We start from the raw sequence: 57,671 nt of genomic DNA, 5'->3' as shown, positions 1-57,671 counted from the left end.
GCACGATCGACCCAGCCCCACTCGCCTATCTGCGCCTGTATGGCCGCGCCCACACCGGAGGCGGTGGCATTCGGGGTGGCAAGCCACTGGACCAGGCGCTGTGCCATCTCCGCCCGGCGTACCCGGTGGGCATGCATGTCGGCCAGCTTGTGTTCGCGCAGGTCGGCTACCGCGTTGGCGAGTTCCCCCACAGCGTGGTGATCATGGATGGACACCGTCAGCGACTGAGCGACCGCCTCGATGCGGGCGTCGAGGCTGGAGCGCAGCAGCAGACTGTGCTGAGCCGCTGCCTCGGCGCCGAACTGGGCGATCAGCTCTTCGGCGCGGTCGAGCACGGCGTGGGCGTGCCGTCCGGCGTTCTCGTCGCGCCGATCGGCCAGCATCCACCCGGTGAGCTGTTCGGCGGCTGCCGCGAACTCCCGGACGGCCTGGTCGGTCACCTTGATCTCACCGGGCCTGGCCATGGCGATGTAGGAGAGAACACCCCCCTGCGCGCGTTGGGAGGCGCTGCCTGCCTGTGGATGCCAAAGCGCGGCGCAGACCAGACCGAGGGCCAAGGCATCCAGCGCATGGCCCGATTCGACGAGTGGGAACAGCACGTCTGCGGTTCCCCCGGCACACTCGCGGAGCCAGTCGACGAGGCCGGCGCGTTCGGCATCACGGAGCATCCGGAACGCCTCGACCTGTTCGCGATCCCGGCTCCACAGCAGCAGCGTGCCAGCGTCCAGGTTCTCGGGGTCGACGCCGATCCTGTCCAGGCCGAGGCGGCGGGCTGCCAGCGACCTCATCGCGGTGTCCCGGGTGAGTAGCGGCCCGGCCAGCCGTGGCCAGCCGCCCGGCGGCATGGCGTCGACCAGCGCTTCCCCGGCCCAGCTGTCAGCGGCGAGGCGCGGGTCGAGGTGCTGGGCACCGAAACTCTCCTCGATCAACCGCCAGGGCTCCACCACGAAGACCTGATGCCGGATGACCCTGCTGAGCAGGCCTGGACCGAGGTCGCTCTCCTCTGCGCCGGTGAGCACCACCAGAACGGCGTCGTCGTCGCTCTCCGCGTGCTCGGTGACCTGCTCCAGTACGGCGAGCGGCGATACGCAGGCGACGACCCTGATTCGTCGGCCAGCGACGGTCATCGTCCCGAACCCGTTACCCAGCGGCTGGGCCCGGATGAGCAGTGCCTTCTCCTCTCGCCCGGCGTACTTTCGCAGCAGCCGGGTCACCTCCTGCTCCAGTGCTGCCGAAGTGACGGGTAGCAGGCGGCCAATCGCGGGTGAGATCATGGCTGCTCGATCACCCGCCAGGAGATCTCGACGGTTGCGTCCGGGTGCGCCGCCGCGACGATCTCATCAGCGAGGGCCGTCAGGTCTGCGACCCGGACCGTCCGAGTGGACGCACCGGCGGCGGGAGCAACTGGCGGCACCACCGGGTCCGTCGCACCGGTGGTCCCGGGGGTGGGTGACGGCTGAACGGGCGGGTTCGGCTGCGGACCCGGAACAACCGGTGACGGGCCCGGCGGCACTACGGGAGGCCGCGCTGTCGCTGTCCGGATCAGCGCGGCTGCCGCCGTCGCTGCCCTCTCCAGCGCCGGGCCCAGTCCGATGGTGAGCTCATCGGCGACCGCTGTCTGCCGGAGGTCGTTCAGAATCCGCTGAGCTTCCTGGTCGTACGGCTCAGGCAGCGAGGCGATGATCTCGAAGTTCTCCCACGGCGCGTTCTTCAGCGCGGCCGAGACCGCCTGCGCGCTTTTGATGCTCTTGCCGGTCCGCTGCGCGGGTCCGCCAAGCTCGGCTTCGGCGAGCTGAGCGATGATGTCCAGTTGCCCGTGGCGCGATCCCAGCCCGTCGAGCAGGTCAGCCGCGCATCTGGATGTGTGCAGCCGGCCCTGCCTCGCCTCCAGGTCGAGTCCCAGCATCCCCGTGTGGGCCTCCAACCGCGCGACGAGCTGGTGCGCGGCGTCGCGGTAGGTGCGGGAGTCGTTTGAGAGCTGCCGTGCGAAGATCACGGCCAGCCGGGTCCTACGGATGGCGGGAGGATTGTGCCCGAACACCTCCATGGCGCGAAGACGGGCTGTCTCCCAGGTCTGCTCGTCGGGGAGCTGCTGCTCGCGCAGCGCCATCTCGTCCTTGATCTGGTTCAGCTCCGGTGTCCTCGCCTCGACGTTGCCTCGGTAGACGAAGGCACGGTCCGTCTGCTCCGCGAAGCAGGCGATGATGAGGTGGGCTACCAGCTTCTCCAGGCCTCGCGCCTCGGGGAGGTCGATCCAGTCGAGCAGCTTGGCCAGGCGCATGTCGCCGGTTACGCCCTCCTTGGCCGCCTGCTGCTGGAAGTGCTGGCGCCAGTACGACCCGAGGACGAACTTCGCCTCATGCATCTCACCGATGAGCAGGGGGTTGGCGATCCGGCGCATAGTCGCGCGATGTGACTTGTCGACCTCCACCGGGTCGCTGGGCTTCTCGGTCGCCTGACGTACGTAGTCCAGAACCAGGCGGGCGTCGGCGAGCCTGACGGTCGTGCCGATGCGATCGGGGTCGAAGTCGGGATGCGCGGGATACTGCACCGTCAGCATTTGATCGGCAAGCGACCTCATCGCCTCAGACAGCGCAGCGCCAGAGGCCAGCCTGGGTCGCAACCCGCTATTCAGGGAGAACAGATGGTCGTCGAACCCGGTGACGACGTCTCCGGGCTGCTTGGTAATCAGGCCGTACGCCTGGCGGAATGTCTCGGTCAGCTTGCCCTGCAGGGTGTTCCGCTGGTCCGTCAAAGTCTGGCGAGCCCGATGCCGATCGGTCGGGTTCAGATGGCCCGCGTGCTCCTCGAAACGCTGCCCCGAGAGCACGTAGTCAAGGACGACGAACTTGCCCAGATCCTTCATCCGTTCCGGAGACAGCGACGCCGGGATCCAGCAGAGCGTCCAATCGCGAACCGCCATGTTCTGCAGCCGATTACGGTCATCGGCGGGCGTGTAGTCGTCAAGGTCGAAGGGATAGTCGACAATCACGCGCCACGAGGTGGGATCGGCGGGGTGGAAGACGTCGTCCCGCAGGTCATGCGCATCGCGGATGTTGCCGAAGATGACCTCCACTGAACGCTTGCCCCCGCGCCAGGTGAGATCGAACCGGTCCCCGTTGTACTGCCCGGTCTCGGTGACACCGAGCTCGGTGTAGAGCAGCTTCTTGATGAGGTTCTTCCTTGCGCCGTCGGTGTTGGCGAACCGGGCCGTCGACAGGACCGACTCGACATCGACTCCGACGAGCTCCAGACCCACGCCGGGGTCATCACCTCCGGCGAACTTGATCTCGGTGAACTGACCCGCCCAATCCTCGACCTTCCTCGACACCTGCGTGACCTCAGTGCCGGGGATCGGGCTCATCACACTGCCGTGGTTGAGCGCCGACAGGCGGCTGGCGGTTAGGTTGTGCAGGGCGGGCACCGTAGGCGCAAGGGCCGACAGCAGCAGAGTCTTCATCAGCCGATCGTCACCGCTGAACGCCCGGACCTTCCCAGCCGTCTGCGCGTCGGCAATGTCCCCGCGGTCCCCTCGCTGCGCCCGGGCGATGTCATCCTCGGTGAGGCCGTACCTGTCGAGCAAGTACGGACGCAGCTTCACCTCATAAAGCTTCTGCGCGGCCTCGAACTCCACCTTAAGCTTCTGGGTGAACGGCTCGTCACCACCCTCGGTAATCACATCGTAGAGGTCACCGAGCGGGATGAGCTGGCCGAGCCAGAGCTCGTCACGGCGGCGGATCAGCAGGCGGCGCATGAGCTTCAATGCCGTACGCGACCGCTGCAACGCCGCCGACAGGTGGACCAGCGTGTCCATGAAGGACGGGCTGAACGGGTAGGTCTTGCGGAACGCCTCGATGTCGGCCCCGGTGCCGCCTCCCACGCCGAGCAGGGTGTCCCGAACCTGCTGGCGCAGGCCTGTGGTCTGGTCGAAGGCCCGCGCGATGGCGGCTTCCGACTCCACCATCGGCTCCCTGCGCTTGAGCACCCGCTCCCGGGCGATCACTGGCAAGTTCCGGTCTTCCAGCGTGATGGTCTCGAACCGGGCCTTTGCCAGGTCGAGGGTGTCCAGGATGCTCAGCTCGGTGGTGCCGGTCACCTGCTCGCCGAGCGCTTCCCGTAGATCGCGCTGGCGAGCGATGAAGCTCACCACCGGCGCAGGCCGGTCCGGGTCACCTCCCTCCACGAAGTTCGTGATCTTCTGCATCTCGCGGCTGACGAATTGCGCGTCCCCCGCCGAGTTGATGAGCCACAGCACCAGCTCGTCAAGGAACAGGATGAGGCTGTCGTAGCCTAGTTCCTTGGCGTGGCGGCTGATCTCCTTTAGCCCCGCATCCAGTGACACGAACGCCTCGGCGTCCTCCTTTGCGTCGCGGAAGAAGCCCCCGCCCCAGCTCAGCAGCAGGTCGTTGACGAGCCGCCGGCGCAGCTCGTCGTCGTACGCGGCGGCGAAGGCGGCGTCGAGCTTCTCCGACGTCCAGAAGGCCGAGCTGTCCCCCCACTCATCTTCGTCTTCCCCTCCCGGCAGCCCGTCGATGAAACCCTTATCGCCGACCCGTTCCCTGGTGAAGCGCCCTTGGTCGAGAAGGGCGTCAGTGCGGTGCACCGCCGGAATCGAGGTATCCGGGTGCAGCACCCTCACGTAGTCGATGTAGCGGCCGAACACCCGCTGCTCCAGAGACTTCGCACCGAGAAGGTGGAACGGCACCAGCAGGAACTTCTTGCCGTCCATCCAGTCGTGCCTGGCAAGCAGCGGAGCGAACTCTGGTCGCTCCCTGGCGACCTTCTCTTTGCGCAGCAGAGCGTGCAGCACCGCCATGAAGTGCGACTTACCCGAACCGAAGGAGCCGTGCAGGTACGCGGCCTTCGACGCCTGACCGGTCACCGCGCTCTTGATCAACCCGAGCGCCTGGTCGTAGTTGTCCACCAGCGAATCGGTGATCACGTATTCGCGCAGCGTCTCCTCAGCCCGGTTGACCCCGCTGGCCAATTCGAGGACGAGATCACTGTCGGTCATCGCCTCAGGGATGTCGATGAATTCCCTGAGCAGCGGCTGCTGAATCGGCGTAGACATCGCGCTCCTTACTTCCTGCGGCCGCGGCCAGTGGCGGGCGGCCGCCAGCGGGCGAGATCGTCGTCGGTGAGGTTCAGGTGGCTCGCCATCTGGTCGAGGAAACCCGCATAGATCTCAGCCGGGCTGGCACCATAAGTGGCGTCGAACTCTCCATGCCACTGCCGCACCCACGGCAGCACCTCACGCAGGCCAGCCAGCAGCGGCGTCAGCCGATCGGCACCCCAGCCGTCGCCCTGTTCCCGTTCCACGATCAGTGTGGCAAGGGCCTGTGCCTGCTCACGGTGGTCGAAGCCCGCCCAGCCGAGCAGCAGAGCCCCATCCTTCGTGGACGATGCGCCGTCCCGACCCGCGTATGGGTAGGAGATGAACCGCTCCTTCGGCACGTCCAGCTTGCCGCGATTACTCCAGTACGAGGTCTTGAGGAAGTCACCCGAACTGTACTTGGGCGGTACGGGAATCGCATCCCGGATCTTCTTCTTCGTATCCTCTGACTCGGCGGCGTCCTCGGTACGTTGCCGATCCCACACGTACTCCCAGTCGGCGCGCTTCTCCAGGCCGGAGTCCTTGTAGCGGAGCGCGGCCAGGTACGGCACGTGCTCGTCGGCCACAAGCTCAGAGACGACCACCTCTATGTCCTTGCCCGAGTAGAGTCTGGCCACGGACAGCACGTCGGCATCCCGCCGCAGCGCGTCGGCGAGCTGCGCAGTGGTCAACAGTCGCGGCTGCTCCATCCCATCCACATGGTGGAACCAGAGCTCGCGCGCCTCGAACCGGTCCAGCAGCCACTCCCGCAGCGCCCGCTCCTGCATCGCGTCGAAACCCTCGGTCGCCCAGCGCCGCTTGCACTCCGGCCGCTCGATCAGAGCGATGTTCCGATCCGACTCGATCATCGCGATCCGCCTTTCCACCACCTCGGTGTACTCGGCGGGCCAGTGGTCCGGCAGATCGAGGAGTGGCTTGGCGTTGTGATGGCTGAACCATTTTGTGGTGAGTTCACCAGCCGCCATCTTGCGGGCGAGCACGATATCAAAAGCCCGCTCTCCGAGGTTCAGTTCCGGTACGGAGAGCGCCGGAGCTGTCAGTTCCTCATCGAGGAGTCCGTAGAGCGAGTAAACCTCCCAGTCCAGCTCCTCCTGCGCCGCGATCATCTGACCGCGTGCGGAGTGCCATTCCACTCGTGCCCTCGCCAGCGCCTCACGAGTCGGTACGGCTTCCGCCACCACGATCGAGGGGTTGACCGATGCCAGCTTTTGCGCCAGCGCATTAAGCTCGCGCCCCCGCTCCAACGGAAGATTTCCCGGTAACGGGAACTCCTGCAGCTTCGTTCCCGTGAACTCCCAATTCCACGACCAGGGTTGATCAGGCATTCCGCTCGAGGCCGTGGCGTTGCCCTTACTGTGACTCACCTGCTTGAGCCAGAAGCACGCCGCAGAGCTATTGAGAACCCCCAACAACTCCAGGTGCTCATCCTCCGTCGCCCCCTCCGGCAATTTGATCACCGGCGCGGACTGCTTGAAGACCTTCCCACCCCGATCCAGCACGAAGTGATTATGCGTCGCAACAAACGCAAACGCAATCGACAGTGGCGTCCGATACGCGGAGGCGGTGTGCTGCATGTATTCCCACCACTGCAGTCCTGCGGCCGCCATATTGCCCTGAAAAGTGCGCCGCTCCTCCAACGAACGACGCCAAGGCCAAAGCTCAGTAGCGAGATCACCATCGGAAAGCGCTTCTTCGTAGGGGTACCAAATAGCCTGCTCTGGTCTGGAATCCCAATCTCGAACCACTTCGCCTTGCATCAGCGGCTTGAGTGCCTCGCGCGCGGCAATGACCCTAAGAGTGGGGCGGAAAGGTCGTATGAAAGCCTCGTCGGCACCGGCACGTATGGCCCGCCCGATAGGCTTCTGCACACGGCTATCCATCTTCTGGGCAGCCTTTTCGACTATCTGGACGAGATCGCTTGCGCCGCCGCCAGTGAGGGTCCATGGATGTGTCCCGAGTTGCTCGCGTTCGAGATCAACTACCGAGACCCAGTTGCTTTCAGAGCCAGGTAGGTCAATTTGGCTCACAATGGCCTGCCATACTATTCCTCTGCCGGGGTCCTCTGGAGTATTAGGTTCCCCGCGGACGCCCATGACCGTCCGGATGGTCTCAATTCGGGCTTTCCGGTAGCCCTTGTTACGACCGATCAGGATCACGGTTGGCGTGCTATGGCCGGGAATGTACGCACCCGAGGTGTCGATGACATGCGTCAATTCGATCTCATCCCGGAAGAACTGCTGAATGATCTTCCTGCCGAACTCACGCTTCGTGAAGGAGTTCGCAGTGATCTGGCCAACATAGCCAGAACCACGCCCATCAGCGCCACCTGTACGAGCAAGTTGGAAGAACCGCTGGGCGAAGGGCACTGATAGCGCATACGTACCTGCGCAAGCGTCATATAGATCGCGGTAGAGCCGGTTAAGCTTTTTGTCCTTGACAGTGATGTACGGGGGATTTCCGACAACCACGTGGTAGCGACCCTCGTCGAGGATGCCGGGAAAATTGTCGCGATCCTCAATGGCGTATTGAAAATCCGCGAGTGCCTCGTCCTTGTCGATGCCGGTAATCGCGCGCTGCGGGTGCCTGATGAGGGCATCGCCGATGGCAATGTTGAGGTTCCCCAGGTCATGCTTTTCCAGATCTACGAGCGAGGTGAAGCCGGCGGCCCTGAGCGCGGCGATAAGCAGCCGGAAACGGGCGATCGCGACCGCGAAGGGGTTGAGGTCTACGCCGTGTACCGCGCCTAGCGCCAGCCGTACCCGCTCTCGCTGATCGCGGTTGGGCGCGTGCCGGACCCACTCCTTCAGCAGTTGATGGAACGCACCCAGCAGGAAATGCCCGGACCCGCAGGTGGGGTCGATCATTTTTACGACGTCGTGGCCGAACTCGGCGATGGCGGGCGTCAGCGTGCGATTGAGGATGAACTCCTGGACGAACTGGGGCGTCTGCAGCAGCGCGAAATTCTTCCTCGCAGCCTCGGACAGGTCCTGGTAGAGGTCCCCGAGAAAGCGGGTATCCCAGTCCTTCGAGTCGAAGGAGTGGACCAGCACGCCGGACTTGCCGCGCCGCTGCCAGAACGCGATCAGGCTCTTGGCCGCGTCGTGGGAGATTGGGATCTGGTAGAGGGGGTTGTGCTTCTCGTCGAAGAGTAGGCCGCCGGCCCGCGAGCGACCGATCTCGGCGAAGGCGGCTAGCAGCCAGCCTCGGTCGGTTTCGGCAGGGTTGGTGCGGAAGAACTCCTCCTGAGCCTCCTCCGCGAGGAGCAGCGCGTCATGCGAGGGCCCAGCGATGTACGGTTGCGCGAGCAGCGCATTGTCCTCGCAGAATCGGACGAACACCGTGCCCAGCACCCAAGCGGCGGCAGCCTGGGTGACCCGCTCGTCGCGCCAGGCCGCCCAGGTGGCGGCGGTCCGGCCGAGCTTGAACGCCCGCTCATACTCCCCGCAGAGCCGGGCACGGACATCGGCGACCGACTCGGCCTGCTCGCGCAGGTCGTCTTCCAGCGACTTCACCTGCTTGACGAGGTCGTCCTTGAGTGCCCTGGAAACGATCACGACGCCTTGGCTCCGCTTCTGTGTTGGTTGGCCACCCATGCGTCGGGCAGCACGATCCATTCGTTGGGCAGTTGGGCGGGCACGAGCATCCCGTCCAGGCGGGGCTGCTGCCCCGGGTTGTTCATGGGGCAGAGCAGCCAGACCGACGTGCCGCCCTGCCGGGCACCTGCGGCGAGGCTGAAGAGCATGTCCCCGGCGTCGTAACGGGCCAGCGGGGCGGCGTCGTAAACGAGCAGCGGCCCCGCGGGCTGCTGTCCGGTCCCCTCTTCCACCAGCGCGGTGAGACGATTAGCGACGAGCTGCCATGCCTGGCCGGTGTACTCCCTGAGCTTGAACGCCGCCTTGCTCTCCGGGGCGGCGACATCGGCGTCGAGGATCGTCTCCCAGGTAGGTTTCTTGCCTGGCGTGACCTGCTCGTGCATGGCGTGCAGGAAAAGTTTCGCCAGGTTGACTGGGTGGGCGCCGAAGCGGGAAATGAGTTCCCTGCGTGCCCTTCCGTACAGGCTCAACTGCACAGTGAGCGCGCGGAAGCCGCCTGCGGACAGTGCCACCTCCGCCGAGGCTCGGAGGCGTTCCTCGGTGCGCAGTGCCTCGGCGAGTTCAGGGGTCTCTGCGTTCCAGCGGCTTGAGCTGGTGCGGGTCGCGCGGCGGGTGAGCGGCCTGCCAGTTGATGACTCTGCGGCCTGGGGGGAAACGTAGCGGTCGGCCCGCCAGCGGACGTCGAACCCCGAGTCGCGCAGCAGCGCGTCCAGCTTTGGGTGGTTCGGCAGGGGTTCCAGCGCGGGGAAGCGGGCGCGGACTTTCTCGTGAATCTGCTCGGGGGTGAGCCCGATCGACCTACCCTCCCGTATCCCTGTAGGCACGACACCGGCCTGAGTCAGGCGCAGCGCCCGGACTGGGGACAGGTCACGTGGGTAGATTTCCAGCCGGGCGGTTGCCGCCGCCCGGTCGGAGGAGGCCGCTGCGAGGAAGACCAGCCGCCGGTCATCGCGGATAGCTTCGACCCCAGGGACCTTCACCGCGCGAAGTTCGCGCAGCACGGTGGCCGCAGTGGGCAGTACCTCCAGGGCCGCCAGCCTGTCCGCGGCCTTACCCAGTGCGTCGGCGTAGTCGAGCAGCGCGGGACCTGCGGGCGTGTCGGGCGCGTCGGTCTCGGTTGCCTCCAATGCCACCATAATCCGGTCGCCATGCCTGCGGGTGAGGAGCCGCGGCTCGCCTTGCACCGGGTCGATCTCGACGGCGGCCCGGACAGCGGCCATGGCGATCGCCCGGCGCAATGTGCTGCCGGTGCGAGCTGAGCCGCGCCGACCAAGGATCGACTCGGCCAACTCAACCGCTCCCATGACGCGGCCGCTCCCAGCTAGCAGCGTGATCACTTCGTCGAGGACGCTGCGAACCAGCGGCTCGTCTCGCCAGCGTGCGCGCTGCTTCACCATGATCTGGGCGATGCGGCCCGAAGTGACCTGGGGCTGCAGTTCCATCGCCACTTGCGGCTGCTGCGGCCACTGCTGGAGCGGTGACGGCTCTCCCGCCGAGTTCGGAAGGCCCAGGAGGAGCCGGGTCGCATCTACCTCGGTGGCGTTGCGCCCGTTCGCCTGAAGGTCCGGGACGAGCAGGGAGGCGATGATGTCGAGCCCGACCCGACTAAATGCCTGGGCCTCCTCTCCGGTGTCTGCGGTGGTGTGCGTGGTCTCGGCCCTGGCCGCCTTCTTCTCGGTGGTCGCCAGAGGCGAGATCTCGTTCTCTCCCAGGCGCGCCCGCCAGTCGCGGATCCGCCGCTGGAGCTCCTGCCGGGTCTTCGCGCCCAAGCCGGGCAGGTTGAACAGCGCCTTTGACGGCAGGTCGAGCAGATCCCCGACCGTGGTCGCCTCCAGCCGCCCTGCCGCCGACACGGCCCGCTGGGTCAATCCCGCGACATCCAGCACGGTCGCCCGCGTTGCAGTCCTTGCCGCCTTGTCCCGGGCCTTCTGCGGGGCGTCGTACTCCGCGGGAAAGGTGCCACTGCCCGCGATGTCAACCGGTTGATCGGAACCGACGGGAGGGGCGTCGTCGGAGCGCTGGAAGACGATCCGCCAGGCGCTCATCATCTCCTTGAGCGTGTCGAACCGCTTCCTGGCGTCCCGGTGTAAAGCCCGCTGGAAGAAGTCCACGAGCCCGTCGCGGATCGCAGGGTCGAACGCCTCCACCGCAAGGGTGGGAGATCCCTCGGTGAACCGCGGCTCGGTCTTGCCGTCCCCCCATTCGGGCAGTTCGCCCGATGCCATCTCATGCAGGGTGACGGCGACGGCGTACCGCTCGGCATGCGCGTCGTAGACCTGGCGCGAGGCCGTACCTAGGAAGGGGTCCAGATATCCCGGAGTGCCCGCCTGGATGTCTTTCACCGAGATACCGGCCAGGCTAAAGTCGAACAGGACCAGCTGGCGAGTGCGGTTGGGCCGGATCCGGATGGCGATGTTGTCGGGCTTGATGTCTCGGTGGGTGACGCCCTCGCCTTCCAGGAAATCCACCGCGCCGAATAGGTACTCGCTGAAGACCTCCAACTCGTCGGGGCTGAGCCGCCCGTCCTCGCGGATCTTGCGGGCGACGGTGTGCTCCCCGGCGTGGTCGAGCACGATGAAGGTCCGCCCGCCTATACGCAACGGTTCCTCGCGCGCCAGCCGGATCACTCGCGAGTCGCTGCCGAGGCGGCTCAGCACCGAAGTCTCGTGCTCCAGCCGTGACGCCTTCTCGTCCGACAGGGCGACCTTCAGCACTTCCTTACGGCCGGACGTGAGGTTCTCGGCCAGGAATGCGCGTGATGTCGAGCCGGTGCCGAGGCGCTTCTCGATCCGCCACCTGCCGTCCACGACGTCCCCGGGGCGGGCGTCGAGCGCGTCGGGCTCCTCGGTCTCGGGTACGGCTTCGTCCTCAGCGTGCGCGCTCTCCGGCGCGGTCGCCTCGTCCTCGACACACTCCAGCATTTCGAGGAACTCGGCCACAGTGGCCAGGCGCTGGGTCGGCACTGGGGCCGTAGCCGCCTGGACCATCTCGTCCATGAACTCCGTGATCGAATCGGCAACCGTGGAAGGGCGCAGCCCGTTCTCCTTGGAGAGCCGGGTGAACAACTCGGTGCGCGTGTCGGCCGGGGGCTGACCCGTCAGCAGCAGGTAAGACAGCGCACCAAGGCCGAACACATCCATGGCCACTGGGTCGGGGTTGGGCGCAGAAAGCTCCGGTGCCAGGTAGGCCTGGGCCGAGGCCTCGATGTGCTCACCGGCATGGCTGGTCATCGAACTCAGCAACATCGCCCCACCCGACCCGCCCGCAGAGTCGGCTCCCCTGGTCGCGGTCTGCCAGTCGCTGATCTGCAACTGCGGCCGGAGCCATCCGGCTTCACGACCGCCGCCCAGGGCGACCAGCGTGCTCCGTGCCGACAGCGCCCGATGGTAAAGGTGCCTCCGGTGGGCGAAGGAGACAGCCTCGGCAAGCTGCCGGATCATGCCCAGCCGCGCGTCCAGCTCGAGGCTCTCGCCATATTGAGCTAGAAAGTGGTCGAGCCGCATCACCTTCGGATGATGCCGGAAAACCAGCGCGGGGCCAGCCTCGTGCGACTCCATCGTGTCAACCTGGACGATGCCGGGATGGCTGATCCCGTGTAGAACGAGCATCTCCCGCCGGGCGGCCCGCTCGATGCTCGCGCGCATGGCCTGATCGGCGTTGCGCTCCACCAGGTAGATACGGATGCGCCGCTTCTCCGCCTTAAGTTGGGAGTGCTCGGCGTGATGGTCCTGCCAGGTCGGCCCGACGTCGAACGGACGGGCCTCCAACTGCCACGACCCAACCTGCAGATGCCGCCTGCTGCGGGCGATCCCCACATCCTCCAACAGCATCGTCAGCTGCCGCGACAGGGTCGGCGTCAAGCGCCTCCGATCGTCCTGCGGCGGCCTGCGGAGCAGGTCCTCCCATATCTCGGGAAGATCCTCCTGCCTCTCGGTTCCGTAGATGCCGTGCAGGTGGTGATCGGGCAGCTGGATCTGAAGGGACGGGACCGAGAGGAAGACGGCGACTTGGATGAACGGGATGTGCTCGCGCACCCCCCTCTTGGTGGCCACCCGCTGAAGAAGCGTCTTGAGCTGCTTGGCCTTGGAATCGGCCAGGTGCAGGGGGTTGTCGAAGATGCGCGTGCCTGCCCCCGACGGACTCTGCTGAATCCAGTTGGAGCCGCTCGCGGTCAGCTGGCCGTGCAGGCTCTTGATCTCGATGAGGTAGAGACCGCTCGGTGCCGCGACCAGCAGGTCGACCTCGCGAACGTGTCCGGTATCGGCCGTGAAGGTGAAGTTCGACCAGGCGCGGTACGGCTCCGCCTCTGGGAGCCTGCGGCGGACATATTCCAGAGCATCACGCTCGTGCTGGAACTGGGAAGGCGTGACCGTGATCCAGCGGCCCTCGTCCATACCTCCTAGCCCTCCCGCCAAGATCAATCAATGCAGCGTCAGACAGAATAGGTAGAAATAGGTGCGCGCAGATAGGAATGTGCCCTTCTTGTAGTCATTTGTCGAGCGCCAAGTAAATACCGAATCCTCATAAATCGGTCATACGAAACAAAACAGACAAGGCACCTGCTCGCATGGAACGAGCCCAGGCCCACCGAGCGGTCTGAGCAACGCGCAAACCCAACCGGCGCCACAGTGCTGCGGCTCCAGCAGGCGCAGAAATATTCGGCAGAAGCCGTTCTTGCAGTCACCAACTCGGAGGAAAGCGTCGCGGCGCGCAGCTGGCCGGGGGTGTCGGTGATGGGTGCTGCGCTTGCGGCCAGCGTTCGGCTTTCCCGCAGCGATGCCCTGGGTGGCTGCGGGTGCGGTGGCCGAGGTCTTGACGAACGGCGTTGATCACGCAGGCCGTCAGTTCGAGAGGACAGGCTTCGGCTGTGCGACTGATCGGCGGGATAGGCCGACGAGCTGGTCGAATATGCCATCGCGCTGCCAGTGGGCGAAAAAGCTGCACACGGCGTCCCAGGGCGGGTACTCGTGGGGAGGTAGCAGCAGGCTATGCCGATGAGGATGTCGTCCAGGATGCGGCGCAGGTCGTGCTCGAGCGGGTGCCCGATGTCCAAAGCCGTCGCCACAGCGCTGGTCACGCGCCAGACGGTCAGTATGGGTTCGATGAGCTTCCAGCGAGCGTCGGACAAGTCCCTAGGGTGAATTCGCTGGCCAGCCATGCATCCGGCATACCGCACAACGCCCCGACTGCCCAGTGACTGATGTCACTACTCCTCGCCATTTAGGGCGTGCTGGCGTGTTTCGGGATGAGACAGGATTTTTTGGGATAAAATCGGCGGTTTGGGATTCGGTTGAGGCTGCAGAGGTTCCTATGTCCATCAAAGACGGGCAGCCGGGCGGAGCACATAAGGACACGAATTGCGCGATACGGCCTAAAAATGAATCTAACGCCTCAAATCGAAGTGTTTGGATACGGTCTGACCATCAAAGTGGGCCTGCCGGGTGAACGTGGCGAGATGGCGCGTGATCGCCTCTCCTCTCTGATCTGACCGACGCTCAGTGTGCGCTGATCGAGCCGCTGTCAACTGCCAACCGAGGCCGACGGTCGCGACCCCGGTGCCGAAACAGGAGCGCCCCGCGATTCCCTGCCCGAGGGCGAACCGAGCCGTACATTCCCGCTCGATAGCCTCAGCGACGGCGGCCCGCAGTCAGTAGTGGTGCTCGCTTGGCTTCGCCGATGGGGCGTTCCGTAATTGAGATCGGCGGGTTCTGGGTTCGGGTGGGCCAGGTGAGGGCTTGCATCGATGATGACGCTATGACGAGCTGGCTCGGCGAACCGAACGGGCAAGGCGAGTCCGACGGTCCGGGTGGGAACGATGGGCTGGTGTCGGTGCGACTGGTGCACGGCCCGCTGCTGGCCTTGAGCCGTCGCTCAACTAAGCGGGCGCTCAGAGCGGCGATTCCAAGATCCAGGTCGATGTGGCGGCTGGCCGGAAGGAGCGCTTCGATCTTCTCCAGGAGCGCTGTGTCGATGTCGGGTAGGGCGGCCAGGCGGGCCAGGACCGTCCCGCCGGCGTGCAGGATCAACTCCGGGCGGGTTGTCAGGAGTGGGGCCAACTGGGTGGCGGCGATGTGGGGCCAGCGGTGGGCGGTCTCGATCAGCACGCTCAGCGCGCCCCGCGCCCACGAAGGTGAGTCCTGACCGACCGGGGAGGACAGGAGCGAGGTGGCCGCCCAAGAGTCCACCGCCTCGCGGTCTGCACCCGGGTCGGAGTTGCCGGGAGTGGTCAAGGCCAGGAAGTCCTCGGCGAGTCGATCGGGATACAACGGCTCCAGCACCGTGGATCCATCCACCGGCGGGTAGCAACGCCGATGGTCATCCAGGACCTCGCTTGCATGCTCGGGCAGCGCGGCCACTTGGGTACGGGCCAGCACCGCAACCCCGCCATCGTGTGGGAGCGGCCCGGCCAGGATGGCCAGCCACACCGCCCGCCCCATCACCTGCGGAGAAGTCGGCAGCCAATCCTCGGGGTGAAACCTGCCGTCATCTGCCCGATCAGCGGCGCAATCTGGGTCCCGCAATGGAGCCCAGCCCGGAAGCCGGGTGAAACCGCCACACCAACAGCACATCGCTCGGGATCGAGGTCGACCCGCAAGGGAGCCCAGCCCGGAGGCTGGGTGAAACTCAGGCCCCTGATATGTCAGCGATTCCCCGGGATCCCTGCAATGGAGCCCAGCCCAGAGGCCGGGATGAAACTTGCCGTAGACGCCGTTGTCGGCGCACCACCACTGGCCGCAATGGAGCCCAGCCCGGAGGCCGGATGAAACAAGCGTGTGGACGTCGTCGATGGGCGTGTAGGCGCAGTTCCCGCAATGGAGCCCAGCTCGGAGGCTGGGTTAAACCGCATCATGACCCGCCTGACATCGGCCGCGCTCGCGCCGCAATGGAGCCTAGCCCGGAGGCTGGGTGAAACCTCGGCGTCGTACCAGTAGGGATCGAGCGCACGCCCGCAATGGAGCCCGGCCAGAGGCTGGGTGAAACTGCCGACCTGCTTGATGCCCTTGGTCTGCCACGCCTCGCCGCAATGGAGCCCAGCCCGGAGGCCGGGTGAAGCTTCGGTTTCGCCGTTCTGTTGCAGCCAGTCCCGTACGCCGCAATGGAGCCCGACGGTAGAGCCGGGGTGAAACAGGGAACCGTCGCCGGTGCCGGGCGTGACGGGGTTGTCGCCGCAATGGAGCCTGGTGGTAGAGCCCGGGGGGTGTCCCTATGGGATTGGTCAAGTGGTCTGGCGCAACTGCTTAGCTGAAGTGCTGCGTGAGGTCGTCGAGGCAGGCGGCGAGGTCTTCTGAGTTGGCCAGGTCGTAATGGACGCTGGTGATGGTGCCGCTGGCAAGGTCGCCGAGGTCGAGTTCTGCTTCGCCGCTGGTCCAGATTGTGAGTTTGGTTGCTCGATGGGCATCCTCGCAGGTGACCCATGCTGCGGCCTTGTCGCGGGCCGGACCGATGGTGAGCTGCCATAGGACGCCGGCTGATTCCCAGCCCGGGGCGCGGTCATGGACGGCGGCGGCGAAGTCGGTCAGGTCGAAGTCGTTCACGGTGCTGATGATGTCCCATGCCTTTCTCACGCCGCGGCCCTGGCTGGTTGAGCGGTGGTTTTCCGGTTGGGCTGGTAGGGCTTCTGGTCACGGAGCATGGCGTAGATGACGTCGGATCGGCGGCGGGCCAGGCAGATGAGGGCGGCGTTGTGTTTCTTGCCCTCGGCGCGCTTCTTGTCGTAGTACTGCCTGCTCTCCGGGGCCGACAGAGAGGCGAATGCGGCCAGGCACATGGCGCGCTTGAGGGCCTTGTTGCCGCCCTTGGGCGGGTGTTCGCCCTTGATGGAGGAGCCGGAGCGTCGGGTGATGGGTGCCAGTCCGGCGTAGGCGGCCAGGTGCCCGGGGGTGGCGAACGCGGAGATGTCGCCGATCTCCAGCAGGATCCGGGGGAGGTCCTGATCCCGATCCCGGGCATGGTGATCAGGACCTTGGCGAGAGGGTGCGCATCGAGCATCTCCTCGACCTGGGCGGCTACCTGTTTGCGCTGGTCGTGCACGTTCCGCAGCGATCGAGCCAGGTGCGGGAGCACCAGCGAGGCGGAGGCGGTGCCCGGGACGACGACGGTCTGAGCCTGCAGCGCGGCCGTGATGTCGGTGGCGAGCCGCTCGGCCATGCGTGGGGCCAGGGGTTTGGCGACGGCCAAGAGTTGGTCGCGTCCGGCGGCTCGCAGGCCGTCCGGCCCGCCGTACTGGGCGAGCAGTTCGACGGTCGCCGGGTGGTGCAGGCGCGGGCCGATGGCTTTCTCCAGGGCGGGGTGGATGGTGACCAGCAGGCCGCGGATGCGGTTGGTCAGCCGGGTCGATTCTCCGGCCAGGTCGTCGTCGAATCCGACGAGAACCTCAAGCTCGGCAAGGGTTTCGTCGCCGGTGTCGACGCGGCGCAGGGCGTGCGGGAGGGTTCGGGCGGCGTCGGCGATGATGTAAGCGTCGCGGGCGTCGGTCTTGGCGTTGCCGGGGTGCACGTCGGCCAGTCGCCGCATGGTCAGCCCGGGCAGGTAGGCGACCTGGCAGCCGACGGCTCGGGCGACGGCCACGGGGAGTGCTCCGATGGAGGCGGGCTGGTCGACGACGACCAGGACCGGTCCGTGGCTGCTGAACTGGGTGAACAGGGTCCGCAGCCGGTGTTCGTCGTTGGGGAGTGGCTTGTCGTGGAGTTTCTTGCCCCGGGTGTTCAGGGCGCAGGCGTGGTGTTCGCCCTTGCCGACGTCTAAGCCGAGGAACACCGCGTATTCGATGCTCATGCCGTCCTCCTGCTGGGTGTTTGGACTGGTCACAGATCAGGCGACGGCGGCCGGCAGCCACGTTACGGCGAGACGATCTTCTTCGTCACAGACGGTGCCTTGTCCCTATCAGCGGTCCACCGACGCCACCCGGGCCCGGTGACAACACCCCCCGGATCATGGGTGCGACAGGGGGCTTGAGTCATGCCGGGCCGGGTGACCTGGCTCCCCACCTCACGGGTGGGGACGTGAAAAGGTAACGGGGACCTCCAGGCCGACAACGCGGCACTCAGGGCCGACGGCTGGCCGCGATGGAGCCCGCGGGTAGAGCCAAGGGTGAACAGCATCTTGTATAGCCCGCCCATGGTCTTCTGATAGCCGCAATGGAGCCCGGCCCGCAGGCCAGGGTGAAGCTCGTCCCCGGAGCCTTCCGCGCCTCCTACCCGATGCCGCCGCAATGGAGCCCGGCCCACAGGCCGGGGTGAAGCCGGGGGTCGGTCGCCCAGTTCAGGCTGTCCGGCGCGCCGCAATGGAGCCCGGCGATGAAGCCGGGTACAACGAGGTCGAGGATGCCGACAAGGCGGGCGGCCAGGACCGTGCCGCAATGGAGCCCGGCAGTAGAGCCGGGGTGAAACCTGCCCCCAGGCCTCCTTGGACTTGCCCGCAAGATCCCCGCAATGAAGCCCGGCCCCACAGGCCGGGGTGAAGTCCAACTTGTTCAGGATCGGCACAATAGACATGTCGTCGCCGCTATGGAACCCGGCCCACAGGCCGGGATGAGATGAAGCGACGATGCAAGGGCACGAGGCCCGCCGGTACTTCCTGCCGCAATGGAGCCCGGCCCGCAGACCGGGGTGAAGCACGCGACTTGGCAGCTGAATCCGGAAACTGGGAAGCGGCCGCAATGGAGCCGGCCCGGAAGCCGGGGTGAAGCCCTGTCCTGATCGCGGATCTGATAGAAAGCAAAATTGCCGCAATGGAGCCCGGCGGTGAAACCGGGATGCAACCACAGTCCCAGTTGCGCGGGATCACGAGCGGTGGCGGATCGCCGCAATGGAGCCCGGCGGTGAAGCCGGGTGCAACCCCTTCCTTGGGAGGAGGACATTCCTCCCCGAATCCTGCCGCAATGGAGCCCGGCGGTGAAGCCGGGTGCAACCCCTTCCTTGGGAGGAGGACATTCCTCCCCGAATCCCGCCGCAATGGAGCCCGGCGGTGAGGCCGGGTGCAACCCCTTCCTTGGGAGGAGGACATTCCTCCCCGAATCCTGCCGCAATGGAGCCCGGCGGTGAGGCCGGGTGCAACAGCAGCTGGCGGAACGCCGCCTCGAGCCTCTTGGAGCCGCAATGGGGCCCGGCGGTGAAGCCGGGGTGCAACTTGAAGACGTCGGGGCTGAAGTCGGCCTCGTCGTTGCCGCAATGGAGCCCGACCCGGAAGCCGGCGTGAAGCTCGCCGGTCTTGAAGACGTCGTAGAGCTCGGTCTTGGAGCCGCAATGGGGCCCGACCCGGAAGTCGGTGAAGCTCCCGACATGAAGCCGATCGTCATGTGGGTCGCCTGGCCGCAATGGAGCCCGGCCCGGAGGCCGGGTGAAGGTGGGCAGGGTCGCGCAGGTCGAAGGTCTGCCACTCGCCGCAATGGAGCCCGGCGGTGGAGCCGGGGTGAACTGGTCGGTCACCAGTAGACCTTCGTCGTCTCCGGGTTCCCGCAATGGAGCCCAGCTCGGAGGCCGGGTGAAACCCGACCTTTGGTAGGTGGCTGTAACAGTCCTGGTCGTGCCGCAATGGAGCCCAGCCCGGAGGCCGGGTGTAACCTGACGCGGATGATTCTCGACGCAGACCTGGCGGGCCGCAATGGAGCCCGGCCCGCAGGCCGGGATGAAGCCGTGATCCTTCGCGTTGGCGAAAACGACGTTGAACTTGCCGCAATGGAGCCCGGCCCGGAAGCCGGGGTGAAGCTAGAGGTCGGGCGTTTCGCGTGGTGCCCATCGCATGTGCCGCAATGAAGCCCGGCCCGTAGGCCGGGTGAAATTTGTCCGCCGAGATCCTCCCGGGGATCTTTCCGATGCCGCAATGGAGCCCGGCCCGGAAGCCGGGGTGAAGTCATACTCCACTCTCGCCAAGCTGGACGCATGCCCGCTGCCGCAATGGAGCCCGGCCCGAAGGCCGGGTGAAAGGCCGGGGCAGCTGCCGGTGGCGCGGCCACGAAAATGTCGCCGCAATGGAGCCCGGCCCGCAGACCGGGTGAAACACTGGGTGCGGGACGCCCTCGGGATCGTCGAGCCTGCGGCAATGAAGCCCGGCCCGCAAGCCGGGTGAAACTCGTAGGGGATGTAGGCCTCGTGCTAGTTCCCATGACGGCCGCAGTTGAGCCCGGCCCGCAGGCCGGGTGAAACGAGCAAACGCCTGATGCGCGCCACGATCACGCTGTCGCCGCAATGGAGCCCGACCCGGAAGCCGGGGTGAAGCTCCGGTGGGAGCGACGGCCGAGCGGTGCCATCCGAGGGCCGCAATGGAGCCCGGGCCCAGAGGGCCGGGTGAAACGCCGATCGGCGGACGCTTGCCGCGAGCGCGTTGGAGCCGTAATGGAGCCCCGCCCAGAGGGCCGGGTGAAGCCTGTGCGCTCCGTGCCGGTCGATGTCCTCAATATCGCCGCAATGGAGCCCGGCCCAGAGGGCCGGGTGAAACCAGGGTCCGGTTGCCGCCGCCGGGCCACCACACGAAGCCGCAATGGAAACCGGCCCGCAGACCGGGGTGAAGCACCCGCAGCTACCGCTTGAGGCCGATGTGGCCGGGGTGAAGCCAGAAGGCGCTGCGACCAGGACAGCGGTACGTGCTGGCGCCGCAATGGAGCCCGGCGATGCAGCCGGGGTGATACCGCGCGCGTACCCGGCGCCCTCCTGCAGAACCTGGTTACCGCAATGAAGCCCGGCCAGGAAGCCGAGGTGAAGCTGGACACACCCTGATGCGCCTCACGCCACGCTCCTGGCCGCAATGGAGCCCGGCCCGCAGGCCGTGGCGAAGCCCAGCCGCAACGGCGGGTCATCCTCTCGCGTGTACTTGCCGCAATGGAGCCCGACCCGGAAGCCGGGGTGAAGCTGGCGGGGGTCTGGTCGTAGTCGCCGTCCTGCTGGATGCTGCTAGCGGTCATCAGTTTCTCCTGATCCACGGACGGCGGGGTCTGGGTGCATGGTCACGTGACATGACGGCTGACGGCCATCTCACATCCCGGTACGTGGCCTCTCTCTACCGTGAGATGAGGGCCCACGACGACGATGGCGTGGGCCGACGAAGGAGGCACACGGCGCCGATCGCCCCAGCCATCACCGGTGCTCAACCACCGCAAGCGATCGTCACGGCCCTCATCAGCACGGCGCCGGGGTTTTGTCCCTCCAGGTGGGCGGCCATCAGAGTTGAACGCTGGCCCGGAATCTGGTGTCCGCCTGGCAGGACCCACGCGGCCGTGAGTCTGGGTTTCCTGATGACCGCTCTCAGGATGCCGCAATGGAGCCCGACTCGGAAGCCGGGGTGAAGCCACGGGTCCAGGCCGCGCTTTTGGCAAATATGGACGCCGCAATGGAGCCCGACTCGGAAGCCGGGGTGAAGCGCCTTCTTGCGGGGCAGGCCCTGAGCGGTGAGGTGGTCGCCGCAATGGAGCCCGACTCGGAAGCCGGGGTGAAGCGGTTCGCGAACTGGTCTGATAACGCTCAGCGTTCGCTTCAATGCGAATACCTTGTCCGTTTTGTTCCCGGGATTTCTTTTCCGTGCTTGGGAACCTCCCAGGGCACGGGTGTGCACTAGAGGTTCCGAACCAAGCGCAGCGGTCGCAGATAGTGCAGCGAGTTGAGGTTCACGCTGTTCAATTATCAAGAATCGTCACGGCGGTCAGCCGACCGGGTGGAAGAGCCCAAGCCCGAAGTGGGACAGGTGTCCCAGCGTGATGGGCCCTTGGACTGGTTGGGCGAACTGCAGTTCAAGGGCGTAGCTGGGAAGCGTGGCGGCGGGTCTTCTGTCGCGCCAGCGGCGGCGGATGAAGCCGACGAATCGGGGGTCGAATTGCTCTTCGGCCCTGACCTCGGGAACGTCGTTTCCTCGGTAGCTCAGTTCACGGACGACCTCATCGTGGAGGTATTCGGCGAGGGTTTGCCGGGGTTTGTGATGGCGAGAGGGCACGAAGGGTGTGATGGTCCTCCAGCGGCGTGCCGGGCTATTCCATTCAGGTGGCAGCAGGGTCTCGTCGCCGGATGCGGTGGGCAGCATGTGGAGATCGCGTGGCCCGGTGACGCCGTCCGGCACTCCGATGCTGCGCCTGGTGACGGTATCCAGCGCGTTGACTTCCTGCGCGGAAAGCCCCTCGGGCGTCCAGACGATGACTTCGTCGATGCGCCCATCACCGCTGCCGTCGTAGGGCAGGAAGTGGGCGTGGCGATGCCCGCCGGTCAGGGGCGTCCCGGCCGCGGTTTTGCCCGCGAGCAGGCTGTCGGTCGCTCCGACTTGGCGGGTGAGGACCTTGATGCAGGCGCCGCGCAGGGCGTCCATCAGCGGCACCGTGTGTGCCATGGGCGGTTGCACGATTCCGCTGATCGCCAGTCGGACCACGGTGGTCTTCTTCTTCGTACGCCGATGGGGGCGCTCCGCCCGGGACAGTGCCGGCACCGCGTAGGTGATCTTTCTGGTGCCGGGCGGGTAGAGCAGTTTGCCAGCGCGCACGTCGACTGGGCGCAGAACCAGCGCGTCCAAGTCGAGGGGCAGTTCGGGGCACAGGAGGTCCGCTCGCTCGTGACCATCACTGAGGGCGTCCAAATCGTCGAAGCCGATCGGCTCTGCTCGCTGATGTCCAGCCGCGTCCTGCGGCACCCGTTCCAATATCTGTGCTTCGCAGGTGGAGTCGGCCCGGCCGATGTAGGGGATCGATTTGGCCAATCGTGCCAGCGCGTCTGACTGCTCGGGTTCGAGGTCGACGGGCCACAGGGCGTAGATGGTCTGGTTGCCGTCGAGTACGGCGAAGGCGTCGACCGCCTTGTCGGTGCTGATCGACCCGCTGAGGTGCTTGCTGTCGGGGTAGTAGTGCCGGGTGTGGGCGATCCGGTAGGGCGGGATCAGGTAGGACGGCGGGACGGCGAGTCGGGCCAGCAGGTCGTGGACCACGCGGGCGTCCAGTTCGGGTGCCCGCAGTTGCCATACCGCGTACAGGGCGCGCAGCAGCCGCCACGGTGATGGCGGCAGCTCTACCGCTCCCTCGTTGACATACCGTCCCCAGGGGGTGGCGTGATATCTCCCCCAGGGGAAGTGCAGGGCCAGGACGACAGCCATGTCAGCCCCGCCACAGCACGGTGATCGGTTCGGCGCCGACGCCCTGGGAGGTGATGAGTTCGGCGATCCGGGTTTCGAGTTCGGCCTGCTGCGGCAGATCCTTGGGCTCCTCGGCGACTTCCAGGTCGCAGGCCGTGCGCAGGCGGAGCCCGCGCGAGAGCAGCGTGCGGATCTCCCACAGCGCGATCAGGACGAGCAGCTCGCTGACCGCCGGACCAAGACCGTAGGAGGTGAGCAGGTCCACGTCCACGACGAACATGGCCTTGATCTCGCCGGCGGTCCACTCGATCCGGTGGAAGGGGACCGATCCGTAGCCTTCGCTGGTGCCGCCGCCCTCTCCGTTCTGGTCGTTGAGCTTGTGGCGCACATGGTCGGACTTGCGTCCGCCGCTGATCACCTCGCGCACGTCATGCGCTTCGATGACGGCCGAGATCGCCCGGGTGAACCTCGGCTGGCCGAGCCACTCCTTGCGGCTGAAGAAGATCCCGTGGAGCAGGCAGAACGGGTCGAGCTCCATGAGCGCCCGGGCCATGCGGGGGTGGTTGAGCGGGGTATCGGCGGCCAGGCCGAGACAGTCGCGGATGACCTCGATCATCGGGGTGCCGTTCAGGGTGGCCTCGCGGACGAACGCCGAGGCGAGGCGGTGTGCCTCTTCGCGGGAGGAGGTGAGGTATTCCTCCGGGCTGCCGGCACGGTGCACGCGCACGTACGGGAGGGCCTCGATCAGGGCGACCGGCCGCTGAGACGCCTTGTCCCAGGCCATGCCCTCCAGGCGGTTGGCCATCGACTGGACCGACTCCACCAGGAGGCTGTCGCCACCCTGGGCGCGCTGGAACTTGGCCGAGCCGATGTCGGGGAAGTTGGTGGCCTGGAAGGTCGAGCCGAGCCCGGGCCGCAGGTCAGCGGTGTAACGCAAGCGCGGCTGGTCGAGGGGGATCACGCGGGTACTCCTTGGGTGTCGGGGGTGTCATAACGGGCGGTTTCGGCGACGCATATCCGGGTGAGCGACCTTTCCCGCTCCTGCCTTGTCACCGACAGCAGGAGGGCCGCGGCCAGTCGTGCCCCGTCTGCTCGTGATGCGGGTACGACGCGCACCCGCGGCTCTAGTCCGGCCATTCGCAGCCGGGTCACGGCTTCGCGGGATACGGCATCAACGCCTCGGGCGGCCAGGCGGGAGATCCAATCCGGTCGCGGCGCGAGCCGCACAGGGTGGGGCCGCTGCTCTCCGGTTTGCCGGTCGCGCACCCGGACGGTGAGGTCGCCGGTTCCGAAGAAGGGCACAAGCAGCGGCAGCCCCCAGTCGGAGACCAGGGGTTCCGGTTGCCGGGGCCAGGAGGCCTCGGTGCGGGACGGGCATCCAAGCGCCAGCAGACCCCGCAGATAATCGGCGACCAGTTCGTCGCCTGAGGCATCCGCCAGGAACCGGCCGACCAGGCTGATGGGGAGCCGCAGCCCGTAATCGAAGGCCGTCTGCACGCCTCGGGACGTGACGTCCTCGCCGTCCAGGCTGGGCCGGTCATCTTGGGCCTTGATGACCCGGATGCGATGCGCCTCGGCGAGCGCCCGAATTAGGGTGACGCCGAACAGGTCAACTCCACACCCGGGAGCGTCCTGCCAGGCCCGTCCGTCGGCGCGGGTCAGCAGAGCGCGGATGCTGGGACCGGGATTCTTCGGGTTGTCATTCAGGCTGGCGAGTCCAGCGGCCAGCCTGAACTCCTCCCGGCCCTGGTTGACATGCTCCAGCGCCTTGAGCCAGTCCGGCGGGCGTATCGCGGCGTACGGCTTGACCTGCGAGCGTGTCTGGCCGGATTGGCCGACCAGTTCGTGCAGGCGGCCGAACTCGATCACGAACCGTGCGAGCGCCTGCGGCCCGTCACCCGCGGCGACGGCGAACACTTCGCGCTCGACCCGACGTAACGCAGAGGCCACGGCGTTGGTAGCCCCGGCCCTGCGCACCTGCTCCAGCCACGTGTACGGCCCCCGGAGCAGGCCCTCGTCGGGGCGAGCGGCCACTTTGACTTTCCCGGCGTGGATCGCGAGCGGGTTTTGTCCCAGGCGTTCGGCGATCACGAAACGGTGGAAACCCGTCAGCCCGCGGTCCACCCCGAGCGAGGCCAGGGCCAGGGCGAACTCCAGCCCGGAGGTCGCCTGCCTGTGCCGCCACTGCGCCCTGCCCTCACCGATCAGCTGGGCGACTTCGCCGGCCCCGGCCGGCTGATCCCACAGCGGAACCCACTGCTCGCCCTTGACCGATTCGGCCTCGGCCGCGCTGCCGTGGCCGAGCGGTGTCGAGCGGGTGAAAAACGGTTTGGCCTCCCCTGACCTCCCCGTCCCGTTGCGGCGCACCGCGGCGCTGGCGAACAGCAGCGTCCCCTCCATGACCAGCACGAATGACCACGGGTTGGCGAAGCCGTCGCCCTTTTCGTCAGCAGCGGAGTGGATGCCTCCGGCCCGGCCTGGGTCGTACTGGCCGACCGTTTCTCGTAGGTAGGCGACATCCTCCCGGCCCAGCACCGCCGCCTCCGCCCAAGCGCGGCTGTCGGCCAGCTTCGCCGTGGGGCCTATGAGCCGTAGCAGCCGGTCGTAGTAGGTCGCCGACAGCTCCTGGCGGCCGAAGTTGCCTCCCGTCCCCGCCAGGGCGTTGAAGGCCAGGTCGTCGAGGGTCAGCGTGACCGCAACATCCAGCCAGGGCAGCGCGTCGTCAGGGAGAAGGGCACGGCACAGCCGGATCACGTCGATCTTGCGGTCCTTGGCCCACAGCTCGCCTTTGTTCCCTCCCCATCCCCGCCGCCGCCCTTCCGCGACGATCTGCTCGCTTTTGGCGATCGCCGCCTGCAGGGGGCGGAAACGCTCGTCGTTGAGCGTACGGACGTCAGCCAGGGACTTTTCCGCTGTGCGGCTCTTCCCGTTGCCTGCGAAACCGGAACCGGAGTTCCACGGCGAGACGATCGGAACCGGAACATAGGCGTCCACCAGCCAGGCGAACAGTTCCTCCTCGCTGAGGGTCGTGTCCAGGACCGCAACGTCACCGCGCCAGTGCATTCGAGCACGTGGATCGACCTGCTCGGCGACAACCCGTAGCAGGCCGAGCGCCTGAAGGTAGCCGGCCAGCACGTCGGCCCGGCAGCCACGCAGCGTGATCCGGTTCATCTGCCCTCCCGGTAGGCCTTGCTGACCCGCATGTCGGCGATCCGCACCAGCGCCTCCAGATACGCCAGCCGAAACGGCCCCAGATCACGACGGTCCCGCAGCGCCACGGCCCTGGTAGTCCAGGAGTCGCCGTCTGCGGCACCGATCCTCAGCGACGACGTCGACAAGGTGAGCATTTCGAGGTGCTCGCCCGGTGTGGGGTCGAACGCCGGGGTTAGGTCGCCGTCAGCCACCCCGAGCAGCAGAGGTGGAGTTTTCATCGCCTCATCCTGGACCGAGCGCACGCTGATTCGAACCTTCCCGTGATGAGCAGCGACCAGGTAGACGATCAAGTCCCGCTCCTGCCGGCCATCGAGCAGACGGCACTCGGGATGGGTCAGCATCAGCGCGCTGACCAGCTCATGCCGCAAGTACCTTCGGGAGTGCCGCACCCCCATGTCGGGCGACTTGGCCAGAAGCCCGGGCGGGGGGTTCGGCCCCGACTTCCTAAGGGTCACCTGGAACACCTCATGGCACTTGCCCAGGTCGTGGTAGCGCCCCGCTAACCCCGCCGCGGCGATCTGCGCCGCGGTCAGACCAGGCACAGACAGCTGGCCGACGACCGTGGCCACCTCTGTTTCCACATCCTCCAAGTGCTGGGCAAGCCCCACCCAAGGCAGCTCGTGCGACAAGCCATCATCGCCGAGGGCGTCGCCCTCCGCCGGACCCTCTTCCCCGGCGTCATCCACAGCCGGGACCGGCGCGACAGGGGTACGACTGCCCGGAGCCCACCCGAGCACTGGGTCGTATCCCCCCGCGGACGCATTAGCCAGCAGCACAGCACCGGGCACAACATCGGCCCGGAAACCTCTCCGCCAGTTTCCCCCCACGCGGTCGCGTACCCACATCTGGCGGGCTCCGCTGTCTGGAGTGGCCAGCTTCTTCACGTCCGCGATCGGTGCGGGGCACAGCTCCGTCCGCAAAGGCAGCGGCTCATCCTGGGCCGGCTGGCCCCCGCTGGAGGACCAATCCCGCCACGCCACGAAGACACCGGTGTCGTCGCCGTCGCGGATCCACGGGCTCACATCGATGTCGGCACCTGTGAGGTCCGGCATGGTGTCGAACAACTGCAGAAGGTCCCGGCGGCGCAGCACGGCATGCAACTCGGGCACCTGCTTCACCGCACGCCGCTGAAGCTGTGTGGAGGTGACCGCGATCCCCTCCAACTCCCCGAGTGCGTCCGCCGCGGCCTGCACGTCGTCCTCCTGGTAGGGCGCCGCAGGATCTCGCCCCTTCGGCGGACGACCCCACAGCAGGCAGGCCATGATGTACTCGCCACCGCGGTTGCACCGCCCCGCCCGCTGCACGATCGAACTCCAGGGCGCAACCTCGGTGAACAAGGTCCTGGAGGTGATGTCCACGCCCGCCTCCAAGACCTGGGTGGAGATTACGATGCGGCCCGCTGGGGGTGGGTCGGCCGTGACCAGGTCCATCAACGTCTTGCGCTCCGAAGGCCGGAACCGGGAATGGATCAGCACCACATCGGCCTGCGGATCCGTCTTCCGAACCGCCTCGCAGACGGCGGTGGCACGTTCCACCGTGTTCAGCACCGCGATCGTCCGTGTGCCTGGGCGGTGTCGCTCGATGAGCGCCCGAGCCAACGCCGCAGGGTAACTCTTGGAATCCGCTGGAAGATCCAGCCGCTCGATCGTCCTGGTCGCCTTCAGCCTTTTCGCCAACGGGCCCGTCCGATCCTCCGCCGACAACTCGACCGTCCGCAGGCTGCTCACGTCATGGTCGACCGTGGACAACCCGTCCTCGGCAAGCGTGGCCGACATCCACATGGACCTGGTGGGCGCCGCCGTTCCCAGCTTGTCCCGCAACCCCTGAAGCTGCGCACTGGTCGGCAGCGCCGGCCCGAGCAACTGCGTCTCGTCGAGCACCCACTGGGTATCGGCATGAAGGAACGCGTAGGAGATCGGCCACCTCGCCCGCGTCTGCGCATACCCCCGCATCAATGCCCGGCTCAACACCATGTCCTGGGTGCCGATCAGGATCGCCCGCTTGTCCGGCGCCAACTGCCAGGCGTCATCCTGCCGATCAGCCCCGCCCATTAGAACCTGAAGGATCACCTCGTCCTCGTCGCTTGCGCCCTCCGGCTCATGAGATGCGCGTTTGCCCAGGTTGAACAACCACCCCGCGACCTCCCGCGCCGTCTGTTCCACCAACGTCCGAAGCGGCAGCACGTAGACCAATCGTCGTGGCGTAACCTCGGGCAACTCATAGGTGCGCCACAGCCAGGGCAACACGGCCGCCAGCGTCTTCCCCGCCCCCGTCGGAACCCTCAGCAGGTCCGGCAGCCCTTCCTGGGCAAGTCGCACCTGGTAGGGGTATGGAGCTCTCGCCTCACCTATTGCACGCGCCACGAACTCGTTGAACGCGTCGCTCTGCGGGGCATCACGCATACGGGGTCACCTCGGAAACGTGTTGACCGTCTCAGAATTTGAAGTTGATGAAGGCTCCGCAATCTAGCGGCATAGACCGACAATTTCGGCCAGTAACGTGACCGCACCACGTAGAGCCCCCTAAGCAGGGAGTTCCCTACATCTCAGGCCTACGGTCCGCGGCGGCCCGCTGCCGATCCTGGAGGAGACCGGGGCCCGCTCGGCATCGACTACTGGAACCTGGTCACCGAGGGCTCGGGGCTAGAGATCCTTCGTTGCTTCCCGATCGGGCGCTACTTTTGGCCCAGGTGCACAACCACGGCCCGGCGGAGAAGTCGATCCGCGACCTACTGGAGGCCCAGGTCTACCAGCGGGTCGTGACCCTAGGCATCGACGACGGGTACGTCCTGCGGCGACGCTCTTGTACGAGCAGGCGCTACCGCCACCTCGACGCGGAAAAGAACTGACCGATCCCGGCGTTACGGCACGCTCGGCCCGCGCTGTAGAGGCTGGTTCGGACCTGCACCGGTGAGGGCGGCCTGGACTGCAACCCGATCACGCACTCAGGGCACCTCGACGGCGACCCTGTCGCCCTCTCCGAGCGCCCCACCGAGGCCGCCGCCGCGTGCACAACGATCGCCTCCGGCCCCGGACGTCCCCCGTCCCGCCGCACAAGCTTCCCGCGGAGCTGGGACTGGCCCGGCTGCGATGGACGCCGCCGTGCACGCCTGGGACATCGTGGTGGCCACCAGCCAGGCTTTGGTCAGCGACCAACTACGGGGGTGGGGAGTTCGCTGCGCCCGCAACCCGCGCGACGGCGCCGCCGTCCCGCTCCGCTGCCTCGGCCCCCACTGGACCGCGTGCTGCCGCGTGACTGGGCCGCACGAGCCGAACATCCTCAACCGGGCTCGAGATCTCGGCCAGGAGAGGCCCGCCCGTCGCGTCTACGGCGCTGCCTCGGGTTCGTGGGCAGGGTGACCGAGTTCTGACGCGGCTGTTCGTAGGCCCGCCCGCTCGGCCAGTTGTTCAGTTTCGCGTTCAGTATGGCGAGAATAGGCCCCGCGTAGCGAGCTATCGTCTCGAAGGTAATCGCCTCCCGGCGTCCATGCCCTGGGCCGATGTGATCGACGAGTTCATTGATCCGCCGATATCCGATCTCGCCCTCTTGCACGACGGACAGCGCGATATTCGCGGCATTCCACACATCGTCCAATTCCGTGTTCAGCAACGGGGTCTGGCCATTCCCGTTCTCCACTTCCAGCCGCACCCATTTGAGCAGGTTCACCGCCGCCTCCAGGTCGGTTCTGCTCGGCCGCTGCACCGTTCTCGTCGCCGCGCGCTCAACGGTCGGCCGTACGGGCGATGGCCCCTGCTATCTGCGCGGTCGCGTAGGAGCTCCCATAGATAACCCTTTCCGGATGACCGGGCCGCCGGAGGACGCCGATTGGGTCGTTGCTGACTCCTCCGAACGCCTCGATCATGTGCGGGGACAGTCCCGGCGGTGGCGGGCAGTTGTAGTCGGCGGGGTCCCCGCTCCAGTCGACGCCGATAGAGACGATCACGCCGGAGACGGTGGCGGGGTAGGACATCGGCAACGGACCGCTGTTCCCCGCCGCGCACACCACCACCGGCGTCCGCTGCCCCTCATCTGTCCGCTGCCAAAGGACGAGGTCCAGTCCGCCGCGGGCACCTTCGTCCCTGTGCGCGATCTCGGCGCGCAGCGGCACGCACACCACGTGCACGGCGTTCGAATTGACCGCGACGCTGATCGCGTTGATGACGACGCTGGACGGCGCACGTATCTCGCTGCGCTGGAAGACGCGATAGCAGCGAACTTCGGCATCCGCAGACAGGTGGCGTATCAGGCTGCCCACCGTGGTCCCATGCCCGTGGTTGTCGAACCCGGCTTCTTCACGAGGCCGACGATCTTCGCTGAAGCCTATCTGGACGCCCGCCCGCGCGTCCCCCGTGTCGATGAGGACTACGAGCCGCCGCCCTGTCCATCGTGGAATCCAGCGGACACCCAGTGCGGCAGAAGGCAGCGCGACGCGGCGCGGTCTGAAGAGCGCGGCCTGACGGTCGGGATTCCACTGGACCGTCCAGTCCTTCCAATTCCCGTCACGCGTTGCGGCGGGGACGAAGAAGTATCCCGCCTCCACGACCACGCCCTCGATCCCCAGACGTCGGAGGGCGCCGCGCACCCGGGCGACCAGCGCGGATGCTGCCTGGGGTTCGTGCCGCACCACCGCGACCCGGACCACCCGAGCCGCGTCCACATCGGGGCTCGCCGGGAACGGCAGCGCACGCGGAGGCGTCAGGACCCGTAACGCTGGGCCCTCGATCAGTCGGTCCCAGGCGTTGATCGCCCGCTGAAGGTCAGTCCAGCGGCCCGTCAGGGTGGAGAAGTCTGCGAGTGGGGGTTCCGGTGCGGTTTGAGGAGGCGCGCTGCCAGCCCCGTCTGGTGACGTCTCCCCGCGTCGCGGCGTTCTCGTCCGCGTCCGGCGCACCGACATTATGGCCTCCACGTTTCCGCGACGCCTGAGAGACTCACTGTTCCCACCTGTAGTAATACGTGCTTAACTCAGAATTAGCAATTCGCACCCTAATTCGCAGAACTGGGCAAATATCCCAGAAGGCTGGCTGGCGTGGAAAATATCGCCTACGTTCACGAGCGATTCCCGGTCACGCAGGATCAGATCGAGCATTGGCAGGTGATCCCGGACGACAATGGCCGACTCCCGACCCTGGTCGGCACGTGCCCGATGTGCCACCACGACAATGAGATTCGCCTCGCGGAATGGGTGACGTCCTCGGGAGGCGTTCCATCAATGGTCGAGGACTCGGCGGCGGCGACGTCGGTCACGCGTCAGATCATCTGCACCTGTCGAATGGGGCACGAGCAACCCCCGGGATTCTATGGCTGTGGGCGGTGGTGGCTGGGCACGCTGACCGTTCAGTCCGGCGGCGGCTATCGACTGACCGTCGAGGCGGAGCACGACATGCTGGCAGCGGCGGTGGCCCTAAACCATGCCGTGGACGGACAGGACAGGTCGGTTCAGTCGTCCGCCGAGAAATGGGTAACCGGGGTAGCGAGTGTATTCGGACTGTTCTCCCTGGTCGGAGTAGCGACGGCGAAGGATGCGCTCAGCGGGTTCACCAACAACGTGAAACTGGCCGTCGCCGCCGCGCTCCTGACCGGGCTCGGCCTGGCCGCGACCGCCCTGGCGCTCGGTCACCGCGCCGCCTATGGCTGGCCTGTCGCGGTCGATGTCAGCGACAACCGCAAACTCCAAGCCTGGTACGACGACCGGCGCACTTACGCGACGAGGGCGGCGAGGCTGCTGCGGTCGGCGGTCTGGTTCGCCTACGGCGCGCTCGCAGCGCTGGCCATCATGACTATGCTCATCTGGTTCCTCCCGCGTGCGCCTCGTTAAGGCCTAGCCGTCGAGGACTTCGCGTAGACGACGTTCCCCAGGACACCGGGCGTTGGTCGATGACCTGGGCATACGAGGAACGGGATGCCATGGCCCGTACGCGGCGGCCAGCCATCTCGGTCAAGCTGCGTTCGAACATCGACTCGGCCGTCCGCTATCAACCTTCAGGAGGTGAGGAACCCGGTCACGTCCAGATGGCGATCCGACCGCACTCCACCTCACCGTAGAGTGTCATGTTTGGTGTGGAAGATCGGAGTGGGCCGCGCCGGTCGGCGTCGGTGAGCTCACCCTGCCACTCCAGCAGGGCAAGGATGTCCTCAATCATCAGCGTGTTGATCAGGTAGCCGAGGCAGCTCTGCAGGATGTGCAGGCACAACATGCCGAGGCACCTGGTGGCAGGGCCTGGACTGCCGCATCCAGCATGACCTGAACCTGACAGCCAGCCGGAAGGAGTTGCGGCCGCTGGAACAGGAGGCGGCATCACCCGCGACGGACTGTTCGCATCCGCCCGGGACCGGTTCGCCGAACTCCTGGACAGGCCCACCGCCGCCGAAATAATAGGCACCTTAGCGTCAACTATTCCGCTATGGTTGACGTCATGACAACTAATAACTCCCCACTCCGCCTCGGCGGGGTGACGGAGGTCGCCGATGAACTCGGGGTGACTCGGCAGCAGGTGACCAAGCTCCGCCAGCGGCCCGGGTTTCCCGCGCCGATCGCCGAACTGAGTGCGGGCGCCATTTGGGACCTGGACATGATCCGCCGGTGGCGCGGCAGCGGTTTGCGCCGCGGCGCAGGACGTCCTGAGGCGGCGGCCGGTCCGCAGTCGGTGGGCCGGAGGTTCGAGCTGGGTAACAAGCTCGGCGAGGGCGGATTCGCCAGTGTCTACTGGGCCCGAGACCTCGCGTCGGCCGGTGACCGGGCTCGTACGGCGGTCAAGATCCTGCGGGAGGCCGATCCGGACATCGTCGCCCGCTTCGAGCGGGAACTCCGGCTGATGTCCGAGTTCAACCACGTGAACCTGATGCCGGTCATCGCCAGCGGCAACGACCCCGACGTGGGTATGTGGTACGCCATGCCCCTCGCGCTGGGAAGCCTCGCCGACGAGGTCGGCAACATCACGGAGCCGGAGGAGATCGCCAAGGTAATGCGCGCGGTCTGCAGGGGCTTGGCCCACATCCACAGCGAAGGGATCTTCCACCGCGACCTGAAGCCCGAGAACGTGCTGCGGTCCCGCGGCGGGGAGTGGGCGATCGCCGACTTCGGGCTGGCCCGTGTTGTGGACGAGAGCAGCGTGCTCACTGAGACCTACGACGTCATGGGCAGCCACTACTACATGGCCCCCGAGCAGATGAGGGACTCCAAGCACGTCGACGCGCGCGCGGACGTCTACTCCGCTGGCAAGATCATGCAGGCGCTCATCATCAAGGGCCTGCCCGTCAACGACGACATCCCGGCGGGCCCGCTGCGCGGGGTGATCCAGCGTGCGATCTCGCCGGACCGGGAGCGTCGCTACGAGAGCGCGACACACCTGCTTGACGCGATCGAGGCCGTCTTCAGGCCGGTTCCCCCCGGCTTCTGGGAAACAGCGGAGGACAGGGGCCAACGGCTTTTCCCTCGACTGGAGGCCGGCTACATCGCCGACCCCACGGCCTTCGACGAACTGGAGCAGTGGGCGAACGAGATCGACTTGAACGACTACGACGACATGGGCGAGTTCGCCTGGGCGTTCTGCGCGTTGCCCGTAGAGTCGGTGGAGCGGTGGTGGGAGGGCAACCCGACGACCTTCACCCGGGTCTTCCAGGCGTTCGTCCGGCGGCTCAGCGGCAACTTCGGCTTCACTACATGCGATCGCCTGGCGAACTTCGCCGAGCGTGCGGCGCGGGTGACCCAGGATCTGACGATCCTGAAGGAGGCCATCTGCGGGCTCGCCGAACTCGGGATGCATCACAACCGGTGGCACGTCAGGGACGTGGCCGTCACGATGCTCCAGCGCATCCGCGACACCGACGAGGCCCTCGCCGCCCTGGAGGGACTCCGCGAGGCAGAGCCAGGAACAGCCGCATGGACGGTCGGAGACTCGGTCGTGCGCACCTTGCATCCTGTTCTTCGCGCCGGGCTGGCCGACCTCTTCACCGACAAGCCCAGCTTCTGAAGCGCTCCCCCGCGACAGCTGGCAGTCCTCGTGACGCACCTCCAGCCGGACCTGGTTCTGGTGAGGGCGGCCGGTCGGATCAGGGCGCCGTGAAAGGGTGCTTGGCCAGCAGGGCTTCGAAGAACTCCTGGAGCATCGCGGTGACCGCGGCCTCGTTCCTGGTCAGCTCGTGACCGCCGAACCGGTACACCTCATACCCCTTGAGCCGCAGCGCCCGATCTTCGGCGGCCATCTTGGAGTACAGCTGGGGCGAGGCGACCGCCCCTGCCTCCATGCCGTCGGCGTAGTGCTGCTGGCCGTCGACTTCAAGGACGACACGGGTACTGTGCGGCAGGAGCAGCAGGAAGTCCATGCGCTCGCGTCCCAGCACGCTGTCCTTGCCGCCTCGCTGCCTTCGGGTCTGCGGGTCGTAGTGCAGGTACACCTGCGGGATGAGGGCGGGGCAGCGAGTGGTGTCCTCGCGCAGGAGATAGGCCCGGGCGTAGGCGTGGAAGAGGACCTGCTCGGGTTTGCTCGCCAGGGACCTCCATAGCCGATTGCACAGATCTCGTCCGGCATCGAGATCGGACACCTCGGTGGGGAGGGATTGGCGGTCGCGCCACCAGGACAGCAGGTCGGCCCAGGTGAGCCCCTCGGGCTTCAGGGGCCTGTCGTAGACCAGGCAGTTCTCGGCATTGCACACGATCCGGATGTCGTTGTTCACCGCGTCCCCGAGCACGATCTCGGGTTTGGGCCCGTCCGCGGCGAAGATGATGTTCTTCATCGTCCCGGAGACACCACCGCCGATCCTGCGGCCGGCGAAGATCGGCGCCCCGCTGATCTGGTCGACCTGGACGAGCTCGTACCCGTCATGGGCAAGGACGGAGCTGTAGAAGGCGTGCAGATGCCGGACCTCGACTTGCTCAGGACGCACCACGGGGTGGAGGGTCTCGGCCAGGAACCGCAGGAGCCGCCCATCGTGTGCGCCGATGCCGAACCGCTCGTCCCGGTAGATCCAGTCGGCGGGGAAGTCGTCGTTGTTGATGCAGTGCTGGATGAGGTCCAAGCGGGCGGTGGCGTACCGGGGGTCGAGGCTCGGCATCCGGTCCAGGTCGTACAAGCGGTCGAGAAAGGCGACCTCGTCGAGCGTGCCCCACCAAAACAGATCCGGGCGCTCGACCGGGGCGCCCCCCTCCGCCGGCTCATCCATGATCTTCTTGCGGACCGCGTCGAGCCCGTCGATGAGCCTACGGCGGGTGACCTCCGTGATCTGGCCGGCAGCGCCATCGCGGTCGGCTTGCTGCCCGGTCTGCGTGTCCTCGATGGTCTCCAGCTGTGCGAGCACCGGCTCGAACAGGTCGGTGAGGTAGGCCCGCCGCTTCGCCCAGCCTCCCGCATCCGACATTCCCCGGCTCTTCCAGTACTGATGGAAACCGGACTGGTCGCGAAACGGCGGGTCGAACACGATACGAAGATGCCCCAGGACAGCACGCAGAGCCCTCAACGCGACGGCGATCTCGACGTTGTCCAGCCGGAGGTTCTTCCGCTCGGTGCCGTATTCCACTAGCTCGTCCCAGGTCAGACGGGCCAGCGCTAACGCGGCGTCCACATCGGCGAGGTCCCCCAACGGCCCCCTGCGCAGCTGCTCCACCCGCGCGGAATCGAAGATCGTCCCGTTCGGCGTCTGGCTGAAACCCTTCAGGAAGGGGTTACCGGGAAGCATCGCCTCATTATCCCCTGGCCACTCTGATCTCGGGCAGAGGCTTGCTGAGCCACGCTACCGAGCACCTCAGCCCCCGGACGCAGGAATCACTCCAGGGAGCCGCGGGAGCCCGGGAACATCCATCGCCTCACGGGCGAACAAGACGCGAAATTCGAGGTCGAGGTGCGTCGTGGGCGCGGCGGCAGGAGGGGGCAGGTTGAGAGTCCAGTTGCCGAACCGGCGGATGACGTGGGTGAGGTAGGGCGAGATGGTGGCTAGGTCGTCAGGATCGACCGGGCGGCCTTGCGCGGCGATGGCGTTGGCGGCGTCGGTGATGTCGCAGGCGGTGGAGTAGATGACGCAGTCGGCGAGCAGCTCGTTGAACTTGATGATCTTCTCGTGGTAGTCGGGGTCGTTGTGGCCGATGAGCTTGCCGCCGAACATGAGCCCGTCGGCGAAGCCGTGGAAGGCCTCGTTGCGGTTGGTGGCCTGGGAGATCTGCTCGCGCAGGTCCGGGTCCGACAGGTACAGCAGGGTGATCGTCCGCACCGCGCGGCCGGGTTCGCGAAAGGCCCGGTAGAGGCGGTTCTTGCGGGAGTGGTTGCCCAGCCTCCGCAGCAGGGTGACCGAGGAGATCCGGTTCTGCCGAATTGAGATTGCGGTGCGCAGTAGGTCGGTCCAATGGGTCTCGATCAGCACCCAGTCGATCGCCTCGTCCCCAAAAAGCGCATCGATGTGCTGGTAGACGGTGTCCGGGGCGGGCCGGTAGAAGATCAGGTCGTGCCAATTGCAGATGCGGGGCAGCAGGTCGAACCCCGGCAGCGATTGGCCTTGGGTGCCGGCGTGGATGGTGTCGGGCTGGATCTCCGAGGCGTTCTTCAGCAGCCCTTCGATGATGTAGACCGCCTCCCACACCCCGCAGGGGATGAAGTGGGAGAACAGGGCGACGTAGGTGTTGGAGACGTGCCGGTAGGCCAGGCCGCCATAGCCGGACGCGCGCGGGTTCGCGGATTCCTGACCATTGAGGTTGTGGAACCTAGGCGTCTGAGCGGCTTCCCCGCCGCGTGCGCGGCGGGTTCGCTGACCCTATCGCTGAGGCATCTCGGCGTCGGTCATCCGACCGGTCTGGCGCAGCACATGAGCGATCAGGCTGGCGCAGCGGATGAACAGGTAGTCCCTGGCCGCGTCGTTCGGGAGGTCATGGCTGCCGTGCTCGTGATGCCGGATCCTGAACTGGTTGCCGATGTCGGTCAGCGTCTTGAACTCGTTGTCGAGTTCGCCGCGGAACGGCTCGGGTGCCGCCCTGTCGAGTAGCTGAGCTATGGAGTTCAGCTTCTGCTTCCGATCGCCCAGTTCGAGAGTCTTGAGGCGCTCGAAGGCGTCCCAGAGCTTCTCGATCGCGTCCTGACGGTCGGTGGGAACGCGGGAGAGAAACCGGGTGAAGGCACCGTTGAGCAGGTCATCCAGCTGGGAGTCGCCGGTGTTCGGCCGGAAGTCAGAGATCAGGGCACGTGCCTCGGGCGGGCCGAGGCGATGGACGCGCATGTCGTCGCCCAGCGTGAAGGCGATGCCGGTGCGTCTGAAGAGCTGTTCGATCTCGTCCTGGAGCCGTTGTTGCCCCGGCGTGAGCTGGCTTTCAAAGAAGGGATCATACCCGTCTGCGCTGAAGTAGTAGTGGATGTGATCACCGCCCCAGGCATGGTGGCTGCTGGAACTCGGCTGGTCGATGTGCATGGCGACAAAGTCGATGAGATCGAGGGCGGCGAAGGTGCCCGGTGTTGTGTCCCTATCCAGTGGAGATCTGGCCCGGGGCGGATCGCCCCATTCGTCCTCTGGGGCCGGCGGCGGCTCGGTCAACTGCGGGATGTGGGCCTCAAGTGCAGCCAAGAAGTTCTCACGATCGGTGCCGGTGATCGTGTTGCGACCGCGGTCATCCATGCAGCCGTACTCGGGAAAGGCGCGGGCGAGCGAGCCGCCGTCCAGCCGCTGCTGGATCAGAATGACGAGGCCGCGCCAGGCCAGAGGCGTGATCGCCTCGCTGATCCGTGCGACGGACCGGCCGGTCCGGTCGGTGTAGAAGGCGTAATCGGGCACGAGTTCAGCCTGGCAGGGCCCAGATCGTGTGCCAACAGGGTTTCCCATCCCGAACCCGATGGTCACCGTGTCAGGGTGGATCGGCGTTCGGGGTGGGCGGTGTAGACGTACTTCATGGCGGTGGCGGCGGAGATGCCGAACACGCGCATAAGGTGGACGGGGTCGGCGGTGTGTTTGGCCTCGTCAAGGATGCGGTCCTGGCGGAGTTTGGACGCCAGGAAGGGCTGGGCGGGTCGGATAGACAGGCGGTCAGATACGCTGCGGCCGTCTCGGCAGTGATCGGCTGCGGAGTTATGACGACAGCACTGGTCAGCGGGCGACCGGCCTCACGAAGGGCGGTAGCGAATTCGGTGGTGCGGCTGGTGAGGATGAGTTGGTCACTGTCGCCGAGGGAGTCGTTGAGGGCGGTTATTATGGCGGCACGGGCCCCCGTCGGCGATCTCATCCAACCCATCCAGGATAGGCAGGATGTGCCCACCACTTAGGAGCGCGTCAGCGGTGCGCTTTCCAAGATCGGGAGCGAGTCGGTCAACGAGCCAATCCTGCAGTAGGGGATGGGTGGTGGTGTTCCAGCTGCTGAGGGGCAGCAGAACTGGGACCGGCACTACCTCACTTGTCTTGGCCTTTCGAACCGTTGCCAGGTCGGCAGCGCGAGTGGCCAGGAGCCCCAAGAGAAGCTGCACAGCCAGAGTGGTCTTGCCAGTGCCCGGCCCGCCGGTAATGACCAGCCGACGGCGCTTAAGCGTGTCACGGAAGGCGCGAGCCAAGGCTGGGACCTGGTCACTGCGGCCATCGAGGGTCAGCAGGACATCTCCGTCGCGACTGATCAAGCGGGGTTGGTTCATCAGGGCCGGATCACTGGTCAAGTTCCAGATGACGGGAATCGGCTCGGGATCACCAAGGGAGCGCAGCCGTGCCTCTTCGCTCCATGGCTTCTGGACCCGGGCGGCCAGCACCCGTGCCGCCTTCACGGGATCGGCCGCAGTTTCGCCGGTGCCCGCCTGGGAGGAGCGGCGGGCCTAGACCACCACCACACCGATGGCCGTCGCCGCGGCCAGAGCCACGGAAGCCAGATCCGCGACGTTTACCTCGTCATCAAGGTCTACCGCCCCTTCGACGACTGCGACCAGCCCCGCCACAATGGCCACCGCGAGGACTGCGGCTGTGTTCCGCCAGCCGTTCCCGTTGCTCACGCCTCCATCGTGATGTGCCGCACGCGGAACGACAGCAGATAGGCACAAATTGTGATCAGCATCCTCGTCAGGGGCAGCTACCTGTTCGAGGTGATGTACCGGGGACGGGTATCGAAGAGTCCTATTGCGCGGCCGTTGGCGTCGTCGGCTCCGACTTCTGCCCTGCTACGGCTGGGCCGTCAGGAACGTCCCACCGTCGGAGTGGACACTCGGTCGAACTGCTCAGGCTCGTCGGGTGCGATTACGGTTACGCCTCGCGCAGGCTGCATTTGTCGGTGCCGAGTGGTACAAGTCCAGGTTAATCACCGGTACGCCCGCCAGCGGGGCGCAATATCCAATTCGCCCGAATGGGCCCAAGCGAGGACGTGTCAATGAGTAGAACGGCGTACGTCTACGTGCCGCGCGAGTCGGCCAACAACCTGGCCATCGGCGTCGAGAACAACATCTGGGGCTGGGAGCGCGGCGTCCTAGACAAGGCGAACGGGCGCGCCATCGCCAGCTCCTTACAAGAGGGCGACTACTTGGTGCTGGGCCACTGCGGTCCGGGCACCCGCGTCAAGGCGGGCAACTGGGAGTTCGCCACCCTTGGCAGGGTCCTCGTCGCGCAGGTCACACGTTCGCTCTACACCGCCACCACCATCATGTGGCCTGACGGAACGGGCAAGCTGTATCCCGAGCGGATCGATCTCGACTTCGTCAGCGACGACCACAATGTCCACGGGCCGGTCCTCGGCATTGACCCGATGGAAGCCCTGCGCATGTCGGCCAACAAGCAGGGCTCGCCGCTCATCTCCTCCTCCGAGGCGCTATTGGGGCTGGCTGAACTTCAAGCCGATGACGAGCAGGACCCGCTCGACGTGATCGACGAGGATGTGGTGATCGTCGTCAACGGCTCTACCGATGTCGCTCGTACCGCGTTCGCCCGAAAGGAACAGCGGCAGATCCGCCGAGTGAAATTCGGCCAGCGGACATCCCTGCAGTGCGACCTATGCGGTCGGATCCTGCCGCGCCGGATGGTGCATGCCGCGCATGTCAAGCGGCGCGTCGACGCCTCGCACGCCGAGCGACTGGATCTGCGCAACGTGATGGCGGCGTGCCTGAGCGGGTGCGATGCCCTGTTCGAGCACGGCTTCGTCTATGTGGGCGCCGATGGGCTGATCCGTACATCGGCCGCGGCTGCTGCGCTGGAGGACCTTAAGGAGCTCGCCGACCAGTTGTCCGGCCGTCGCTGTACCCACCACTGTGGGGAGACGGAGGCGTACTTCGCCTTCCACCGCACGAAAACGGCGAATGTCGCCTCGTAGCGGGAGCTGCCAGCCGACACGATATCGCCCCTGGTTGCGCTCGAGCGGCTAGGTCACGCGGGCGGGCGCGAGGCCCTGGACTAAGGGCGGTCACGTGTACGAGCTGATGCACCGGCAGGCTGTCGAGTAGATCATAGGATTCGGCCATGACGACGCTGCGTGTCAGGCTCTCCGAGGATGAGATCTTTGAGGTGCGAGGTACGCTGCGCCCAGCCCGAATTGAGGAGCAGCACGATGACGAAGCGCGGTCTCACCCACCCCGAGCACCTACGCCTGGGGCAGGTGCTCTCCGGCGTGCGGAACCAGCTGTTGCACGAGCAGGTCTCGTTGCTGAACGCGTACCCACAGACCGGACCGAGGGCGTTTCCGGCGAAGCAGCTGGAGGCTGCGATCGAGGCTGTGGATGCGGCGCGCAGGGCGCTGGAGGACGCCGTGTTCCAGGAGCACCCGGCGGTGGCCGAGCCGTACGATTACTTCCCGTACGAGGAGCATTGGGCGGATGTGGTGGTGCCGGAGAAGCCGGGCAGCAGTCCGGGCCGGGTGCGTTATGGGCGGTAGGACCGCGAGGCGGCCGAGGAGTCGGTGAGGTCGCCGTATGGCAGCTCGAAGGTGCCTCCCGGCTCGCCCAGCGGGTCGCAGACCCTCCGGCGTCAGCACCGCACGCAGGGTGCTCTTGAAGTGCTCACGGTGATCGGCACAGTACATGCGCACAACAGTGGGGTCGTATTCCAGGCCGACGGTGGAGGGCCGGATTGCCGCCAGGCTCGCACTGGTGGCGTTGTGCATGTTGACGACGCAGTGCACCTTCGCCGCCCTCCGCACCAAGGGGATGTAGTCGATCAGGACCTGGCGGTAGTCCCACACCTGCTTGATCGGGTGCGCGTACGGCTTGGACCCACGCGCCCGCGCGACATAGACCAGTTCGGGGACCGGGCCGGGCACCGCCTGCGACCACTGCTTGTTCTCCATCACGACCAACGACATTTGACCGTCATCGGGATGGGAGCCCACCAGGACCATGTCCATCCGCACATCGCTGATCGGAGTCTTCAACTCCACCAACACCTGCACATCAGCCAGGCCCGCCTCCACCAGGAGCTCAACGACGGTGGGGATGCTGGCGCCACGACTCGACCTCCCGCCGCTCCAGATCACCGCCGACCAGTTCGCCGTAGCTTCGCCTGAGCTCTCGAATGAGCCCGCGCCGGGCGATGAGGACGGAGAGTTCAGCGGCAGTTGCCCGGTACAGACAGCGTGGGGCCACGAAAGCCGCTCCTTTGAGTGGCGCCATCAGCGGGGGGGGTGACAGGCTTACGAAAGCTACGGTAGCTCCGCCGACCGACAATCACGCAGCGACCGCATGGCCGGACAAAACCCTGGGCGCTGCGATTGATCACGGCATGGCCCAGGGCGACGATGCGCTGCCCGCACAGGCGCCTTCGGTATACCGGACAGAGGTGAAACCTGTGCGGTGTAACGCTCCTTCGAACACATCCTTTCACCCGGTCCGCCAGGGTGCCAGTTTGAGAGAAGAGGCCCGGAACGCTGCTTCTCACCCGCTAATGGGCTTTATGTGAACCGCCGCAGCGACCCGCGTCGCGCAACGCCTGCCTGGGGGCCGGCCGCCGGAAATCTGACGAGTGGGCTTGCTAGCGCAGCGTAGACAGATTGGCGTAGGGGGGTGGCCAGGCTGGGCTTGCCGACTCCGCCTAGGCGGTGCATCGCGGCCACCATCACCCGGCATGAACCTACACCGGCCGCGATTCGGTGCGCGAGCGCCGCGTCCACAGCGGCCAGATCATCGGCCCGGCCGACGAATACCAGGTCCGCCCGGCCACGTTGAGCGTTCCCGGTGGTGCGGCCACCTCGCTGACCGGCCGCAACGCCTCGACCGGGATGTGGATCTGGGTGTTGATCGTGTGGTCGCCGGTGGTGATGATGCCTTGATGGTCGCAGCGGAACTCCACCAAACCGGAGCCACTGGGCTTCGGAGCCCCTTCCCCATGTGCGAAGCGTGATGAGAAAGGGGCGTTCCGGGCTGGCTCCAGGTCTAGCTTCACCCTGGTTCGGGGTGCGCCATGTTAGAGATGATCTGCTTCACCTTACGACGATCAACGCCGTGCTTGGCGGCGAGAAAGCGCTGAGACAGCGGCCTTCCCGGGCCTTGAAGGCTCGCAATGTAGTCGGCAAGGATCGCTTGGTCCTGGCTCTGCTCCACTTTGGTGCGTGTCGGTTCTCCGTGATCCATGTCGGTTGCGTTGGTGGCATGGGTCTGCTGCTTGTCCGCTGGTGCTGTGGCGCTGGGGGTCAGCATCATTAGCAACTCGAAGGATCCCACCAGGGCCACTGCTGGCCAGGCGCTGACGAGGGCACCGACGATGCCGTGGTTTACGCCGTGCGCCACATTGGCACCTATCGTGGCCACAACGCCCACGCCGAGACTCCACTTGGCCAACACCGGAACCCGTTGGTTGCGTCTGCTGGCGTTGAGGATCACCATCGACGCGGCCCAGATGAGCCCATCCACCGTGAACGGCACCAGGCGCGCCGTGATGCCGGACTCACCGTGCGAGCGCACCAGTTCGTAGGCGTGCTGGTAGGAGATCACTGCCGCCACCAGAGCGACGGCGGCCACGGCAAGCGCCGTTGTGATCCGTGTGAGGCGATCAGCCACGGGCCAACTCCTTCCGCGCTTGCTCCCACTGGTCCTCCGTGATCGCGTGGATTTCCGTGGAGTCGCGAAAACATGCGGGGTACTGGAGGCTCCCCGGGCCATCGCCGTCCCGTACCGCACGGGCCGGAACTTCAACGACGAAGTGCCATTCGTCCGGCCTGCACTGGCTCAGGACGGTGCCAGGCAACCACGCCCACGCGGTTCGGTCCTGCTCGACAGCCTCTGACAGCGGATACCAGACGAGGACGGGGGTGTTCTCGGGCAAGCTTGTCGGGGTTTTGATGGCAGGGGAGTGGTAATTGATCTTGTTGGTCATGGGGCTCCTCTCCCGCCCAGGGAGGGAGCCACGGGAGCCAATTTAGGGAGCCAACGCCTTCCGGCTAGCCCAGACTCACCGCGACCCCCTCAGGGCGTTGATGCAGGTGAGGGGAACCCCGTTCGACTCACAACGACCTAGATCGACTCACCGAATTTGCTTCACGCCGAAGAGGTCACTCGCCCAGCCGGTTCGCGGCCAAGCGAACCGGCCTTCTTGATCAGCTGACCCCGATTCTTCGAGCACTGGACATCGAAGCGCGCGGATTCCGGACATAGATCCGTGCGTGGGTTGTCATCAGCGCTTCCCTTGGCGGTGGTAGCCGCCCTTCCCGGATGGGCGGAGGATGAGCGTGACGCCCAGGGTGTAGATCGCGGCGGAGAGCAGGGCGGCGGGGATGGCGGCCGTGATGTAGTCGTAGGGCGGGTGGGACGTGTAGGTGAGCGGGTTGAGCAGGTAGAAGTAGCCGGCGAAGCCTGCGGCCAGCGCGGCGAAGCCGACCGGGTTGATCCCGTTCCAGAAGTAGTAGGCGGAGTGGCGCGAGTTGTCGAACGCCGCCGCGATGTCGAGTCGCCGGCCGCGCAGCAGGTAGTAGTCGGCGATCTGGATTCCCGCCATCGGGCCGAACAGGACGCCGCAGAACGCGAGGAATGTGCGGAAGTGCTCGGCGGAGGGGACGGCGAAGAACGCCGAGGCGATCGTGGCCGGGATGATGGCGGCGAGGGTGCTGACGTTCCAGTGGGCGCGGTTCACGGGCGGGACCTGGCGCAGCGCGAGGGCGGCCACGTAGCTGCCCACGACGATGGTGGCGACGTTGGCGAGCACGATGAACGCCAGGCCCGCCAGGGCGACCCACAGGCCGCCGAGCGCGAGGAGGTGCCGGGTCGGGTCGCCGCCGGAGCCCGGCACGGCCAGGCCGGTGTAGAGGCCGATCAGTGAGACCAGGCCCACGGACAGGCCCAGGCCGAACACCGACGGCCAGAGCGTGGCCCGGACGCTGGGGGAGAGCCTGATGATCGCGCCGGCGTACGGCCACCAGGACAGGTTGCTCGATACCAGCAGTTCCACGCCCGTGGCGTAGTTGTACCGCGGGTCGGGGCGGGCGGCGACCGGCTCGGCGGCGGCGATCTCGTGCCATCCGATCCGCTGGATCAGCAGGCCCAGCACGACGAGCCCGAGCACGATCACTCCGGGGGCCATGAAGGTTGTCGCGCTCCGCAGTGAGTCCGCCCCTTTGCGCAGGGCATACCAGACGACAGCCGCGCCGATAAGGGACATGGCCGTCTCCAGCAGGGTACGCGCCGACCGCGGCGCGACCCCCGTCGCGATGAGGATCTCGGCGCCCGCCCGGCTGAAGGAGATCATCAGGATGACGTTCCAGCCGACGATGGAGACGTAGATGAGCGCGATGGCGAAGATCGAGCCGCGCGTACCGAGCTGGGCCTTGCTGGTGACGACGGAGTCGACGCCGTACTTCCCGCAGGGGGGCAGGCAGGCGAGGATCACGGGCAGGATGCCGAGGAGGGACCCGCAGATGATGGTCAGGGTGCCCGCCGTGGCGTTCAGATAGTCCGCGACCTGCCCTCCGATGAAGAAGCACCAGGTGGCGATGGCGGTCGAGGCCGAGGCGAAGAACACGGGCAGGCCACTCCACGGACGTTCCGAGCGGGGAATCGGCCACCCGCTCTCGCCCCGCTCGATCACATCGCCGCCCCGGCCCAGAGCGCGATGAGCGGCACCACCAAGGTCACCAGAAACAGCAGGACGTAGTCGCCCCGGGTGAAGGGCACGCCCTGCTCCGCGGGATCGTCGACCTGCTCGATCCGCTCGATGAGCTGCTTTGGCACGACGCCCTCCAGGGACTTTGCCCTCACTCTAGAAACCGGTCATTATTATGACAAACAGGACAAGTGTTCGGTTGAATCGGCCCAGCGTCATGCCTCTGGCATGACAGCCAGGGGGTGAGAACGGCGATGAACGAACCCTGGGCCGTGGCTTCCGAAGAGGACGAGCGGCTGCGCGTTCTCGCGCTCGCGTCCGCCGGCCTCGGTGAGATCGAGGTGCTGAAGTACGCGCTGGACCAGGCCGTCGCCGACCTGGGCGCGTTGAGCGGGATGGTGCACTGGTCCGGCGCCCCCGCCAGCAGTGGCGAGCCGCGCCTGGTGGTCGCCACCGGACTGCCCCCGGCGGAACTGCGGGAGTGGGGAGAGATCAGGGAGGTCATCGTCCGGGCGCTGCGCGACGGAGCGCCCGTGTGCGCATCCGCTGCCCTGCGGGTCCGGCGCGACAAGAGGGACGAGGCGGTCACGCCACCCGCCGTCACGCTGACGGCCGTGCCACTGCCCGGCCGTGACGCACCGATCGGCGTGCTGTCGGTGCTCTCCCTCGGGTCTGCCAAGCCGAGCGGCCGCCAGCAGGCGTTCCTCCAGTCGCTGGCCGACTGGCTGGCCCTGCGGCTGGCGAGATCCAGCGCCGACTCGGACACCAGGCGCCAGTGGTGGCACGCCGCCGACTCCCATCTCCGGCAGGCGCTGAAGGCGACCAGGATCGGATCCTGGGACTGGAACATCCTGACCGGAGAGCTGTACTGGGACGAGCCCGCGCTGACCGTCCTGGGCATCGATCCCGGCACCGCCCCCCACAACACGGACTCCTGGGTCAGCCTCATCCACCCGGAGGACCATCCCAGGGTGATGATCGCGACCGAGGAGGCCCTCCGCACCAGAGGCCTGTACGACGTCGAGTACCGCGCCTGCCGCCCGGACGGGACCATGGGCTGGGTCCAGGAGCGCGGCCACCTGGTGCTGGACGACGCGGGCGAGCCGGTACGCATGATCGGCACGGTCTGGGACACCACGGAGAGCCGCGCCGCGCGCGAATCGGTCAGCCGCGCGCTCCGCTACATGAGCGACGCCTTCCTCGCGGTGGACCGTGACTGGCGGGTCACCTTCGTCAACCTCGACGCCGAACGCCTCCTGGGGGTCGTCGACCCCTACGGTCAGGTGCTGTGGGACCTGCCCGCGGGAAAGCTGCACGAGCTGCAGGCGTCGTGCCGCAGGGCCGCCGCCGAGCGCGTGCCCGTCGGCCTCGAGGTGCAGTGGCCGACCGATCAGCGCTGGTACCAGGTGCGGCTGGTGCCGGTGCCCGACGGCCTGACCCTCTACCTCGCCGATGTCACGGAGAAGCGGCTGCGCGACGCCGAGCGCGCGGCGGCCGAACGCGCCGCCGCCGAGCGGGCCGCCTGGATCCAGGAGCTGACCCGCTCCTTCGGCGACGCCGTGACCGCCTGTGACCTCGTACGGGTCGTCGCCGAGCGGGCGCTGCCGGCGTTCGGCGCGGCGGGGCTGGCCATCCTCACCATCGACCACGGCCGTCTGCACGTGGCCGGAGCCTTCAATTACCCCGCGGACATCCTCCGCCGTCTCGAGAACCAGACGCTGCCGGAGCGTTCCGCCCTCTCCGACGCGCTTCGATCACGCGCTCCGCTCTTCATCACCTCGGAGGCCGAGTATCCGGACGGCCCTCACCTGGGCCCCTCGGCGATCCTTCCGCTGCTCGTGCCCGGCCAGTACACCGGCTGCTGCGTGATCTCCTTTGACCGCCCCCGCCGCTTCTCCAGCGAGGAGCGCACCGCGCTCACCGCGCTCAGCGGGCTGGTCTCCCAGGCCCTGGCGCGGGCCCGCCTGTACGACATGGAGCGCACCCGCGTCCAGGAGCTGGAGCGCCTGGAGGCGTGGCTGACGGAGTCCCTCGATCGGGAGCGGCGCTTCACCACCGACGCCTCACACGAACTGCGCACCCCGCTGGCCGGGCTGCGCGCCCAGCTCGAGGAGGCCCAGCTCCACCCCGACGAGACCGACCTCGACGAGCTACTCGAACACGCGCTCGGTGACGTGGACCGGCTGCAGGACATCGCCGCCGACCTGCTCCTGCTGGCCAGGCTGGGGGCCGACCTGTCGGCCACGCCGGAGCGGGTCGACCTGGCCCGGCTGATCGAGACCGAGGTCTCCCGCCGCGGGCGCGACCGGCACCCGGTACGGCTCCGGCTCGAACCCGGCGTGCTGATCGACGCCGTCCCCCAGCAACTCGGCCGGGTGCTGACCAATCTGCTCGACAACGCCCAGCGCCACGCGGAGCGCGACGTCGAGGTCGGCCTGCGCCGCAGCGGCGGCAGCGCCGAGCTCACGGTCACCGACGACGGTCTTGGCGTCCCCGAAGCCGAACGCGAGCACATCTTCGAGCGCTTCGCCCGCCTGGACACCGCCCGCAGCCGCGGCGCGGGCGGCACCGGCCTCGGCCTGGCGATCGCCCGCGACATCGCCCGCGCCCACCGCGGGACCCTCCACGTCGAACACCCGCCCGCCTGCGGCGCCCGCTTCGTCCTCCGCCTGCCGCTCACGGATCCGGGGTGAGCCTCTGGAGCTGGAGTATCGCGGCGAAGCGGGCCGATGGCACGAAGTCCGTCCGCGCGGACGAATGGCTTCAGCCGAGGGCGGCCATGGCCGCGTTGTGGCCGGGGATTCCGCTCACGCCGCCGCCCCGGCGGGCGCTCGCGCCGCAGCGCAGGATCCGGGGGTGTGCTGTTTCCACGCCCCACGGGTCGTGATCGTCCTCCGCGTACGGCCAGGAGAGGTCGCCGTGGAAGATGTGGCCTCCTGGTAGGGCTACATCCCGTTCCAGGTCGAGGGGCGTCTTCGCTTCCAGGCAGGGCTGCCCGTCTGGGGTGGTGAGCAGGCAGTTCTCGATTGGTTCGGCCAGGACGGTGTTGATCGACGCGAGTGTCCTGGTGACGGCGAGATCTTTGGCTTCGGGGGTGGTGAACAGGCGGGCGGGCATGCAGAGGCCGAACAGGGTCAGCGTCTGGGCGCCGCTCTCGCGTAAGGAGGGTCCGAAGATGGAGTCGTCGGTCAAGGAGTGACAGTAGATCTCCGACGGGGGCAGGTCGGGGATGAGCCCGCGCGAGGCCTGGTCGAAGGCGGTGGAGAGCTGGGAGGCGCTCTCGTTGACGCGGAAGGTGCCGGTGAAGGCGGTGCGGGGGTCGACGTGCGGGTCCTTGAGCCGGGGGAGGCGGGAGAGCACCATGTTGAGCTTGAGTTGGGAGCCCTCCTGGTGGGCCTTCGGTGGCATGTTGACCAGGACGCGGTCGGCCGTCACCACGTGCTGGGAACCGTTCTCGGTGTAGGTGACCTCGCCGTTGGGGTCGATGTGGAGGACCTCGCAGCCGGTCATGATCTTGGCCCCGGCGGCGCGAGCGGCTTCGGCTATGGCGTCGGACACCGCGCCCATGCCGCCGACGGGGACCGTCCACTCGCCGCTTCCGTTGCCGATCACGTGATACAGGAAGCAGCGATTGGCGAGAAGATCCTCGTGGGGGTTGGCGAACGTGCCGGTCAGCGCGTCGGTGAGGACGATGCCGCGGATCAGGTCGCTGCCGAATCGGTCGTCGATCACCTGGCCGATGGGGCGTTCGAACAGGTCGTGCCAGGCCGTGTCGTCGTCGATCGTCTTGCGCAGGGCCGTACGGGATGGGAGGGGTTCGAGCAGAGTGGGGGCGACGCGGGCAGCGAGCCGGGAGAGGGTGGCGTGGAAGTCGTTCCAGGCGTCCAGGTCGGACGAGCCGGCTCGGGTGAACGAGGCGGCGGTGCGGGCGGGGTCCTCGTTGTCGATCAGCAGGCCGGTGTCGCCGGCCGGGGTATAGGAGGCCACGCGGCGCCGCCGGAGTTCGAGCGAGAGACCCAGGTCTTTGACGATCTTCGTGGGGAGCAGGCTGACGAGGTAGGAGTAGCGGGAGAGGCGGGCGTCCACGCCCGGGAACGCCTTGGCCGAGATGGCGAGGCCGCCGATGTGGTCCAGCCGTTCCAGGACCAGCACCCGCCGCCCCGCGCGGGCCAGATAGGCCGCCGCGACCAGGCCGTTGTGCCCGCCACCGGCGATGACGACGTCGTAACGCATGAAAAGGATCCTCTCGCGTCCGTTACAAGCACACAATCCATGGTCATCCATGACAAGGCTGACTGAGCGCTCAATTTGGATATTGACGGAGAGGGCTTGCGGGGAGATCGTCGTGAGGTATGTCCCCCTTGCGTGCGGTCGCGATCATCGCGGCTTTCGTCGTCAGCCTCGGCGCGGCAGCCCTGCCCGCGCAGTCAGCCGCTCGCGCGCCGATCACGGTCGGGTCGCTGACCCTGGAACCGTGCGAGACCTCGACGCTGGCCTGGTGCGCGACCGTTCAGGTGCCGTTCTCGTACGCCGACCCGCAAGCCGGGACCACCGGCCTCTACTTCGAGTGGTTCCCCGCGACCGCGAACGCCCAGGGGACCGTGCTGGCGGTCGAGGGCGGCCCCGGATACTCCTCGACGTCCTCCCGCGACTACTACCTGGACATGCTCGGCCCGCTGACCAGAACCAGGAACGTCCTGATCGCCGACCTGCGCGGAACCGGCCGCTCCGACCCGGTCCGCTGCCCCCGGTTGCAGAACGCGACCACGGCCGACGGCAACCAGGCCTACCTCGACGCCGTCGGCGCCTGCGGCCGCCGTCTCAACCACACCCGGCAGCGGCCCGACGGCTCGTACGTGCGCGGCAGCGACCTCTACACCACGGCCAACGCCGCCCGCGACATCGCCCGCCTGCTCGACCTGCTGTCCCCCGGCCGCGTCGACCTGTACGGCGACTCCTACGGCACCTACTTCGCCCAGGTCTTCACCTCGCGCTACGCCGCGAAACTCCGCTCGGTCATCCTGGACGCGGCCTACCCGGTCCTGGACGCCGACCCGTTCTACCCGGACGCGATCGAAACCGCCCGGACCGCGTTCGATCTGGCCTGCGCCCGCTCCACGGCCTGCGGCGGCTGGGCCACCGTCGAGGAGATGGTGTCGGCCGTCCGCGCCGCCCCGTTCACGGGCGAGACCAAAGACCCGGACGGTACGGCGGTGCAGGCCACCGTGAACGTCGACACCATGATCCAGCTCGTCCTCGCCGCCGGACCCGACAGCGGCGTCTACCGCGAGCTGGACCCCGCGATCCGCGCGTACCTCGACCGGGGCGACAAGCAGCCGATCCTCCGCCTGACCGCCCGGACGGTCTTCCCCGACGAGGACTCCGGCCCCGCCGCCGAATTCTCCGCCGGCCTCTACTCCGCCGTCTTCTGCAACGACTACCCCCAGCCGTTCGCCTACACCGGCGACCGCGCCGCCCAATACCAGCAGGCCGTCGCCGTCCTCCCCGAGGACATGTTCGCCCCCTTCACCGTCGAGGAATGGACGACCAGCGGCGCCGAGGAATTCGACTCCTGCCTGAAGTGGCCGAAACCCGCCGTAGACGACCCGCCCATCGTGTCCGGCACCCCGATCGCGCCGCCATCCCTGCCGGTGCTCGTCCTCTCCGGCGAACTGGACTCGCTCACCACCCCCGCCGACGGGGAGCGGGTCGCCCAGCACATGGGCCCACACGCCCAGTGGGTCCAGGTCAGCAACATGATCCACGTCTCCGCGCTACTCGACTACGTCGGCTGCGCCGAAGGTCTGGTACGCACGTTCATCCGCCACCCCAGCCAGCCCCTGGACGCCTCCTGCGCCGCCCAGACCCCCGAAGTACGCCTGGTCGACGCGTTCCCCGCGAAGCGCGCCCAAGCCGTCCCGGCCGTGCCCGGACCCGGAAATCAGGCCGGCGCGCACGCGCTCCGGCTCGCCACCATCGGCGCGGCCGTCGTCGAGGACGCGATCTGGCAGTGGTACTACGTCTCGGTTGACCGCGGCGTCGGCCTCCGCGGCGGAACATTCCGCACGGACGGGGACGGTCCTGTCTACACGCTCACGTTCCGGAACGTTCGCTGGACCACCGACGTGAAGGTCTCAGGCTCGGGCAAATGGAACCGCGAAACCGGCCACGTCACCGCGACACTCGACGTCGTCGACAAGCAAGGCCTGACGGCGGCGGTCACCGTGGCGTACGACGACTACGAGCCCAACGCGGTGATCAGCCTCATCGGATCCGCCGACGGTAAGCCGATCGTCGCGACAGCGTCGTGATGCTTTGGCGAAATATCTCTTTGACATGGCGACTATGAATTAGCAGTGACTCCTGCGATGGTTGCATGCTTTTGGGGGGTTATTGCCCAGATTGGGATCTTCGCATGGCTTTCGCGCGTGGCAGTGCGACAGAACAGCACCGCAGGATCCCCAACTTGGCGGTGCAAATCAATATGATCAGCATTATTTTGTCTGGAGTACCGCTTTCGCGCTCGTCAGACAGGTAGGCGAACATCTTGAGCCAAGATCTTGGACGTAGGTTCTTTCTCGGCTTCGGAACAGGTCGATACCTGCACCTGGAAGAAGAGGACCAACTCCACTGGGTCTCCTCCGATCTCGCCGCCATGCGCGATCGTTTCGAGAGCATCGGTTACCAGGCGGTGCTGCCGGGGCTCGGGGAATACTCCAGCGCGGCCCAGGTGAGACAGACGCTGAGCCACTGGTCCGACGATGTCGGGCTCAACGCGAACGACGTTGTGGTCGTCTATTTCGCCGGGCACGGGGTTGCCGAACCGTACGACCGCCACCATCTGATGTGCTGGGACACCAGGCCGGATGACCTGGTAGCCACGGGGCTGCCGACCGAGGATCTCGTCCGGGTGCTGTGCCGGAGGGCGAGCGGGTTGCGGCACCTGCTCGTCATCCTGGACTGTTGCATGGCCGGAGCGGGCAACGCCGACGGCATGATGACCGTGCTCCAGTCCCTCGCCCGGCAGCACACGGCGGCAGATTCGTCGGGGCTGTGGTTTCTCGCGTCCGCGCGCCGTAAGGACGAGGCGATGGATGGCGCATTCGTGGCGGCATTCGAAATCGCGCTGGCTTCGGCGGCCGAGCGTACGGGGCAGCGGCAACGTTATCTGGACCTCACGGAGCTGGTGAAGGCGATCAATGATGTCTTCGCTGGGGAGCGGTTAGGTCAGCGCGCCGAACTCGCGAGCGGCTTGGTGTCGGGTCTCGCCCCCTTCCTGCCCAATGAGAACTATCGTGAGGGCCTACCCGGTTTGGGTACTGATCTGGAGATCCAGCTCAGAGTCGCCGCAAGAGACATTCTTGAACATTTTGGTCCTCGCTCCCGGGGAGTGGAGTTCGAGTCGGAGCAAGGACTGTACTTCAGCGGGCGTACGAGGGTTCTCACCAAGCTGGTCGCGTGGATGACCGCCCGGGACGCTGATGGGGGCGGGCGTGTTGTTACGGGCAATCCGGGGTGCGGTAAATCTGCGGTTCTGGGGCGAATTGTCGCTCTCTCCGATCCGGTGTATCGCGCGAGACTCGATGTGTCGGACATCGATCCTGCCGTCGTCGTACCGGAGGGTCTGGTCACGGTCGCGGTGCATGCCCGGCACAAGCGGCTGGAGGAGATCGTCGCGAGGATCGCGCCGGCTGCGGGCGTCGAAACCGACTCCCCGGCTACCCTGCTTCAGGAGTTCAGCCGCCGAGATCGGAACGCTCCGCCGGTTGTCATCGTTGTGGATGCCCTGGACGAGGCCGGCTCGGGCACTCTGTCAGATTCGGGTGGCCGAGGGGAGCCTCGACGGATAGCGAGGGAATTCCTGCGACCGCTCTCGGAGATCCACGGAGTGCGGCTGCTGATCGGCACCCGAAGGGAGTTGGTGCCAAGCCTGGGTACCGCTCCAACCGTACTCGATCTTGACGATCCGGAATTCCGCGACGACCACGACGTGGCCGGGTACGTCCGGCGGGTCTTGCAGGCCAGCGACGAGCCGGACGTGCTCACCCCCTATCGCACGCGCCCCGATTTGGCCCGCCAGGTGGGCGAGGGCGTCGCGCGCAGAGCCGCTGGAGTCTTTCTCGTCGCTCGAATGACGGCCCGATCGCTGCGGCGGCAGGCGCTGGCTGTCGATGTCACCAAACCCGGCTGGATGGAGCAGTTGCCGAGCGAGATCGGCGAGGCCTTCGACGACTTTCTCGCCCGTTTCGAAGCCGACGAGGCGAAGGTTCGCCGCATGCTCGTGCCGCTGGCCTTTGCCGAGGGCCAAGGGTTGCCCCGAGGTCAGATCTGGACCTTGCTGGCGACCCGGCTGTCGGGCTTCGAGTGTTCCGAAGCCGATGTCGCGGAGACTCTGACCGCAGCGTCCGCGTACGTGGCCGAAGTCGTGGACGGAGGCCGGTCGGTCTACCGGCTTTACCACCAGTCTCTCGCCGAACATCTACGGGTGAGTTCCGGCAGGCAACGGGAGATCCAGGCGATGATCGTGGAAGGGCTCGTGGAGGCCATCCCGATCGTGGCGGGGAGACGAGACTGGTTCGCGGCTCATCCCTACATCCGTGGACATCTGCCCACCCACGCCGCCGCGGCCGAACTACTCGACGGGTTGATCGCGGATCCGAGCTTCCTGCTGGCCTGCGATCGACTCGCCATGCTGCGGGCGATTCCGACCGTGCAAGGAAACCAGCGGGCACAGGCTATTCGCAGCGCGTACGAGCAGATCGCTCACCAGCTCACCGGCGATCGTCCCCTGGAGATGCGAGCCGCGGAACTTCAGCTGTCGGCCCGGCGATGTGCGGCGGACGAGCTGGCCGACCGGGTCGGCGCCCTTGGTTTGGCACTTCCCGTGTCCGCCCGGTGGGCGTGGTGGTCCGCCACGGGGGCGCACCGGCAATTGAGAGGTCACACATCCGCCGTGCGCTCCGTCGCGGTCGGTGACCTCGACGATCGTGCCATCGCCGTTACGGGCAGCGAGGATGGCACGGCCAGAATCTGGGACATCATCACTCAACAGCAGATCGGCAAGCCCTTGGGGGGACACAGATCCGTCCTGGCGGTCGCTGTCGGCGAGCTCGCGGACTATACGGTCGCGCTGACCGGGGACATCGATGGGACCGTTCGCGTCTGGGATCTCTCGGCGGCCACTGAGGTCGGCCATGCGCTGCGTGGACACACCAACTCGGTCGTCGCCGTCGAGATGGCCAAGATCGGGGATCGTTACGTTGCCATCACCGGGAGCGAGGATGGCACGGCCAGGCTGTGGGATCTGGAGACTCGCCGTCAAATCGGATCCCCCCTGACCGCGCATCGGGGCACGGTCAACGCCGTCGATCTGGGCATGCTGGACGGACACCCCATCGCTGTGACCGGTGGCAAGGATCGCCGTGTTCAGGTCTGGGACCTCAGCGACATGTCTCGCCCTTTGGCCGAAGAGCTGAGCGGACACTCCGGTCCTGTGAACGCGGTCGCCATCGGTGTGCTCGACGAACGCGTGGTGGCTGTCAGCGGGGATGGCCTGGGCCACGTGAACGTCTGGGATCTGACCAGTCGCCAGCAACTGGGAGAGCCCATCGCCGCTCATGTCGACTGGCGTTACGGAGGTGTGAAAACTATCGCGTTCGGTGAATTGAACGGCATCCCTCTCGTGTTGACGTGCGGATATATCAACGCTCGCATTTGGGAGTTACGCAGTCGGCGGCAGCAGGGTCAAGGCCTTTCCGGGCACAGCGGATACCTGACGGGAGCAGTCCTCGATGTGCGCAACGATCGCCCTCTCGCGGTCACCGCGGGTGAAGACGGATCCGCTCGTATCTGGGATCTGACAGCGGATCGGCCATCATCCGGCCACAACGGAGTCGTGTGCTCATCCGCGGTGGGGTGGCTGGATGGTCGTCCTGTTGTCATCACCGGTAGCCGGGACTGGACGGCCCGGCTCTGGGATCTACAGGAACGGCGGGAGCTGGGACGCCCGATGGAAGGCCATTCCGGGTCGGTGGTGGCCGTTGCGGTCGAGGAGATGGACGGCCGGATGGTCGCGGCCACCGGCGAGACCGATGGCACGGTCCGGGTGTGGAACGCGTTGACCGGAACCCCGCTTGGGGAGCCGTTACGTGGACACACGAACTCGATCAGCGCCTTGGCACTGACGCGTCTTGGTGAGGTGAATATCGTCGTCAGCGGTAGCGACGACGGGACTGTGCGACTCTGGGACATCGATACCGGTAGGTTGTTCGGTCTTCCTCTTGAGGGGCATCTGGGCGGCGTAAAAGACATCGTCGTCGATCGCGACCGCGGACGCCTGAGGATTCTAGTCGCTTCCTCACATTCCTGCGCATATCTATGGCAACTCGCCGACACCGGAGCCGCGCCAGAGCAGTTGGCCGCACTGGTACCGGAGGATTGGCCTCCGCGCTATGAATTGATCGGAGTCGGGTTCGCTCGCGGACGCGCACTCGCTGTCAAAGTCCGGCACGACGATGCGATAATAGCCTGTGAGCTGAAAGACGGTGCCGAGATCGGCACCGCCTTTCTTGATTGCGAACAAGCGCTTTTCGCGCGGTTGTATGATCACAACGGTCGTGTGATCGTGGCAGTCGGAGATTACGAGTCCGCGATGTTCTGGGACCTGGACACTGGCATCGCCCACGGATCGCCATTCCGAGGCGGGCCGGCGAATATCCAAAGTCTGGCTTTTGGCGCGTTGTCGGACCGGCCGGTCGCCGTAATCACCACCACATATAACGAACGTGTGTGGGATATTCTGAATTCGTCGCCGGTGGGCGAACCTCTCAGCACGCGAAATCTCCCCGTGCTGAGCCTGGATGTGGGTTCGATAGGAGAGAGGAAAGTGGTTGTCAGTATTGATGACGAACGAGCCCTGCGAACATACGATGCTGACACAGGCGATCAGGTCGCACCCCACCTGCTGACCGACGTCGGCTTCTCAGTAGCCCTGATATCAGAGGGGCAGGCGCAGTTGGCGGTTCTGCCCAGCGCGAACATCAATGTCTGGGACCTTTCCTCGCGCGAGCAAGTAGGGGCATTCACGAGTCATCTCGCTTTTGCGAATACATTGTGGACGGGGCAAGTGAACAATCAGTCAGTCGTGCTCACGGGAGACACCGACGGGGCTATCTACGCATGGAGTCCGATAACTCTCGCTCCTCTCGCTCCGGTGATTACCGGCCATAGGAGTGCTGTGCAGGCGCTGACAGTGAACCAGGACGCGGAGTATTGTCGCATCGTGTCCGGCGGTGCCGATGGCACCATCCGAATTTGGCACTTTCCATCCGGAAGACCGGAGGGGAAGCCGCTCATCGGTCACGATTACCCCATCAACACGCTGGCGGCTGAGAAAGTCCTGGGCCGGAATGTGGTGGTCAGCGGCGACGCTAGCGGTGTCGTTCTGCTCTGGAACCTGAATACGGGTGAACGCCTCGACTTTCCTTTCTCGCGGCATGCAGGCTCCATCAGATCCATCTCCTGCGCGCAGATCTCCGGCGTCCCTGTCGCGACCGTCGCCGACAGCCTCGGGTTGCTGAGAGCCTGGAATCTGGCCGACCAATCCTTGCTCGCCGAGGCGGACATCGGGGCGAGCATCATGGAGATGGTGATGACCGCCGACGGCCGCATATTCGTAGCCACCCAGATGGGCGTGCTTGCCCTCGATCTCGATGTCACCACAGTGAAGAACATCAAGGGGGATCTGTGAGCAGGATTGTCTGCGTTCACGGAATTGCACAGCAAACAATGGGCTCCCACACCCTGCTCGAAAGCTGGTATCCGGCCCTGCTGGACGGCTTGGCCAGGGCCGGGCACGCGCCCGTCGGCCGGGACGAGGTCGTCATGGGTTTCTACGGAGACCTGTTCCGTAAATCCGGCGCCAGAGCCGTCGGCAGCGTCCCGCTGGACGCCACCGATCTCACGGAGGACGAACGCGACCTGATCCTCGGCTGGTGGAAGGCTGCGGCAGGTCTGGAACCCGCGGTTCCCGGACCCGGCGACGCCACCCGGATGCGAACCCCGGATATCCTCCAGCGAGCCCTCAACGCACTCAGCCATTCGACCTTCTTCGCCGGGCTCGCCGAGCATCTGCTAATTCTCGGCGCCCGCCAGGTCCGCCTCTATATCAGCGACCCTCGAATCCGCGTGCAGGCCCGCGCCCGGGTGAATACGGAAATCAGCGCGGCGACCAGAGTCGTGGTCGCCCACTCGCTTGGCTCGGTCGTCGCCTATGAGGCACTCCACGAGAGCTCCGAAGCCCGTGACGTGACACTGGTGACGCTCGGTTCGCCACTCGGAATCCGTGGTCTGATCTTCGACCGCCTGGAACCGAAACCGGCGAGTGGGCAGGGCTTTTGGCCGACCAACGTGAAGAACTGGGTCAATATCGCCGACCAAGGGGATGTCGTCGCCCTGTCCAAGGGGCTGGCCCCGTTTTTCGGCGAAGCGCTCTCGGACCAACTCGTCCACAACGGTTCGCACGCCCACGATGTCCGCCCTTATCTGACGGCGAGGGAGACAGGCGCTGCCATCGCAGCGGGACTGTGATCCTTCGAAGATAAAAGAGGAGGGCGGGAATCACCACGACACCCCCGTAAGGGCTGTGGCTTGGGGGTTGGTTCTGGGCAAGGTGGTCGGTAGCGCGGGGTTACGGGTTCTCTCCCACCCACCCGCCCTTTGGGACGCTCGCGCTCGGCCCCATCGGCCTTCGGCCCTGGGCT

At 66.6% G+C, this 57,671-nt stretch carries 33 protein-coding genes and 2 pseudogenes (1 of these 35 running past the window's edge); 11 read left to right on the top strand and 24 right to left on the bottom strand.

Translation table 11 applies throughout. From position 1 onward, the window contains the following. The 7 genes and pseudogenes from pglZ to Amac_RS06060 all read right to left on the bottom strand — a co-directional run. A protein-coding gene (pglZ, locus tag Amac_RS06095; protein WP_155353332.1) for a BREX-2 system phosphatase PglZ crosses the window boundary here: on the bottom strand, nucleotides 1–1,274 show its beginning. 1,495 nt of this gene lie to the left of the window's left edge; only the first 1,274 of its 2,769 coding nucleotides appear in the window; it begins with the start codon at nucleotides 1,272–1,274; the stop codon falls past the left edge of the window. Continuing rightward, nucleotides 1,271–5,071 carry a DUF6079 family protein gene (locus Amac_RS06090; protein WP_155353331.1) on the bottom strand — a complete coding sequence of 1,267 codons (3,801 nt, stop codon included), beginning with the start codon at nucleotides 5,069–5,071 and terminating at the stop codon, nucleotides 1,271–1,273. Before Amac_RS06090 ends, pglZ begins: the two co-directional genes overlap by 4 nt. A gap of 8 nt (nucleotides 5,072–5,079) precedes the next feature. Continuing rightward, nucleotides 5,080–8,667, bottom strand: a complete 3,588-nt coding sequence (gene pglX / locus Amac_RS06085) for a BREX-2 system adenine-specific DNA-methyltransferase PglX (protein ID WP_155353330.1) — start codon at nucleotides 8,665–8,667, stop codon at nucleotides 5,080–5,082. Beyond that, complete coding sequence (gene pglW, locus Amac_RS06080) at nucleotides 8,664–13,100, bottom strand: BREX system serine/threonine kinase PglW (protein WP_155353329.1); 4,437 nt, start codon at nucleotides 13,098–13,100, stop codon at nucleotides 8,664–8,666. The genes pglX and pglW overlap by 4 nt, the downstream gene beginning before the upstream one ends. Nucleotides 13,101–14,333: 1,233 nt before the next feature. Continuing rightward, the gene (locus Amac_RS06070; RefSeq protein WP_170322347.1) at nucleotides 14,334–15,131 is read right to left on the bottom strand and encodes a hypothetical protein; all 798 of its coding nucleotides are present in this window, start codon (nucleotides 15,129–15,131) and stop codon (nucleotides 14,334–14,336) included. Nucleotides 15,132–15,944: 813 nt separating this feature from the next. Continuing rightward, nucleotides 15,945–16,241, bottom strand: coding sequence for an immunity protein TriTu family protein (locus Amac_RS06065; protein ID WP_155353327.1), 297 nt, complete (start codon nucleotides 16,239–16,241; stop codon nucleotides 15,945–15,947). A gap of 26 nt (nucleotides 16,242–16,267) precedes the next feature. Next, nucleotides 16,268–17,481: pseudogene (locus Amac_RS06060) on the bottom strand (IS110 family RNA-guided transposase). 1,796 nt (nucleotides 17,482–19,277) lie between these two features. Between Amac_RS06060 and Amac_RS58360 the strand changes: the two are divergent. Then, a complete protein-coding gene (locus Amac_RS58360; RefSeq protein ID WP_425544332.1) occupies nucleotides 19,278–19,460 on the top strand; it encodes a hypothetical protein in 183 nt (60 codons plus the stop codon). A 1,498-nt stretch (nucleotides 19,461–20,958) separates the two neighbouring features. After that, on the top strand, nucleotides 20,959–21,255 hold the full coding sequence (locus Amac_RS06055; RefSeq protein ID WP_155353326.1) for a hypothetical protein: 297 nt from the start codon (nucleotides 20,959–20,961) through the stop codon (nucleotides 21,253–21,255). A gap of 84 nt (nucleotides 21,256–21,339) precedes the next feature. Here the strand turns inward: Amac_RS06055 and csb2 are convergent, their stop codons facing one another. From csb2 to cas3g, 4 genes are read right to left on the bottom strand one after another with little or no spacing between them, the layout of a single operon-like run. Then, the gene (gene csb2, locus Amac_RS06050) at nucleotides 21,340–22,767 is read right to left on the bottom strand and encodes a type I-G CRISPR-associated protein Csb2 (RefSeq protein ID WP_155353325.1); all 1,428 of its coding nucleotides are present in this window, start codon (nucleotides 22,765–22,767) and stop codon (nucleotides 21,340–21,342) included. 1 nt (nucleotide 22,768) lies between these two features. Next, on the bottom strand, nucleotides 22,769–23,707 hold the full coding sequence (gene cas7g / locus Amac_RS06045; protein ID WP_218040897.1) for a type I-G CRISPR-associated RAMP protein Csb1/Cas7g: 939 nt from the start codon (nucleotides 23,705–23,707) through the stop codon (nucleotides 22,769–22,771). Beyond that, nucleotides 23,704–25,917 (bottom strand): type I-G CRISPR-associated protein Cas8g1/Csx17, encoded by a 2,214-nt coding sequence (gene cas8g1, locus Amac_RS06040; RefSeq protein WP_155353324.1) that lies wholly within the window; start codon nucleotides 25,915–25,917, stop codon nucleotides 23,704–23,706. Before cas8g1 ends, cas7g begins: the two co-directional genes overlap by 4 nt. Next, on the bottom strand, nucleotides 25,914–28,361 hold the full coding sequence (gene cas3g / locus Amac_RS06035; RefSeq protein WP_155353323.1) for a type I-G CRISPR-associated helicase/endonuclease Cas3g: 2,448 nt from the start codon (nucleotides 28,359–28,361) through the stop codon (nucleotides 25,914–25,916). Before cas3g ends, cas8g1 begins: the two co-directional genes overlap by 4 nt. 254 nt (nucleotides 28,362–28,615) lie before the next feature. Here cas3g and Amac_RS06030 point away from each other — a divergent pair, with 254 nt between their 5' ends. Continuing rightward, nucleotides 28,616–28,807: a hypothetical protein gene (locus tag Amac_RS06030; protein WP_155353322.1), complete on the top strand. Its 192-nt coding sequence runs from the start codon at nucleotides 28,616–28,618 to the stop codon at nucleotides 28,805–28,807. A 431-nt stretch (nucleotides 28,808–29,238) separates the two neighbouring features. On the opposite strand, the gene Amac_RS06025 is transcribed toward Amac_RS06030, so the two are convergent. Continuing rightward, complete coding sequence (locus Amac_RS06025; protein ID WP_155353321.1) at nucleotides 29,239–29,625, bottom strand: hypothetical protein; 387 nt, start codon at nucleotides 29,623–29,625, stop codon at nucleotides 29,239–29,241. A gap of 55 nt (nucleotides 29,626–29,680) precedes the next feature. Continuing rightward, nucleotides 29,681–30,616 carry a S8/S53 family peptidase gene (locus Amac_RS06020; protein WP_155353320.1) on the bottom strand — a complete coding sequence of 312 codons (936 nt, stop codon included), beginning with the start codon at nucleotides 30,614–30,616 and terminating at the stop codon, nucleotides 29,681–29,683. Nucleotides 30,617–30,985: 369 nt separating this feature from the next. On the opposite strand from Amac_RS06020, the gene Amac_RS06015 reads away from it, so the two are divergent. After that, the gene (locus tag Amac_RS06015) at nucleotides 30,986–31,774 is read left to right on the top strand and encodes a hypothetical protein (RefSeq protein ID WP_155353319.1); all 789 of its coding nucleotides are present in this window, start codon (nucleotides 30,986–30,988) and stop codon (nucleotides 31,772–31,774) included. A gap of 184 nt (nucleotides 31,775–31,958) precedes the next feature. Here the strand turns inward: Amac_RS06015 and Amac_RS06010 are convergent, their stop codons facing one another. After that, the gene (locus Amac_RS06010; RefSeq protein ID WP_155353318.1) at nucleotides 31,959–32,153 is read right to left on the bottom strand and encodes a hypothetical protein; all 195 of its coding nucleotides are present in this window, start codon (nucleotides 32,151–32,153) and stop codon (nucleotides 31,959–31,961) included. A 219-nt stretch (nucleotides 32,154–32,372) separates the two neighbouring features. Here Amac_RS06010 and Amac_RS06005 point away from each other — a divergent pair, with 219 nt between their 5' ends. Next, a complete protein-coding gene (locus Amac_RS06005; protein ID WP_170322346.1) occupies nucleotides 32,373–33,929 on the top strand; it encodes a serine/threonine-protein kinase in 1,557 nt (518 codons plus the stop codon). 79 nt (nucleotides 33,930–34,008) lie between these two features. On the opposite strand, the gene Amac_RS06000 is transcribed toward Amac_RS06005, so the two are convergent. From Amac_RS06000 to Amac_RS05985, 4 genes and pseudogenes are all read right to left on the bottom strand, one after another. Then, nucleotides 34,009–35,631, bottom strand: coding sequence for an AbiJ-related protein (locus Amac_RS06000; RefSeq protein ID WP_155353316.1), 1,623 nt, complete (start codon nucleotides 35,629–35,631; stop codon nucleotides 34,009–34,011). Nucleotides 35,632–35,697: 66 nt separating this feature from the next. Further along, a pseudogene (locus Amac_RS05995) lies at nucleotides 35,698–36,615 on the bottom strand (Tn3 family transposase); the annotation flags it as partial. Nucleotides 36,616–36,696: 81 nt separating this feature from the next. Continuing rightward, nucleotides 36,697–37,704: a hypothetical protein gene (locus Amac_RS05990; protein ID WP_155353315.1), complete on the bottom strand. Its 1,008-nt coding sequence runs from the start codon at nucleotides 37,702–37,704 to the stop codon at nucleotides 36,697–36,699. 1,019 nt (nucleotides 37,705–38,723) lie between these two features. Then, the gene (locus tag Amac_RS05985; protein WP_155353314.1) at nucleotides 38,724–38,897 is read right to left on the bottom strand and encodes a hypothetical protein; all 174 of its coding nucleotides are present in this window, start codon (nucleotides 38,895–38,897) and stop codon (nucleotides 38,724–38,726) included. A 395-nt stretch (nucleotides 38,898–39,292) separates the two neighbouring features. On the opposite strand from Amac_RS05985, the gene Amac_RS05980 reads away from it, so the two are divergent. Together Amac_RS05980 and Amac_RS05975 are read left to right on the top strand one after the other, a co-directional pair. Then, complete coding sequence (locus Amac_RS05980) at nucleotides 39,293–40,201, top strand: hypothetical protein (RefSeq protein ID WP_155353313.1); 909 nt, start codon at nucleotides 39,293–39,295, stop codon at nucleotides 40,199–40,201. A gap of 234 nt (nucleotides 40,202–40,435) precedes the next feature. Beyond that, a complete protein-coding gene (locus Amac_RS05975) occupies nucleotides 40,436–40,759 on the top strand; it encodes a hypothetical protein (RefSeq protein WP_155353312.1) in 324 nt (107 codons plus the stop codon). Nucleotides 40,760–41,949: 1,190 nt separating this feature from the next. On the opposite strand, the gene Amac_RS05970 is transcribed toward Amac_RS05975, so the two are convergent. The 5 genes from Amac_RS05970 to Amac_RS05955 form a co-directional block, all read right to left on the bottom strand. Then, nucleotides 41,950–42,171, bottom strand: coding sequence for a hypothetical protein (locus Amac_RS05970; RefSeq protein ID WP_155353311.1), 222 nt, complete (start codon nucleotides 42,169–42,171; stop codon nucleotides 41,950–41,952). An 86-nt stretch (nucleotides 42,172–42,257) separates the two neighbouring features. Continuing rightward, nucleotides 42,258–42,875, bottom strand: a complete 618-nt coding sequence (locus Amac_RS05965) for a DUF2637 domain-containing protein (protein ID WP_170322344.1) — start codon at nucleotides 42,873–42,875, stop codon at nucleotides 42,258–42,260. Next, the gene (locus tag Amac_RS53520) at nucleotides 42,868–43,191 is read right to left on the bottom strand and encodes a hypothetical protein (protein ID WP_170322343.1); all 324 of its coding nucleotides are present in this window, start codon (nucleotides 43,189–43,191) and stop codon (nucleotides 42,868–42,870) included. Before Amac_RS53520 ends, Amac_RS05965 begins: the two co-directional genes overlap by 8 nt. Nucleotides 43,192–43,488: 297 nt before the next feature. Next, a complete protein-coding gene (locus Amac_RS05960; RefSeq protein WP_218040896.1) occupies nucleotides 43,489–44,895 on the bottom strand; it encodes a cytosine permease in 1,407 nt (468 codons plus the stop codon). Continuing rightward, nucleotides 44,892–45,038, bottom strand: coding sequence for a hypothetical protein (locus tag Amac_RS05955; RefSeq protein ID WP_155353308.1), 147 nt, complete (start codon nucleotides 45,036–45,038; stop codon nucleotides 44,892–44,894). The genes Amac_RS05960 and Amac_RS05955 overlap by 4 nt, the downstream gene beginning before the upstream one ends. A gap of 126 nt (nucleotides 45,039–45,164) precedes the next feature. Between Amac_RS05955 and Amac_RS05950 the strand changes: the two genes are divergently transcribed. Then, nucleotides 45,165–47,603 (top strand): ATP-binding protein, encoded by a 2,439-nt coding sequence (locus tag Amac_RS05950; protein WP_155353307.1) that lies wholly within the window; start codon nucleotides 45,165–45,167, stop codon nucleotides 47,601–47,603. 70 nt (nucleotides 47,604–47,673) lie between these two features. Here Amac_RS05950 and Amac_RS05945 read toward each other — a convergent pair whose 3' ends face one another. Then, nucleotides 47,674–49,143 carry a phytoene desaturase family protein gene (locus Amac_RS05945; RefSeq protein WP_155353306.1) on the bottom strand — a complete coding sequence of 490 codons (1,470 nt, stop codon included), beginning with the start codon at nucleotides 49,141–49,143 and terminating at the stop codon, nucleotides 47,674–47,676. Nucleotides 49,144–49,262: 119 nt separating this feature from the next. Between Amac_RS05945 and Amac_RS05940 the strand changes: the two genes are divergently transcribed. From Amac_RS05940 to Amac_RS05930, 3 genes are all read left to right on the top strand, one after another. Beyond that, nucleotides 49,263–51,221, top strand: a complete 1,959-nt coding sequence (locus Amac_RS05940; protein WP_155353305.1) for an alpha/beta hydrolase — start codon at nucleotides 49,263–49,265, stop codon at nucleotides 51,219–51,221. A 236-nt stretch (nucleotides 51,222–51,457) separates the two neighbouring features. Beyond that, a complete protein-coding gene (locus tag Amac_RS05935; RefSeq protein ID WP_155353304.1) occupies nucleotides 51,458–56,659 on the top strand; it encodes a caspase family protein in 5,202 nt (1,733 codons plus the stop codon). A gap of 38 nt (nucleotides 56,660–56,697) precedes the next feature. Continuing rightward, nucleotides 56,698–57,498, top strand: coding sequence for a lipase family protein (locus tag Amac_RS05930; protein WP_246268097.1), 801 nt, complete (start codon nucleotides 56,698–56,700; stop codon nucleotides 57,496–57,498). Nucleotides 57,499–57,671 lie beyond the last annotated feature (173 nt).

This window comes from Acrocarpospora macrocephala, assembly GCF_009687865.1.
In the GTDB taxonomy this organism is placed as follows: Bacteria; Actinomycetota; Actinomycetes; order Streptosporangiales; family Streptosporangiaceae; genus Acrocarpospora; species Acrocarpospora macrocephala.
This window is presented reverse-complemented; position numbering and strand designations above follow the sequence as displayed.

What these genes read in the sequence shown, in the direction of transcription:
- Amac_RS06090 (WP_155353331.1), bottom strand. Translation starts at nt 5,071, where the DNA reads ATGTCTACGCCGATTCAGCAGCCGCTGCTCAGGGAATTCATCGACATC.
- Amac_RS06000 (WP_155353316.1), bottom strand. Translation starts at nt 35,631, where the DNA reads ATGCTTCCCGGTAACCCCTTCCTGAAGGGTTTCAGCCAGACGCCGAAC.
- Amac_RS05940 (WP_155353305.1), top strand. Translation starts at nt 49,263, where the DNA reads ATGTCCCCCTTGCGTGCGGTCGCGATCATCGCGGCTTTCGTCGTCAGC.
- Amac_RS06010 (WP_155353318.1), bottom strand. Translation starts at nt 32,153, where the DNA reads ATGTTGTGCCTGCACATCCTGCAGAGCTGCCTCGGCTACCTGATCAAC.
- pglW (WP_155353329.1), bottom strand. Translation starts at nt 13,100, where the DNA reads ATGGACGAGGGCCGCTGGATCACGGTCACGCCTTCCCAGTTCCAGCAC.
- Amac_RS06055 (WP_155353326.1), top strand. Translation starts at nt 20,959, where the DNA reads ATGGAGCCCGACTCGGAAGCCGGGGTGAAGCCACGGGTCCAGGCCGCG.
- Amac_RS05950 (WP_155353307.1), top strand. Translation starts at nt 45,165, where the DNA reads ATGAACGAACCCTGGGCCGTGGCTTCCGAAGAGGACGAGCGGCTGCGC.
- Amac_RS53520 (WP_170322343.1), bottom strand. Translation starts at nt 43,191, where the DNA reads ATGACCAACAAGATCAATTACCACTCCCCTGCCATCAAAACCCCGACA.
- cas3g (WP_155353323.1), bottom strand. Translation starts at nt 28,361, where the DNA reads ATGCGTGATGCCCCGCAGAGCGACGCGTTCAACGAGTTCGTGGCGCGT.
- cas8g1 (WP_155353324.1), bottom strand. Translation starts at nt 25,917, where the DNA reads ATGAACCGGATCACGCTGCGTGGCTGCCGGGCCGACGTGCTGGCCGGC.
- Amac_RS05975 (WP_155353312.1), top strand. Translation starts at nt 40,436, where the DNA reads ATGACGAAGCGCGGTCTCACCCACCCCGAGCACCTACGCCTGGGGCAG.
- csb2 (WP_155353325.1), bottom strand. Translation starts at nt 22,767, where the DNA reads ATGGCTGTCGTCCTGGCCCTGCACTTCCCCTGGGGGAGATATCACGCC.
- Amac_RS05930 (WP_246268097.1), top strand. Translation starts at nt 56,698, where the DNA reads ATGGGCTCCCACACCCTGCTCGAAAGCTGGTATCCGGCCCTGCTGGAC.
- Amac_RS58360 (WP_425544332.1), top strand. Translation starts at nt 19,278, where the DNA reads ATGATTCTCGACGCAGACCTGGCGGGCCGCAATGGAGCCCGGCCCGCA.
- Amac_RS05945 (WP_155353306.1), bottom strand. Translation starts at nt 49,143, where the DNA reads ATGCGTTACGACGTCGTCATCGCCGGTGGCGGGCACAACGGCCTGGTC.
- Amac_RS06005 (WP_170322346.1), top strand. Translation starts at nt 32,373, where the DNA reads ATGACAACTAATAACTCCCCACTCCGCCTCGGCGGGGTGACGGAGGTC.